Source organism: Petrotoga sp. DB-2 (assembly GCF_054051725.1).
Genome location: NZ_JBSVZD010000014.1, coordinates 1 through 47,818 on the forward strand (window position 1 = coordinate 1; position 47,818 = coordinate 47,818).

Here is a 47,818-nt window from a genome sequence, read left to right on the forward strand (position 1 = left end):
ACTCAACAAAAAATCTCTGTAATACCTTTTTCATCATCTCTTCAGTCTATTCTATCAACCATATTTGACAAGGAGCCTACAGCCGTTTAAAACTCTTTTGCGATTAGGTATCCATGACTTGTAGCATAGGTTATCGAACGGGTCCATCCGCTACAGTCTCCAATTATTTTTACGTTTCCAAAGAAATCATTGTTTATCTTATTTGCATAAAATTTAACCTCTGCTCCATATAAAAGATTATCGGGGTAAGTAACCCCTTTTACGACTGTTTCTAATCGTTCCAAAAAATCAATTATTGATTCGATAGTACGTCTGGGGAGAGCTAGATTCAAATCTCCCAAAATAAAGTGTTTGGGATCTAATGTTGGTTCGACTCGCCCTAATTTTTTCGTCCTTTTTGAGCCTTTAAAATCTTCGTAACATTGAAGTATAACCTTGTCTCCACCAGCAAGGATATTGGAAAGCTTTGCGATATAAGAACCATAACCTACAGGGTCGTTGAAAGGCTGAGTGAATGAATGAGTAACCAAAATTGCAAAATTAGTGTTGGTAGTCTTTTTGTTAGTGTTAGCATGTCCATTAACCGTTAAAAAGTCATCGTAACTCTCCAAAGTAACCTCTCCGCCAGGATTGTTGCAAAAAGTTCTCACAATATAGCCGGTTTTGGTTTTTAGCCGGATTTTGAATTCGTACATCTCTTTGTTTAGGTACTCCACTATATGATTAGGAAGTTCAAATCTGACACCAAGATCAACCTTATCATTTGATAAGACTAAATCAGGATGATCTTTGACCATATCCGATACTAATTTGTGGCCTCTTCTGCCAACTGCAACAACGACCTTGTCATAGGTTTTTTCAATGCCACTATTTGTTACGACGACAACCTCTGTACCAGGAATAATTTTGATAACTTCCTCACCAAAAATAAAATTAATGTTATTGAATTTTGAAAATTCTTCGAAAATATTTTTTACCGTTTCTATTAGTAACTCTGTACCCAGATGAAAAAAGTGAGATCTTACGGGTTCGAAATCAGCATCGTAGAACTTTTTATATAACTCTTTGTTTTCAAAAGAATCCCCTTTTTCTAATTTATTCGACAGTTCTAATTTTTTATCCTCATCCAATTTGGCCAACCCGGATTTTGTGAGATAATATTCTACTACTTTCTTTTGAATGTTTAATGGGATAGTTAAGTCTCCCCCCATTTCTTTTGAAATGAATAATTTTCCATCGTATTTCAAACCGCCAAATCCTGCACCTTCTAAATTCTCTCCTTTTTCATAAATATCTATATTGTAGTGATTTATCTTTTTCTCTTCTTGCAATCCTTTTAGGAAGCCGATAGATGCTGCGCCAAAACCTATAATAGCCATCTTTTTCATGAAAACTCCCTCCCATTAAACATTTGATATTCTACAAAGGTTCGATTTCTATTGACAAGAGTCTATAAATATAGTATAATAACTTTGAATTGCCGAGGTGGCGGAATTGGCAGACGCGACGGACTCAAAATCCGTTGGGGTGGAGAACCCCGTGCGGGTTCAACTCCCGCCCTCGGCACCAATAAAGGGCATGCCTATGCATGCCCTTTAATCTTTTTTTGTAACCTCATCGCATTTCTAGTGAGGTTCTTCATTGCACAATGAAATCAATTTTTAACTTATTTTCTTCCATTGAACTTACATTTAGTAACAAGCCATACTGGCCTTTCAAATTTGGCACATAATTCTGAAAAATAGGGGTTAAATCGACAAAGGCGTAAGTAACATCCCCGGTTCCAATTCGTTCACTTAATTTTTGAAACAACTCATTTTCTGAAAGCTTTGGTTTACCATTCAGAAGTTTTTGAAGCTCATCCGGTTTTATTTGTGAGACCATCATATATTCGTCTTTCCAAACATAAAAAGTATTAGTTAAAATTTCTGTTTCATCGTTTTGATTTGTGATTTCAGATTCTATATAAAATTCCATCATGTTTTCACTGATCTTTTTGTACTTTATATTATTTTCATTCAAAATAGGTATAATTTCGTCTATTTTAGCGTCAGTTTTCAATTTTAAATAACTTGCATTAGAAATTGTCGGCATTGCATCGTTGCTCGTAGTTAAATCAACGTTAGCCTCTACTCCTTGAGAAAGAGATATTAAATTTTCTACGATTTTGTAATCTACTATAATATTTATGAAATCGGCGTAATTTGTTAAATCTTTTGGGATAAAACCAGAGGTAAAAAATATACTACCCAGGAAGGGATATTCTTGAGCTCCTTTTACAAAGTTTTTATCGATAAATTCTGTTTCTGCAGTTCCATTTCCTCCACCTATTAAGAATCCATCTTTAACGTAAAAATAGCCTTCTCCTTGATAGTCAGAGGTGTTTATTCTGTAATACAACCCCTTTTTTGTGGGAAGAATCTCTTCAAAATCAGTAACCCCTTTTTCAGAAGAAGAATATACCTCTTTATTTTGAATCATTACAAGATAATTTTGATTTCCAATACTTTGATAGATAGGGGTAAAAGAAATTCCGTAATCTTTCAAAGGTTCTAATAATTTATCCAAATCTGAGGCAAAAGTTTGGGGATTTTCTAAAGGGCCAACGGAAAAACCGAAAATATAATTATTTTCTTTGGGTTCTTGAACGAAAATCGAAAGGTCAACATTGAGATTACTTAGAAAACTTTCGTAATCTATTTTTAAAGCGTTAAAATACATTTGAGCAAGATTAGAAATCATTAGTTCTGCGTTAAATGGTTCTAGCAATAAAGTTTTCATAGTTGGTACAGTTTTTAAATCTGTGTATGTGCCTTCTAAATCATTTATTAAGACTACTGCTTTTGAATCTGAAGGGACTAATTTTAAAACGTCTTGAGGAAAAATTGTGATACTAAAAATGAAAATTACTAATAAAAAAGAAAATAAGAATTTTTTCATAATTTACATCGTGCGATAATACGCACATTACCTCCTTTGATTTATTTTTTGATATTATCCATATTATTTTATCATAAATTTCCAAAATAATTGAAAACTTTTGTCTACATTTCTATTAGCAAAGCAAGCAATAAAAACGATATTTGATAGATAAAACTGTTTTCAAAACTGTATATATCTATTGGAGGCAAACTTACCTTTTTTCTTAACAATATGAACGATAGAATTCCTGCAGAAAAGAGTAAATATCCATTCATTATTTTTAAGATAGATAGGTCAGAAGCGATAATCTTGAAATAATAAGTTATATATACAACGTTTAAAATTGCGAAGAAGAACATATACCAGTACTTGTATTCAAATTTTTTCTTCTTCACTTTAAAGGTGCTTAATAATTTATAAAAGTACATTCCGAAGATAAAAATGTTTATCTCTAAAAAATAGGATAAAGATAAATTATCCTTGAAGATATAAAGGCTAAAGGGGAACAATCCTCCTAGGTTCATGAGCAAGAAAAAAAGCAAAAAAAATGTATCTAAGGATATTTGTGAATCTTGTAGTTCTTTTAGATTTTTTGTACCGTTTTTCTCGTATATATCTTCGGCTATCATGAATAAAAATCCTTTGGTGAACATATGAAAGACTATAAAATATGGAAAAAGAGAAGGTTGGATTAGAATAACCATCAGTCCATAACTCATCTGAGTCATTGTAGAATAAGCCATAAATTTTTTGATATCGTATTGTAGCAACGTAAATATGGATGCTAAAATAGCAGTTATACCTGCGAAATAGTACAGAAAATTTTTAAGTTCATTTGGTAAAGATGGTGTGAGTAAATAAATTATAAATAAAGGAAGTTTAACGATCATACCTGATAATATAGGAGAGATTCCTTTTACAGCCTCTGTGTGGGCATCGGGTAACCATCCAGAAAGAAAAAATAGTCCACCTTTAGTTAACAACCCTGTTAGGATAAAACTGAAAGCAAAGGTATTAATTCCATTTAGAAGGTTGTAATTTAGATTCAAGGTGCCTGAATTTGAATAAAGAATCCCTACCCCTATCAAATAGAAATTTAAGGCTACTAGGCTCATCATCATGTACTTCAAAGCTGCCCATATTCTTATTTCGTTCTTATCATATGATAATAAAAGAAAGGTTAATATAGAAGCTAGCTCCAAATGAACGTATAAGTTGAAAAAATCTCTACTCATAAAGAAACCATTTACACTTCCTGTCAATAGAAGCCAAAGTGAGAAAAACACATGATCATAATTTTTATAGATTCTAAAAAAGGTTATTAAAGAGAAAAGATTGAATAAAATAAGTAAGAACTTAATAGTAAAGTCGAAGGTGAATTCGATCCCTTTAAGTGCGGAATAGTTTCCTATTACAAATGAACCTTCTTGAAAAATAGTAAGAAATAAGAAAGTTATTATATACGAAATTGACACCAGTAAGGTGGTTTTTCTTTTAAAAATATAAGTCAGTATGCCAAAAGATATGGGTATTAAGGATACAAGTAGAATCATGCTTTGCTCCTGTTCTTCTGAGATTTTTTATTTTTTCTTGACTTTCTTTTCAATTTCGTCAACTTCAAGGGTCTTGAATTTGGAAGATAATATCATTGCAAAAACTAACATTAATGCCAAATTTGCAAATCCAATTACTATAACGGTAAGTAGAAAAGAATGTATGAGTGGGTCTGCGTAACTTTTTAAATGTGTCGTAATAATAGGTGAATTTTCATCGTAAGCCAAAAGAACAAAGAAGAGAACAATTCCTTCTTGGAAAACTCCAAGGTTAATAAATATTAAGATAAGATCTTTTTTTACAATAATTCCAAATAAGCCAATAAGTATTATTGATAAGGTCAGGATATAGAAAATATTCATAATAGCCCCTTATGTTTTAAAAATCTATACAGAATAGTCCATGAACCACCAAAAACTTCGAAATAAATTAAAAAGTTTAGTAAAATGGCAGACCCTCCGCTAGCAAGTTCCCCGGGATATCCGTTTAGATGAAAATTAGAGAAAATAGAATCTCCCCAAGTATATCCTAATAAACCATATATTATTATGAATAAAGGAACCAACATTTTTAACTTCTCGATTTTAGATTTTACAAACAAGTTTTCTATTTCATCTGTTGGTCTTACCAAGGAGACAGCAAGAAAACCTGTTCCTAAAATAGTCCCTGCAGCAAAACCACCACCAGGGGCTATATGTCCGGTTATCGCAATATAAAGAGAGATTAAAACTATTATTTGAAAAATTATTGGTGTTATAACCTTTATGATTGGTGTATCGTATATTATCTGTTGGTCATCTGAAGCAACCGTTGGAATTTTCCCTATAAATTCGGAAATGCCAATGATTACCACCGTAAAAACTAGTATTTCAAAAAAAGTGTCGTATATCCTATAATCAAGAACAATAGCAGAAACCATATTAGTTGATCCATTTTCGGTAAGGATTTCAAAAGGTTCATAGAAACTTTTCATATCTCCAATTTTTAAATTTAATGCAAGAATGAAGAAAATTATTATTGTCAAGGTTAAAACAATGCACTTTTTCAACCTATGTACCTCCTGACAAGGTTTTCATAGTATGCGTTGTCACTTTTTATTTCTTCCAAAAATTTATTGAAGTCCCTTGCTAAAGATTTATCTCTTCTATAAAAGATTATCTTGTAACTAGTATCTTTAATAATTTCTATCTTTTTTGATAGTAACGTTTCTTCTCCCATCACCATTTTTCGGAATCTTACCGCATCAATTATGAAATCATCATTCAAATTTTCAAAGTTTTTTGAGTTTAAGTTTGACATAAAAATTCCTAAACAAGTTTTGTCAGGTTGGCCAACAGCGTATAATTTTGATAATAAAATACCTTTGGAAGATATTATGTTTTCAAAATTATTATCTTCTAAAATTATTCCTCCAGCCAGAATTTCTCCGTGGTCGTTTATGTTACTCATAGGATCTTCAGCATCAACTTTTATAAAATCGGCATCCAATCCTTTTCTTTCCAAAAATTCTTTGATCAGTTCGTACTCAAATCCGTATAAATTTCCTTCTTTTTCCTCTATCATATAAGGTGTTTCGATGTAATAGACCTTTACCTCAGCGGTCTTTTTTATGGCAATTAAATATATAAAAATAATAAAAGCAGCACCAATGGTTATTTCAACAAAAGCTACATCCGGCGCATTCAGAAGAAAAAATAATACAGAAGTAGCTACAGAAAAAACTCCGTAGCCTATGACCACGTTAACATAGCTTTTCTGTGATAATATGTACAATGAAAGAACGATTAAACTTAAAAACAAAAAAATTATAGAATAACTCACTTGATTTTTCTGCCCACCTTTTCACCTGATTTTGCAGCGTGATAAGCAATTATTGAAGAGATAGCGGGATTTAAAACTAGAATGAGGATAGATAATATGAGTAATCTTGCCATGTTTTCTGGATATTTGAGCATCAGTGAGATTATAACGGAGATTATTCCTACTGTGTCTGCTATCCCGATTGCTTGAATTTTAGAATAGAAATCCTCCATAGTAAACAATCCTAAAGATCCTGCAAAAAGAAATATAATTCCTATTCCCATTAAAATATTGGCAATCATCTTTTATTACCTCCTCTTTCCAGGTAAGCGGATACTATCAAAACACCCCAGATGTTAAGAATTAAGAATATAATTATAACGTCTAAAAGAAACGATTGATCAGAGGCAAGGGAAAAAACTAACATCAGTATGACCGCTTTTGAAGAAAACGAAGAATAGGAAAGTACCTTTTCCCATTTTGATTTTGTCAATATCAGCTTAATCAAAATCATAGAAAGAGATATAAGGATGAAAATTTCTAATATATGTATCAGATTATATCATCCTTCCAAATATTATCTGCCCTATGAGCTTCTTCAGGGTTTGAAGAAACTTTGTGAACGATTAGTTTACCATCTTCTTCATATAAAACAAGTGTTTTAGGAGTTAATGAGATGGAATTTGCTATTGCAGCTTTTTCAAAATCGGATTTCCCTTTAACGTCTATATGCGATAAACCGGAGTACTTTTTTAAGAGTATCAAGGGTAAAAAAGAAAAGGCATTTTTGTACATTTTTAAAAGGCTACCCAAACTGTACGACAATATTTGTATCGTCCCATAAGTAGTGTTTTTAAAAAACAGGTTGGTGGTTCTAATTGTGATGATAACAACAAAAACTCCCAAAATTAAGGAAAGATCAGAAAAATCGTTAATTAGAACACTCCAAATTGTAAATAAAAAGATGTATGCCATATAAAACCACTTGCCTTATTGATAGGCTAAGTTACGACTGAGATTTCCAATCGTTTTAGATATATAACCGACAATTTCTTCCATTGTTTGTTTTATATCGTTTGTTTCAATTGAAAATCCAGCTGCTCGTGGATGACCGCCGCCACCATAATTAAGGGCGATCTTGGATACATCTGCCCACTTTTTGGATCTTAATGAAACATGATAAGAATCTTTTTCATATTCTTGAAATACAATAGCAATCTCAACGCCTCTTATGGATCTAAGATTTTCCACAAAAGAAGGCGAATCTTTTGGTAAAATGTTGTATTTGGAAAGCATATCCAGGGATAATAAAGAGTAAGCAATTTGGCCATTTAAGGCAAGTTTAAGATTGGAAATGACGTCTTTGTACAAATAGATCTGCTCTAATGGTATGTTATCTAATATGGTATTTGAAATATCGTTGATATTTGCTCCTTTTTCAATCAATTCAGTGACATCTTTGAAAACTAAAACGTCAGCATTTTGATATTTAAAGAAGCCGGTATCGGTTGCTATTCCCAACAAATTCATTGTGGCTAGTTCTTTGTCGTATTCAACATTTAAAGAACTTAATATTCTATAGACCATTTGAGCGGTTGAAGCCATCTTGGGGTCTACCCAGTTCAAATTTCCAAAATATGTATTTGTTACGTGGTGATCGATTAAAAGGACATGAAAAGCATTTAAAAATTTTTCAATTCTTCCTATTCTATCCGGTGAAGAACAGTCTAAAATTACCATAATATCGTAATTTTTATAAATTGTTTCTTCAATATCTTCGAACTTTTTGATCTTCGATTTAACCAAAGGGAATTGTAAAAGATATTCGGGAATTTCATCGTCGATGACGGCCGTCACATTTTTTCCCAATTTTTCTAATCCTAATGTCATCGATACTAAACTACTAACGTCATCTCCATCCGGGAGTATATGGCCTACTATCAAAATATTATCATTCTTACTTATTTCTTCTACGATATCTTTTAGGTTTTCGGACAACTTTTTTCCTCCATTCTTTTTAATGGTTTTCATTAAAATAATTTAATAGCGTTGTATACAACCTTTTCAAACTTTTCCTTTATTTTTTCAGTTATTCTAAGGACTTCTTCATGTCTTAAAGGTTGTGGGAGAATACCAGCAGCCATATTCGTAACAGCGGAAAATGAGATAACTTTTAAACCGACATGATTCGCCGCCATCACTTCTGGTAAGGTTGACATACCCACCAGGTCTGCTTCATACTTATCAAACATTCTAATTTCAGAAGGGGTTTCATAAGATGGACCCAAAGTCCATAAATAAGTCCCCTCTTTGAGTTCTATATTATCTTTCTTACATTTTTCAATAACGGTTTTCACCCATTTTTTGTCAACAGGATCAACTAAAGAAGGAAATCTTGGACCAAAATTCTCTAAATTAGGGCCTCTTAAAGGATTTTTGAATGTAAAATTGATGAAATCGACATCTACCACTATATCACCAGGAGAAAAAGTTCTGTTTATTCCTCCGGCTGCATTGGTTATTATCAAGCCTTTAACGCCTAAATTCTTCATCACATAAATAGGGAAAACAATATCTCTTAGTTCAATCCCTTCATAGGCGTGAAATCGTCCTTTTAATATGATGACAGGGATACCCTCTATGGTACCTATCACTAAAGATCCTTCATGCCCTACTACAGTTGATTGTGGGAAGAAAGGAATGTCTTTGTACTCAATCACCTTTGGATTTTCTACTTGATCCGCGATGTATCCAAGGCCAGAGCCTAATATTAATCCTAAAATTGGTTTTATTTCTGTACTTTCCTTAATGAATTGAGAAGCTTTTTCGATTTTGGTGGTCATATGTACCTCCTTAGGGCAAAAAATAAATTTAAAGATTTAAACCTTAATTTAGATTTCCTATTATTATATGCTTTGATTCATGTGACGTAAGGTTGATTACTTTTTCATTAACCAAAATTTCGATCATGTCATCGGTTTTCTTAATTACTTTTAGAGTTAAACCAGGATATATGCCTTTGTCCATTATGTTTTTTCTTAACGTAGAATCTCCTGAAATATCGTGTATTCTTGCAACTTCGGAAACATTCAAATCCCAGAGAGAAGTTTTGAAGTCATGAGGCATTTTCTTTTTATAATTTGAAATAAATTTCTTCGCTTCAGTTAACTCTATTGGGTTTCTTTTAAGGAATAACATCAATCCATCTAAAGAAATATAAAAATTATCATTCATGTGGTGCTCGATACCACAAGATAAGCTGTATGCTTCTTCTTTTGAAAGTCCTAAGACGTTGACAAAAAAATCTATAAGAATTATGTATCTTCTATAAACCTTTTCGGCGTTAAGCAAGCCTTTTTCCGTTAGTTTTACATAACCGTACCGTTCATGTTTAACATAACCATATTTTTCTAGTTTTCTAATGGCTTCAACTGAGGAAGCATCTTTTACCGACAATATTCGTGAAATATCTCTTACTCTTGGTATTTTTCCGTCGATATGTAAAATATAAATCGCTCTCAAATAATTTTCGAGGCTTTCTGAGATATTTTCAGCCAATATTTACTCTCCTTTTTTCAGTACTTCTCTGATGAACAAACCAGTTTCCATTCCCGTTTCAATTGTTTCCCCATCACATTCCACTATTGGAAAAGATGAAGTTTTCCCCTTCTTGACAACGGTAGCCTTCTTGCCGTTGTTTAAAATAACTTGGCTTCCTGTTGGGTACAACCCAACTATTGAAAAGAAAACACTTACATAATACGGATCAAAAATTAATCCCGAGTATCTTAAGAGAAAACTCATTGCATCGTATGGGGAGTTCCCTATTTCTATGTAGGAATCGTAGGCGTCTCCTATTTGTAATATTCTTACCAAGGGACTTATAGCGTTCTCTTTTAATCTCATAAAAATACCAGTTCCGTCGTAGCGTTCGTGGTGGGTAGAAATAGCATCTACAATTTCTTTTCCTATATTTTTTTGAATATTTTTTAATGTTTCATAAGCGGATACAATATGAGATCTGACCGTTACATCTTCTAGGTCTATATAATCAAATATCACTCTTTTTCCTATCAAGCTGTATCCAATGTCATGGAGCAAACACGTTTTTACAAGAGAGTCGAAGAATACATCTGGCATATTCAATTTTGAAGCAATTATAGAGGCAATAATCGATGTATTTATAGAATGAGAATTTAAAGCTTCGTTTCCTAGGGCATGGAATAAATTTAGTACGACGTCTTCAGTTTTTAAAAATTTCTTATAAATATCTTCGGCGAGGGAATCCAATTCTGAAGGATCATCCTTTAAATACGTTATATCTTTTACGAATTCAAAATGTTGATGCCATTCATTATATGTTTCCTCTTCTACAATAGGGGGAATATTTTCAAACTCTATGGAAATTTTTTCTTCAATCTTTTTTTCAATAAAATCATTTTCATCGTAAACATTTATGGTCTTTATGCCGTGACTTCTTAACCTGTTAATGTCAGTTGATTTTAAGACCGTTCCTTTTGGAATTAACAAAAGAGATTCTTTAAAAACATCTTCTGCAACTATTTGACCGGGTTTTAATTCATAAAAAGGGATTTTTTTCATAAAGAACACCCACCTTCAGGATTTTATTGATTGTTCGGTGAAAGTATCGAAACATATTTATTGTTAGAAAAAATATTGTTTGCCGTTTCAATAACGTTATGAATTTCAACCTTCTCTATATTTTTTATAAATTCTTCTATCGTCATGATTTTACCATAATTTACATACAAATCTAAAATATTTAGGGCCATAGATAAATTATTTTCTACCTCTAGAGTCAATTTACCGATTAATCTATTTTTCCCGTAATTGAACCATTTTTCGATTTCTTTATTATTCTTGAGATCATCTACAACTTCCTGTATTTTTCCGAGTAGATTTTCTAGGTTTTTATCGGTTGTTGCCGCATAAAATAATAGCAAACCAGCTTTCGGATAAGTTTCATAATCAGATGTGACTTCGTAAGCTAAACCTTCTTCTTCTCTAATTTTTGAAAATAGCAGGGAACTCATTCCACTTCCCAGGAAGGTATTGAGTACTAGTGTAGAGTAATAAGATTTATCTAATTTAGAAGGTGCTTTAAATCCTTGAACTAAATAATTGCTAGCTAAATCATTTTTGTATTTTTTGATGAAGATTTCTTTGTCAACTACCGAAGGACTGGTGATGTTATTTTTAGAAGAGTTCAAATTTGCAATGCTCTTTATTTGGTTGAGTTGTTTCAATACCGAATCCTCATCGAACTTTCCTGATATTATGACTACAGTGTTTTCTGGTTGATAGTATTTGTAGTGGAATTCTTCTATTGTTGTTTTCTTTATATTCATCACGGAATCTTTGTATCCCATTATAGGTCTTGAAAAGTTGTCATCGTATATATTTTTGTATAAGTTTTCAAATACAATGTTTATTGGTTCATCTTCATATGAAGAGATTTCTTCTAATATTATACCTTTTTCTTTTTCTATGTCTTCTTCTTTGAATAAAGGTTCATAAAGGATCTCTGACATGATTTCTAGTGTTTCATTTACTTTTAGAGAAGGTATCTTTGCAAAAAATACTGTGAAATTCTTTGAAGTGAAGGCATTTAAGACACCACCTACTTCTTCAATTGGTTGTTTAATTTCGAAGGTGTTTTTTCTTTTAGTTGCTCGAAAAGAAACATGTTCAATGAGATGAGATAATCCTGCATTTTCTTTTGTCTCTTTTGAGGAACCTACTTTCACACAAAAAAGTACGGACGCACTCATCATAGAATCCCTGTTAATAAGAATTACATCTAAACCATTGTCTAATATTTTATGAGTATACAAAGTTGGTTTTACCTCCATGTGCTAAAGAGTTTAAAATCATTTTTCTTAAATATTTTGTTTAAAAAAACACCAAATTTACGATATTTAATTATACCATAACATTATCAATTATATCTAACATATAATACAAACAATTGGATGGATGATTGTCCTAAGTAAGAATTTCGAAATTGGCTGTAAAGTTTTTCTCTGATTTTGGATTATAAAATAAGTATTAAAATTATTAGACATTTTAGGAATAAATGAGAGGAGAAACGAGGCAAAAACGCAAGAACTTTTTTATCCTTATGGGTATGGGGCGGGGAAAGGGTTGCTTTATATAAATTTTAGAATTTCTAAAGATAATATTTATGTATAATATTAATAAAAACATGCGGTTAAAAAGCCGCACGTTTGATTTTTTAATTTCCTTCTTTTAATTGCTTTAATTGGAATTTTCCTTGATCTTCAACCTTCATTACTTCAACTTTAACCTTATCACCAATTTTAAAGGTTTCAAGTTTGTCTTTCAAATTGGATACATGTAACATCCCAACCTTGCCTGGTAACACTTCTACAAATATACCGTACTTTTCGATCCTTTTCACTGTACCTTCAAAAATTCCACCTTTTTCTACTTCTGCGATTAAATTTTGAATATGCTTAATAGCTTTATCAACTTTGTTTGAATCTTGTCCGGTTATTTTGACTTTTCCATCATCTTCTATGTAAACTTCGACATTGTATAGTTCACTGATTTCTTTAATATTTTTCCCTCCGGGTCCAATTACTTCTCCTATTTTTGAAACGGGTATTTTGAACACTTTCATTATAGGAACGTATGGTGACAGCTCTTTGCGGGGTTGAGGGATAGTTTCATACATCTTATCCAAAATCTTTAACCTCGCTATTTTTGCTTTTTCTAAGGCCTTTTGAAGAACTTCTTTATTAACCTGGCTGGTTTTAACATCCATTTGAAAAGCTGTTATACCATCTCTAGTTCCTGCTACTTTAAAATCCATATCTCCGAGGTGATCCTCCATCCCTAAAATATCTGTTAAAACTACAAACTCATCGTTTTCAAAGATCAAACCCATGGCAATACCTGCCACATGTTTGTGGATAGGTACACCTGCATCCATTAAAGCCAAGGAAGCAGAACATACGCTAGCCATCGATGAAGAACCGTTAGATTCTAAAATATCTGAAACGACTCTAATAGTATAAGGAAACTCCTCATCGTTTGGGATAAGGTTTTTATGTGCCCTTTCTGCCAAATGTCCGTGGCCAATTTCTCTTCTGCTAACTCCTCTAAGCCTTTTTACTTCACCGGTTGAGAAAGGCGGAAAATTATAATGGAGCATAAATCTCTTTTCTTCGTCGCTGAATATAGTGTCAATAATTTGAACATCCAAAGGGGCACCTAATGTAACAGTTCCAAGAGATTGAGTTTCCCCTCTGGTAAAAAGTGCAGAACCGTGCACTCTCGGTATTAGTCCTACTTCACAGGTGATATCTCTAATTTCATCACAAGTTCTTCCATCGACTCTTTTGTTCTCGTTAATTATCATCTTTCTCATCGATTCTTGAAGTTTTTCTTCAAAAGCATTTTCTAAGAAACGTTTTTTATCTTCAAAAAAGGCAACACTCCATTTTTCCAAAAATTTTTCTTCAAATTTTTTCATTACGTTCTTTTTATACTCTGATATGGCTTTATCCCTATTTTTTTTACCTTTTGTGAGCAGTACATTTTTTAATGCTTCTTCGTCTATGAGTGAGAGGTAATCTTCAATAAATTCCCCTGGAACTACTTCTTTTTGAACTTCCCATTTTTCAATGTTAAATTCTGAAAGAAACTCTTCTTCAATTGATATAATTTCTTTTATCTTTTCCTGTGCAAACATCAGGGCGTCGACCATCTCTTCCTCGGAAACTTCAAGTGATTCACCTTCTACCATTGTAACTGCATCTTTGGTTCCAGCAACGACCATATCGATTTTAGAATTTTTTAGTTGTTCTTGGTTTGGGAAGGCAACAAACTGTCCATCAACGTATCCTATCCTTACTCCGGCAACAATACCATTAAATGGGATAGGTGAAAGATTCAAGGCTAATGAAGCACCTGTTATACCCCATGTTTCAATACTGTCGTCATTCAGCATGGAAAATACCGTAGTTATTACTTGAACCTCATTGAAGAAATTCTCGGGGAACAAAGGTCTAATCGGTCTATCGATAAGTCTTGCAGCTAATATAGCTTCATCACTTGGCTTTCCTTCCCTTTTTATAAAACCTCCTGGAATTTTACCAACTGCGTAGAATTTTTCCTGAAATTCCACGGTTAACGGGAAAAAGTCCTGACCTCTTACTGCTTCTTCCGAAGCGTCTGCTGTAACTAATATAGTTGACTCGTTAAAAGTCAGCATCACAGAACCAAGAGATTGTTTGGCAACTTTACCATGTTCAATACGTAATTTTCTTCCAAACAGTTCTTTTTCCAATACTTTCATTCTCACACCTCCATTATAAAAACAAAACGGAGCTTATGCCCCGCTTTTTGAAAATTTGTTATCAACCTCTTATACCTAATTTATTGATAATCTCTTGATAAACTAAGGGTTTGCTTTTTCTCAAATATTTGAGCATCTTTCTTCTTTTCCCTACCATCATCATCAATCCACGTCTACTATGGTAATCTTTTGGGTGTTGTTTCAAATGTTCCGTTAAATGTTTGATTCTAGCAGAAAGTAGAGCTATTTGCACTTCTACAGAACCAGTATCTTTGTCGTTGATTTTAAATTCCTCAATAAGCTCTTCTTTTTTTTCGGGGTCCAATCCTCTAGACATCTTTTCTATAACCTCCTGCAATCTATTCCTTTAACCAAGTAAAGGGGTTACGCCCTGAACTGAGTTAAAGGTACTGAATATATTATACAATTATATCTTCATTTTGTCAAATCTATCGATTGAGTTGATTGTGCCTGATCTTCGTTGATGTATTCCCGAATTGCGTGCGAAGCAGCTATAGCTCCATCGGATACCGCGGTTACAATTTGTCTGAGCTCCTTTTTTCTTACATCTCCTACTGCATAAATACCTTTAACTTTTGTTTCCATATTCTCGTCTGTAATTAAGAAACCATATTCGTCAAAATCGAAAAGATCTGTGTTTAAAAAGCTTGTTTCTGGAACTAATCCAATGAAAACAAAAACTCCATCGAAAGGCTCTTCGTACACTTCACCACTTTTTAGATTTTTAATGACCAAACTTTCGACCTTATCTTTGCCTTTAATTTCTTCAACGACTGAATTCCATTTGAATTTTATGTTATTACGAGAAAAGGCTCTATCTTGATAAAGTTTATCTGCTCTAAGTTTTTCTCTTCTGTGAATTATATAAACTTCTTTAGCTATGTTTGATAAATAAACCGCTTCCTCTACAGCTGTATTTCCTCCTCCCACGACGGCAACTTTTTTATTCTTAAAAAAATGGCCATCGCACGAGGCACAATAAGAAACGCCTCTGGAAGAAAATTCCTCTTCACCTTTAACTCCCAATTTTCGAGGGTTAGATCCGCTTGCTATTATTATTGCTTTTGATTTGATTGTTTTTCCGTTTTCCATAACAACTGTTTTATTGGAGCCTTCATCCTTATCTGACGTGAGGCCATCTATCAATTCTATTACCTTTCCATCATAGAATTCGGCTCCGAAGTGCTCTGCATGATCTTTCATTAAAGAGGAGAGTTCTTCACCTTTTATCGTTTTAAATCCCGGATAATTTTCTATAATATCTGTTAAATTCATTTGGCCACCTTCAATTGCTTTTTCAATTACAAGGGCAGAAGCTCCACCCTGTAAGGCATATATAGCAGCTGAAATTCCAGCCGGACCGCCACCGATTATTACAATGTCGTATTCTTGTTTTATTTCCGATTTTTTGTTGACCCCTTCAACGTTAAAAAACATCTGAGAACCTCCTTCAACTGTGTTATTCAACAGCTTTTAAAACTTCTTCCACAAAACTATTTTCAGGATAGGCTCCCACAAACTCACCTTTTTTTACCCATTCTTCGTTTTCTTTTACTTCTATCACTGTGTGTGGGACGGAACTGACACCATATTCAAAAGATATTCGATCGAATTCGTTAGCTTCTATCATTTCCCCTGTTATATTAGGGTTTAACATAGCTGCTTGGTGAGCCGCAAAAACAGCCCTAGGACAGTATGGGCAAGTTGGAGTCACAAAAACTCTGATTCTCATCTTTTTATCTATCTGCGATAGTTTTTCTTTATTTTCGTCGCTGAAAGAGTTCACACTATTATTAGAAACAGCTATGATATTTTGAAGAAGGGTAGTGAACTCATAGCCCGAAGGGATCCCGTAATATCGAATTCCGTAATCGTTCCCTTCACTATCTAATATTAGTATAGCCGGTATTAAATCTTTTTCAATATCGTACTTGTTAACTTCTTCAGAATCAGAATGGTAGATGTCAACCTTTATTCTTTCATCTAATTCCTTGAGCTCTCCAAGTAACTGTTCAACTATTTCTGAGTATTCTCCGTCATTTTTGATCAAGAGTATTTGAACGGGTTCTGTCAATTCCTCTAAAATCTCTTTTACCTTATTTTGTGTTTCTTTGTCCATCAATTTTTCCATATTTTAAAAACCTCCATCTAATTTAGTATTGTATATACCCTATATAGGTATATTAACATATTTTGATTTAATCTAATTTAAAATTCTATATGTTTTGTTAATTTTTGATGATTTAACAATCGTTGTAAAAAATAAAAGGATCGCTGGTATTATTATTATCATCGGATTTAATATTATGGGGACTGACAAAAATAGTTTATCCATGAAATAATAAAAAGATACGGCAAAAAGAAACGCCTCAACTCCTCTCGTTAAGATTTTCTTTGAGAGAAAATTACTGAAATATGTTTTTTTTGAATAACCGAAAGAGAGAATCGTTATTTTAAACCTTTCATGATATTTTTTAGTAGCTGCGTCAAACGATCTAAGATAAAATAAGAACAAGATAAAAAATACAATTATTTCCATTAATATCGTTAAATCATTTAAATACTTCAAATAAAAACATACGAGCAAAAATGATGTCAAGCCGTATATGTTAAAATAATCTACGAAATGATAGGGTTCTTTATTTTTCATGATCAGAAATTTAATAACAGCAAAGGCTATTAAAAAGCTAATTGCATTGATAAACAATGACTTTAATAATACCATAAAAATTACCTCAGAGATTTATTCTTTATTTTCTGGATTGCTATCAGAGATTGTATCGTTTTTCGAAATGTCTGCCATAGCAGCTACAGAACTCAATATTCCTGAAATTTCATAAGGCATGAAGACCTTTGTTGATTTTCCGTCTGATATTGCTTTTAATGCCTCAAAATATCTTATTGTTATTAAATCTTTTGTAGGATTACCCTTATGGATTGAGTTGAAAACTTTAAGGATTGCTTCGGCTTCTCCATCTGCTTCGATACTCAATTTATACTTTTGGGCGTCTGCTTTTTTCTTAACGGCTTCTGCTTCACCTTCTGCTTTTAGTATCGCGGCATTTCTATCACCTTCCGCTTTGGTAATTTCTGATTGTTTGTACCCTTCAGCCTCTAAGATCACAGCTCTTTTCATTCTTTCTGCTTTCATTTGTTTGCTCATTGCATCCATAATGTCTTGAGGCGGATCGATCTTTTTAATCTCTACTCTGGTGATTCTTACTCCCCATTTATCGGTGGCTTCATCTAATACTTCTCTGAGTTTTGTGTTGATTCTTTCCCTAGAGGTTAATGTTTGGTCTAATTCTAATTCGCCGATGACGTTCCTTAAATTTGTTTGAGCTAATTTAACAGCAGCAGATGTAAAATCTCCAACGTTGTAAACTACTCTATAAGCATCAGTTACCTCATAATATATAACAGCATCAACAGTAACTATAACGTTATCCCTAGTGATAACCTCTTGAGGTGGAACGTCGATTACCATTTCTCTTAAATCTACTTTGGTTATTCTTTCTATGAAAGGCATGATGAAATTTAATCCAGAATCAACCTGTCTATGAAACTTCCCTAATCTTTCTACCAAACCTTTTTCGTAAGGACGTATAATTTTCAAACTCATTGCTGCAATAAAAATCAAAAACAAAACTACTATTATCAATATTACCAACATTATTCTCCCCACCTTTCTTTTTCAAATTGTGTCCACCAAAAAACATTCTATTCCTCGATGTCTTTTTTTTGATTATTTTCAAAGGCTTTGATTTTTTTTATATATACAAAATTAGCGCTTTTTTTTGTTATTATAACATCATCGCCCACATTAAAATAGTTTTCTTCATCTTCCGGATACGCTCTCCATTCGTCGCCTTTTATTTTAACGATGATTCTTCCTTTATCATCAATCTTATCAACCTTAGCTTTCATACCAACAAATTGATCTTGATAAGGTTTTATAGTAGAAGAACCTTTGTACATATTTTGTACAATTTTTCTTGTTGAGATCCACAACAAAAAAGAAACGATTAAGAATATTAGCAAATTTAAAACAACCGATGAAATAAATAAAGATGTAATAGCTGCTATTCCAGCTCCTATGGCGAACCATAGAAAGAAAAAAGATGGAAGTATAGCTTCAGCCACCGCAAAAATTATTGCAAAAATAACCCACACACCCCATTGACCCATAATTATCACCTCATATTTAATTTAGATTTTGAAAACTCTTTCTGGGTGGACGATATTTATTTGTATATTCGGAAATTCTTCATTCAATTCTTCTTTGGCCCACTTAATTTTACTGTTGTACCTACTTGAGACATGGTATATAATAACTCTTTTAGGCTTGGAGATGTTTATTAATTTTTTTAATTCTGATAGAGAGGTATGGTTTCTAATTTTTCTGTCACTTTCATCAAAAAAGGTACATTCATGAATTAACGTTCCACAATCTTTTGCGAAATTGGGTGGAATAGGTAGGGAATCTCCGCTTATAGTTAGTATGTTGGCAATATAATTTTCTAAGATATCTTCTTTTTTATTAATTATTAGATCTTTTATTTCTGATTCTTTTAGTTCTCTATACTCTTGTTTTAGTCTTTTTCTTTGTTCCAAAATTTGGTAACCAAAAGAGACTTCTCCAGGGGTGTGTCTTGTTTTAAAGGGTTTTATAAATCTTTTGTTGTTTAGAGGGATCGTATCCGATAACGTTATTTCCGTAAAATTTATTTCGTATCTTAATCTTCTATTCATTTTACCTATAAAGTTTAAATACTCAGTAATATTTTCCGATCCCTTTGGATAGTAAATTGCTAGTTTTTTATTTCTGTTCCCCATAGCGTTATTACGAGTATTAACGATTCCCCACAATCCAGCTATATGGTCTACGTGGGAGTGTGTTAAAATAATCTTTTCGATTCCATATATTTTGTTTCCTAACTCTGCACTAACACCTTCACCTGCATCGAAAAGTATTCTATCTGGCTTATAAAAAACCCAAGTCGTATACAATGCCTTTGATCTTATTAAAAACTCCAACTATCACAACTCCCATTGTAATTTTGTTAGTTTTCTGATTTTATTTCTACCTTTATTTCTCCTCTCACACCTTGAGGAAGTTTCACTTTTAAAGTGTGAGTTCCTAATTCTTTTATGTTTACCTTTTCATCAAACCAAGTTTTTTCAAACTTTTCACCGAGTAATTCTTCTATTTTCTCGGATATGTCTTGAGCTGTTACAGCACCAAAAAGCTTGCCTTTTTCTCCAGATTTTGCTTTTATTTCTATTTTTGTATCTTTTAATTTTTCTAAAATTTCTTCGCTTCTTTTCTTTAGATTTTCCTTCTTCTTGTCTTCTATTTTTTTGCTTTCCTTGATGTGCTTTATATAACCGTCGGTTGCTTCAACAGCCAAATTCTTTGGAATCAGATAATTCCTTGCGTATCCATCAGAAACTTCTTTTATTTCACCTTTTTTCCCTAATTTTGCCACATCTTCTAATAACAATACTTTCATCTGTAAAAACACCCCTTTATACAATTTTATCATAATTAGGTAAAAAACACATCTTCAAAAAAAATAGATAGAGGAATCCCTCTATCTATTGTATTTGCGATGTAAATTGTCGCCTCACTCGTTCACATAAGGAACCAACATCATTTTTCTAGCACGATGAATCGCTCTTCGAACCATTCTTTGATGTTTGGCACAATTTCCATTGATCCTTTTTGGAAGGATTTTTCCCTTATCGTTCATAAACTCTTTCAATTTTCTCACATCTTTGTAATCAATATATTCAACGTTATCTCTGCATAATTTGCATTTTTTTACTTTCTTTCTTTCCCTTTTAACGTAAGCCATCCTATTTAAAACCTCCGTTTTCCCAATTGTTATTTTCTTTCCCGTTACTATTTTTATTAAAAACTTACTTTTAAATTTTCTTCAGATCAAATAGGTTTATCATCTGAAGAAAGATGGTTTTCAAGATCACTAAAGCTTTCTTCTAAAAGCTCATCGTTCTCGAGTATAGCGCCATCATCTATTTCTTCAATCGGATCGGTATCTGAAACTCTATCTTTATCGAAAAATCCCTCTTCTACTGTAATGTCCATGTCAGAAAATTCGTTAGCCTGTTCAGCCTTTTTTGTTTCCATAAAATTCATTCTATTCGCCCAAATTTCTGCAGTTTCTCTTTTAATATTATCTCTATCTGTCCATTGATTGATATGAAGTGATCCTTCCACCAGGATCAACTTCCCTTTTTTTAAATAGTTTGATGCAAAATCCGCTTGTTTACCAAAAGCCACAATTCTTATGAAATCTGTACCATCTTGATTATTTGAAGTACGTCTATCAACAGCTAAATGAAAGTTTGCAACGTTATTTCCATTCATAGTAGAACGTATCTCTGGATCTCTCGTTAATCTCCCAACCAAAATAACTTTGTTATAAGAAATAGACATAAAAAACACTTCCTAATTTTCGTTAAATTTCTTCAGAAGTTTCTGGCTCTTCTACTTTTATTTTTGCTTCTTTTTGAGTTTTTCTTACTTTTTTCTCAAGATCTTCTCTTCTAATCGTTTGGAACCTAAAAATCTCTTGGTTAACTTTAAAAAGATCATCCAGTTGGTTAACCTTTTCTGGATCAGCTTTGTATATGATGTAAGTGTAATCTCCTTCTGTAAATTTACCTTTTTGAGTCCTATAGGCTAATTTTCTTACACCCCATCTCGTGAACTCTTCGACTTCACCTTCCAGTTGGCCTTCTATCCAACCTCTCACCTTTTCTGCCAAAGCATTTCTTTCCTCTTCAGGAATGTCTGTTCTAACGACAAACATTGTTTCGTAGTATCTTTTTCCCATTTTATACCTCCTCCTATGGTCTTAGGCCTCTGAACTTATCAGAAGCAGGATTTTTTCATGTGCAATTATAACAGAAAATATAAGTAAGGTTATTGTTTTTATTTAAAAATTATATTAAAATTCTATACCAAATCCAAAGTTTAGTTTTAAAATATTTTCATCTTCACTTGAAGGTTCGAAAGTCTCTTCATCTTTATCGAATTCTAATTTGTTTTGTATTACTCCCATATCAGCTGATATGTTAAACTCTAGATTGTTAAAATAGAAGTTTGTTGCTATGGTATACACATATCGTTTTTCCAAAAGTGGCTCATCCAAAAGGTAGGTACCTTCCTCTGGAGCGGTTTTCTTGGTTGGAGATTTGCTTCCAGAAAACACGGTTTCAAAAGAAGAATAAAGGTTGAACCAGTTATTGTACGTATAATCATAGTCAACCATGAGAGAAACCGTGTTTTCACCGTATTTATATCCGATGTAGTTATCTGTGTACTCTATAATCTTCATAATCTTCTCATTATCATTATTATAATAATAATAATAATAATAATAAATACTTTCCGGATAGATAGTGTAACCTGGCCCGCCTCCTGGTTGAAAAGTGTATTGGGTTGCAAAAGCACCGTAAACACCAAAAGTTCCTAAGTTGCTTGTTAGGTTTAATCCTGAAGAAAAGGCTACTTTGTCAGGATTTTGTCTGTCATGCGGGTTGAAGAACCTGTTGGTGTTGAAATCATCTACTAATAGTTGAGAGTAAATATAGTAATTAGAGTCCTTGTAATCAAAGAAGAATCCCATTATCGAGTTATCGTTTATTTTTTCCGACCAAGGCATATCATTCCCTGATGCTCTGCTTTCTTGAGCAAAATATGCAGGCATAGGATTTAAAAAGTAAAAAAAGTCAAAAGCCCTGTTGTAAACGAGTGCATCTTGATAACCCACCCTGAAATTGCCAAATTTCAATCCATACGTTTTGTAATTCATGGCTTTAGAGGTATCCTCAAAATATTTGTTATTTGGACTTACCAATTGAACCCACATGGTTTCAAAAAAGAAATGTTCATCTTCATAACCTACATCTAAATTGACAAGAGGAATCTTATTGGAAGAAAAGAACAATGAATAAGGAGAATTTACCTCATCTTTTAGTTGCTTTATACCACCACTCAACTCAAGGGTTTGATCGTCGTTTCTAAGGGTGATATAACTATTTTCAATCAAAAAATAATGATCCCAATAATAATCTGACTCATAAAAATAATATTTATCATCGTTGTAGAAGGCTAACCCGCTTGTGATATCAAAGTTTGGAGTGTAATTGTATAATTTTATACCTATCCTGTCAGTGAAGGTTTCTTCATCGTAATTATCGTATGTTCCTTGAAAGTCAAGTTCTAAATTTATTGAAAATCCAAGTGAAAAAAGTAAAAGAATCGTTAAAGTGGGAAACAAAGTTTTTTTGTACATTTTATACCCCCTCAGCCTAACTGATAACTTTCTTGCTCAACTATCTCCCGTAATCTTTTGATTTTAGAATCTTCCCCCAGTACTATTATCACGTCTCCTTCTTCTATTATTGTATTTGCCTTAGGATTAAATATGCTGTTATTATCCTTTTTTCTTACGGCTATCACTATCATTTCCACCTTGTCGGGTAAGGCTATTTCTTTAAGGGATTTACCGTTTATCCAAGAGTTTTTTGGTATATCGACCTCTTCTAGCTGTAAATCCTTTTCAGGTGTATGAATGATCGTTTCAAGAAATGATACAATGTTAGGCCGGGTTGCCATATAGGCTAATCTATTACCGGAGATTTCTGATTCAAGAACGATCTTGTTGATCCCGGCATAAGATAGTTTCTTCACCGATTCTGGGTCGTTGACTTTTGAAATAATGTTGATTTTAGGTACTATACTTTTCACCGTTAAAGCAACAAACAAGTTATCCACATCGGAAGGTAGGGTTAATATGATACTATCGGCTCTTTTGACCCCAACTTCTTCCAGCACCGTTTCATTTTTTGCATCACCGATAAAATATGGAATTTCCGCATTTATTTCTTTCAGGAATTGTTGGACTCTCTCTTCTGATTTGTCCAATAGGACAAAATCTTTTTTCTCTTTCAGCATATTTAGGCAGACAAAAAATCCAGTTTTACCGGCTCCTACAACAATATAATGATTATTCATACCGTTTATTTTTTTCATCCTTTTTCTTACCTCCAAAACATTTCTCATCTCACCCTCAACAATGAAGGAGGTTAGGGTTGAAAGAGAGTATAAAACTACCGTTATTCCGGAGAAAATCAATGTTGCTGTAAATATTTGTGAAACTCTTGACAAATCGGCAGGTAAACTATATCCAACGGTACTTAATGTGATTATAGTAAAAAATAAAGAGTCTAGAAAATTCCAATCTTCCAGTACCATATACCCTACCGTTCCAGTAAAGACTATAAGAACAAAAATTATAATGGATATTACAAATCGTCTTATTTTCAAAGCGAGAGTTTCACTCATTTGATCGAGACACGTGCCCCCTTTCACGATGAAGAATTAATAGTTTTTACCTTATGATCATTAATGTTTGGTCACCTTCAACGCTGTCTCCTCTTTTTACCAAAATTTTTTCAACTACACCATCATTTTCAGCGGGTATTTCATTTTCCATCTTCATTGCTTCTATTACAATAAGCTTATCTCCAGCTTTAACGCTCTGTCCTTCTTTCACATTTATTTCGTTAATTACTCCTGGAAGAGGAGCTTTGACCTCATAACCCGAGTCTGTTTCTCTTTTAGTTGATTCCTCGGGGATCTTTTCTTCGTCAACTTTTTGTTTTTTCGTAGGTTTCTTCTTGGTCTTTTTTTCGATTTTTTTGTCAGAAACAGGTTTGAGAGTCTCACTAAATTGTTCTCTTTTAGAGGTTCTTTCTTCTGTTTCTTTTATTTTTGCTTCGTTAATATTTTCAGAGCCTATTTCCTCAACTTCAACCTCATAGGTTTTGTTGTTTATAGTAACTTTGAATTTTCTTTTCAATTTACTTTACCTCCACCTTTTTTTGTAATAAGGTCTCCAAGAAATAGAAGGTTCATGTTTCATCCACCTTGTTTTAATTTGCCTTTTTGATTCTAACTCTTTGTTTGGAACTTCTTTAATACTTTCAATTTTGAATTCTTTATGAGTAAGATAAGTAGTTATAGCTGAAACGATAGCAAAAAGTTCTTCTTCATCTCTTTTATCTCTTTTTTCATGGTTTTCAATTCTTTTAACTTGTGGTGGCTTTATGTACTCTTTTTGAGGTTTTTCTAAACTTGATTTACCCGGTAAATTATTACTATTTTTACTTTTAAAGAAAAAGCGAAAAAGCCAAATAATTGTCATTAAAATTATTAGCAATAAAAAAACTATAGATATTCCCATTAACGCAATAAACCATACCTTTTTCATAATTAACCCTCCATCATAAAGGAATATTTCCATGTTTTTTAGATGGAGTTGGTTTTACCTTTGAGTAAGCTATAGAAAGAGATGCGGATAATTTTTTTCTTGTTTCGATGGGTTCTATAACATCTTCTATATAGCCCCTTGAGGCTGCTTCAAAGGGATTTGCAAACCGCTCCTTGTATTCTTCGACACGTTTTTTTCTCGTTTCTTCAGGATTTTCTGAACTTTCAATTTCTTTAGCAAAGATAATGTTTGCTGCTCCTTCGGATCCCATAACAGCTATTTCCGCAGTTGGGTATGCAAACACAAAATCAGAGCCCAAATGTTGTGAAGCCATTGCAATATATGCTCCACCATAGGCTTTTCTTAAAATTACTGTGATCATTGGAACGGTGGATTCAGAATAAGCATACAAAAGCTTTGCTCCATGTCGGATTATTCCTCCATGTTCTTGAGATACACCCGGTAAATATCCAGGTGTGTCAACAAAGGTTATAATAGGTATATTAAAAGAATCACAGAATCTTATAAATCTGGCTGCTTTATCGGAAGCATCGATATCGAGTGAACCTGCCAAAATTTTTGGTTGGTTGGCTATAATCCCCACGGATTTTCCTTCCAATCTTGCAAAGCCTACGACAATATTTTTGGCAAAATGAGGATGAATTTCGAAGAAGGTACCTGGATCAAATACTAATTTGATTAAATCTTTTACATCGTAACTTTTTTTCGGGTTTGGTGAAACTATTTCGTTTATTTCTTCAGGTAATTCGTAGCTTTTATCGTAATCAGTGGGTTCTACAGGATCCATATTGTTTGAAGGTATATAAGAAAGTAGCTTTCTGACAAGTTCCATGGCTTCCTCATCGTCTTTTGCCAAAAGGTGGGCAACGCCACTTTTTGAGTTATGAATCTTTGCTCCTCCCAGATTTTCTTTATCAATGTTTTCTCCAGTCACAGTTTTTATAACCTGGGGACCAGTGATAAACATTTGAGAAGTTTGATCCACCATAATTACGAAATCAGTTATCGCCGGAGAATAAACCGCCCCTCCTGCACACGGGCCAGCTATAACGGTTATTTGTGGGATTACACCAGAAGCCTGGGTGTTTCTATAAAAGATTCCACCGTAACCATATAAGGCATCAACCGCTTCCTGTATTCTAGCTCCACCAGAGTCGTTTATTCCGATTAAAGGAATGCCGTATTTCATTGCCAAATCTTGTAATTTCATTATTTTCTTTGCATGCATTTCTCCAAGGGATCCACCTTGAATGGTGAAATCTTGAGAAAAAATAGCAACTTTTTTGCCTTTGATCTCTCCAAATCCTGTAACAACTCCATCGTATGGAAACTCTTTTTTATCTAAACCGAAGTATGTGCATCTATGTTTAACCAACATATCGATTTCTTCAAAAGTACCTTCATCTACAAGAGCTTCTATTCTTTCACGGGCTGTTAACTTACCCGTTTTATGTTGTTTTTCTATTCTCTCTTCTCCTCCTCCAACAAGAAGGGATTCTTTCTTTTTTCTCAACTCTTCTATTTTTTGAATTAATTCTTCATCTGGCATATATAAAGCCTCCTTATTTGCGATATTTACTGCTTTTAGAAACTCTAAAATCTTTTTTAGCACCCCTTTGCCCCGTAGCCCACCCCTTTAAGGAAGGGGCCGAAGGTCCCTTAGACCCTGCAACCCGAATTTATTATTTACGATACTCAACAAACTCGGTTAAAATACCGTTAGCAGATTTTGGATGTAAAAAGAAGACTAAACTTTCACCTGCTCCTCGATTAGGTTCATCAGATAAGGTTTTGTAACCAAGTTTTTTTGCGTTCTCCATGACCATTTTAATGTTGTCTACTTGGTATGCGATGTGGTGAAATCCCTCGCCTCGTTTTTTTAAAAAGTTTGATATTTCAGAGTCTTCTCTTGTAGGTTCCATCAATTCTATTCTAACATCTTTAATGTACAAAAAGATAACTTTTATACCCCTATCTTCAAGGATCTCTTCTGCACTCTTTTCAACGTGAAGCAAGTCCCTATATAACTTGAATGCTTCTTCTATGGAATTGACAGCAATTCCGATGTGGTCAATTTTTGTTTCCATTGTTTCCCTCCTCTTCACAGATGAATGCTATAACGTCTTTTTTAAGGGAATCGGTATCTTGATTTTCTAAAGAATAACCTTCCAAGAAATTTTCAATCAAATGGAAAAGATAGTTTTTAACGCGACTTTTTTTTCTTAAATTTTCTTTTGAATTATGGATTTGAAAGTGTTTTCTACTCGATTCTAACCATTCGTAAACTTTTTCAAATCCTTTGTTTTCAGTAGAACTAACGCCAAAAACCTTTTTATCACCTTCGTTTCTTGAATCCAAATAATTTTCTAAGTACATTAAAAACCTTTTGGAATTAGGTAGATCTATCTTATTAACAATATAGCAATCAGCTATTTCCATTATTCCTGCCTTATAAATTTGAATTTCGTCACCAGAATCAGGAGATAATATTAAAAGAGTAGTGTCACAAGCATAGAATATATCAATCTCTGATTGACCGGTTCCTACGGTTTCTATGATTATTGTATCGAAGCCAAATGCCTTCATTACATCAATAATATCATAAATTGAATTGCAAACTCCTCCCATTGCTCCTCTACTTGCTATACTTCTGATATAAACGTTAGAAGAGTTGGTTAAATCAAACATTCTTACCCTATCTCCCAAAAAAGCCCCACCACTGAAAGGGCTACTGGGATCAATCAGGATTATTCCAATATTCTGACCTTTATTGGAGTAAAATGAGACCAATCTTGAGATAAAAGAGCTTTTTCCAACGCCAGGACTCCCTGTAACACCTATTACATATGAATTTTTTGGTTGAATATCCGAATGTAATCGAGAAATTATTTCCCAGGTTTGAAAATAATTATCTTCTAATAGAGATATCATCTTCGCTAGAGCAGTTTTATTCTGGGCTTTAAATTTTGGAAGTAATTGTTCATACTTTTCTTCCCATTGCAATATCTTTCACCTTCTCGATGATTTCTTTTAAGGAAGTACCTGGGGTGAAAATTTCGATTATGCCCATTTCCTTTAGTTCCGGGATATCTTCTTCTGGAATGATTCCCCCGAGGGTCACGGGAATATCAGCTTCCTTTTCTTTTAGTAAATTTAGTATTTTTTGACATAACTTTTTGTGTGCACCTGAAAGTATAGATAAACCAATTAAATCAACATCTTCTTGTATTGCCGCTTCAACAATTTCTTCTGGGGTTCTTCTTATGCCTGTGTATATTACTTCCATTCCAGCGTCTCTTAGTGTTCTTGCTAAAACTTTGGCTCCGCGGTCATGACCATCGAGACCTGGTTTAGCTATTAATACACGGATTTTTGAACTCATTTCGAAGCTGCCTCCTTTCGATATGGCAAAGAATCAGTTAAATTAAAAATAGAAATTAGATTGTAGTACTTTCACGATACTCTCCATAAACTTCTTTTAGAATTTTTGTTATTTCACCTACTGTGGAATAGTTTTCTACACATTCTATAACATAGGGGAATAAGTTTTCCTCATTTACTGCAGCCTTTTTCAATCTATTCAAAGATTGTTCTACTTTCGTGTTATCTCTTTGCTTTTTTAAATTCTTTAACTTTTCTATTTGCTTTTCTTCTTGTTCTTCATCAACTTTTAGGATATCTATCTTTTCTTTCTTTTCAGAATTGTATTCATTAACCCCCACTATGATCTGTTCTTTGTTTTCAATTCTTTTTTGTGTTTTATAAGCACTGTTTAATATTTCTTTTTGGGGATATCCTGCTTCTATGGCTTTTACCATTCCACCTATCTCATCTATTTTTTCTAAATATTTTTGAGCTTCTTTTTCTATGTCTAAGGTTAATTTTTCTATAGCGAACGATCCCCCTAGGGGATCTACAGTTTCGCTTACCCCCATTTCGTGAGCTATGATTTGTTGTGTTCTTAAGGCGACGGTAACGGATTGTTCTGTAGGCAGTCCTAAAGCCTCATCGTAAGAGTTAGTGTGAAGTGATTGAGTGCCCCCCAAAATTGCAGCCAAAGCCTGAATTGTTACCCTTATTATGTTGTTTAAAGGTTGTTGTGCGGTTAACGTGGAACCAGCAGTCTGGGTATGAAATTTCAACTTCATCGCCTTTTCATCCGTCACACCAAACCGCTCTTTCATAATCCTTGCCCATAACTTTCTAGCGGCCCTGAATTTTGCCACTTCTTCTAAAAAGTTGTTATGGGCGTTAAAAAAGAATGAAAGGTTTGTTCCAAATTCATTTGGATCTAAACCGGCTTTAATTGCCGCCTCGACATAGGATATTCCATCTGCCAATGTAAAAGCTACTTCTTGAACCGCATTAGCACCCGCTTCTCTAATATGATAACCACTGATACTTATTAAGTTAAATTTTGGAAGGTTTTTGCTTCCATAATCAAAGATATCTACTATCAACTTCATAGATTCTTTAGGTGGAAATATGTAAGTGCCCCTTGCTATGTATTCTTTTAAAATATCATTCTGAATAGTGCCTCTGAGCTTTTCATAAGGAACACCTTGTTTTTTTGCAATAGCCATTAACATTGCTAATAAAATCATCGCAGTTGAGTTGATAGTCATTGAAACACTTACCTTATCAAGAGGGATGCCGTCGAAAAGAATCTCCATATCTCTTAATGAATCTATTGCTACTCCAACCTTTCCTACTTCCCCCTCGGACATGGGATCGTCTGAGTCAAATCCTATTTGTGTTGGTAGATCAAAAGCTATGGATAAACCTGTTTGGCCTTGTTCTAATAAGTATTTATATCTTTTGTTTGATTCTTCTGCAGACCCAAATCCTGCATATTGTCGCATAGTCCAAAATTTACCTCGATACATGGTTGGTTGTACACCTCTGGTGAAAGGGTATTCACCAGGGAAGCCTAAATCTTTAATGTAATCTAAGTTTTCTATATCTAGAGGTGTGTAAAGCCGTTCAATCTCATCTTCATATGAGGTAACAAATTCTTTTTTTCTCTCTGGGAAACGTTTTAAGGTAGGTTCTAATTTTTTCTCTTCCCATTCTTTTTTTGACTTTTCTATTTCATGGATTTTTTCTCTTTCAAACATAGGAATTTCCTCCCGTAATAAATTTTTTATGAACTATGAAAAAAATTTCATTACCCTGGGTCATTATTATTTTACCGTATTATTTTAAAATTTACAAATTTTTATTTGCAAAAAAAATTTGCTGACTAACGTAGGCAATATTGTGTTATAATTTAAAAAGCTAGTTTAAGGAGGTAAAAAACGATAAAAGCACATTTTGACAAAGACCTTAGGTCATTAATTGAGAAATCCAATTATGCCCCAAAACAAATAGCAGATAATTTAAAAATACCTTTATCCACCTTAGAAAATCTTATGAACGGAGACTTTGAGTACTTCTCCAAAGTCTCTTTGACAGATGTAGCAAAGAGATTGAGTTCTATGTTGGGTGAAGAGATAAATGTAATCTTTGAAGATGAAGAGTTAAAAGAAGAAGGCCAGCTAAAAAAGAAAGATACAACGTATAACAAACTTAGAATATTTCAATTTTTGATGGTAGCATTCTTGATCGTTAACTTAATTTTTCTTTATTTTCTAATCCAAGATTTAAGGTTTTACAATAATATACTGCAAAGAAATATATACACACTAAATATTATCAATAGGGGAACTTCTGAAATATATGTAAACAAAACTGTGGTTCCACCAAACCAGAATATTCAAATTCAACTGGCTTTTGGAGAAAATTTGGAGATACACGGTAACCAAGGTGAAACGGTTATAGAAACACCACTTGTCAAATATACTGTAAAACTGGAAGATTTTGAGGTGAGTTTGTCGTATGGGAATGACTAAAGCACCAGATCTTGTAAATTATTTGGCACATATATTTACTGCTGGAGATTCTGATTTATGGCTTTATAAAATGGGTTTGAAAGAGTTGCTCGAAAAACATTTTGGACCTATCGACTATATTTCTTCTTCATTAGATTTTCAGCGCTTTACCAATTATTATAACGAAGAAATGGGTAAAAATATACGAATTGAATCAAGGTTGGTGAGTTTTAAATATCTAAGTTCTCCCGGTTTTTTGCCGGATGCGAAATTGATAACGAATGAAATTGAGAAAAACTTTTCGGTTGATGGTAAAAGAAAAGTGAATATAGACATCGGCTATCTTCACCACACTCAATTTGTTTTAGCGAGCACAAAACACTGGGGAAATAGGATTTATATTGGCAAAGGTATATATGCGGAAATTACCTTAATGTACAATTTTGGGCAATGGGAACCTCTCAAATACACTTACGCTAATTTTAAAGATCCTGAATATTTAAATGAGTTAGATGCTATCAGAGATATTTATCTGAAGAAAAGAAAAAATTATATATCGTAATGTGATTATTAATTTTTAATAATATGGATGGTGAAAATATTGTTGTCACAAGGTGGTTGGTTGTCACTAATATATTTAGTTGTATTTCTGTTTTTGGCTCATTTTTCTCCTTTTATTATTGCAGCGTTGATTTTGGGTGTTTTTTTGTCTATGCTCATAGAAGCACCACAAAATTTGTTTTCTAAGGTTATGAATTCTAAATTATCTGCCATTTTATCTCACATACTTGTCTTAGGATTGATCTTATATGCGGCGATCACATTTTTCCCCGTTGTGATTAATGAAGGCAATAAACTATTTTCTATGCTTTCCTCTTTAACAATTCCACAAGAAGAAGCACTAGCTCAACTACCCGAATGGTTGGTTACTTTTATCAACGATTTGAACAAAAATCTTTCTGATTTTGCCTTAGGTTTGATGAACCAGCTTTTATCATCCATTCCCAATTTGATAACTTCAGCAATTGTCTTGGTGGTAACAACTGCGGCAATAGGTTCATTAAAAACAATCACGAAGAATAATTTGTGGAAACTCTACCCTGTAAACGACAGAGAGAAGGGTTTGAAATTTATGAAGGATACATACTCACAGTTTGAAAGATTTGTACATGGTCAATTTTTGACAGCTATAATGGTAGGAACTTTCATTGGGTTAACGTCTTTCATCTTTGGTATACCAAGTGCACTTTTTTTAGGTATCCTAGCTTGGATCACAGATTTTATACCCTATTTAGGAGTAGTTATTTCGGCAGTTCCTTTGTTGATGTTAGCTTTCACCGAAAACGGGTTAATCGGCCTAATAATAGGTTTAGTAATTTTAACCGCTGCCAATCAGTTAGAAATGTGGTTCTTGCATCCGAAAATACAAAGCAATGCTCTCAACTTGCATTGGTTTGTAATAATAATATCCATACTTTTATTCGGTGAGTTATTCAGCTTTTTAGGCATTCTTATCGCCCTTCCGATAGTTGTTTATATTAGAAACTTTTGGGAATATTTTGTGATAAAAATCAAGTGATACTAAATGAAAAAACTTTATTTTTTTTTAATAACCATTTTGTTGACGGTATTTAGTTTCTCATCTGCCAATCTGTTAACAGAAAATGATTCCGGATACTATTTTAAAAAGTTAGGGGAAGTCTATTTAAAATACCCTATTTATGGAGATTTAAAAAACACTCCAGAAGGGTTTGAAAATTATATACACTTTTCAATGGATTTAAAATACGAAGATAGAATCATGTATAATTTTAACCTATCTGGAGGCTGGTATAGAAGCACAGATATAAACGAAGTCTTATTCAGGGATTTTGTTTTAGAAAACGGAAATTTATTCACATTTGGAATCAAAAACTATTATAGCGATTATTTTTATGCACAGTTCATCGCTGATTTCAGATTGGGTGATACATCCTACTTTACATATGAAAATTACAACCTTTTCAACCTGCCATCTTTGATTTATATCTCTTTGGATTTTCCCACTTATTCTTATTTATCTTACAATAAAGAAGATCTTAGCTTTTTGGTGGGAAGGGTTCCTCTTTCATACGGTCCTATGAAATACAACCTCGTCTTATCAGATAACTCTCCTTATTATGACACTTTGGTTATTTCTTATTCTTTTAATGATGAATTCGATTACGATTTCTCTGTTTTATCTATGGTGCCTTTGCTTTCAAAAGAAGAGTATGCTGCGATGGATGACGAGTTTATTGCCTTTAGAAATGCTTTTTACAATGGTTTGAATTATAATCCAAACGAAAAACTTTATTTGGGAATAAGCTCATTGAATCAGGTGGCGGGAGAGTTGCCTAATCCTGTAAATGTGTTTATAAAATCAGATGTGGGTGTATATGGTGGGTATATGAAGATTATCCCTTTTTGGGATATAAATATAGATACTGAGTATGCGTTTAATTATGACACAAATAGCAGTGGTTATGGTTTAGGACTTTCGAAGATTTTTGATTGTGAAGGTGCTAAATTTAAAATTGGTGTTGAAAGATACGAAGTACAAGATAACTTTTTTTCAAGTGAGTATCCCTACGATAATTTATACTACAGAACTATAGCTCTATCTTCCGACCCTGGTGCCAGAATTTTTTTTGACTATCCTTTTGGTTTCAAGTATGGAGAGGATTCCAAAATTAATAGTGTTGATTTAACCTTAGCCTTTGAAAAAGGTTACTTCAGTTATATCTGGGATCATGGAACGAACTCAAAAGGTATGATCAACAGCAATATTTTTCGTTTCTTGTTTGATACCAGGATAGGAGATTTTGAATTGAAATGGAAATCTTTGAAGAATGGTGAGGAAGAATTTGAGACGTTTTTGATATCTTATTTATTCGAGGTGAACTTTTTATTGCCATGAAAAAAGTTGAGTTGTTATCCCCTGCAGGAAACTACGAAAAATTGGAAACTGTATATCACTATGGTGCCGATGCCGCATACATTGGTGGAAAAATTCTAAATTTAAGGGCATTTTCCAAAAATTTTGAAGATGAAGAATTGGAAAAGGCGGTAAAATTGGCTAGAAAATTACAAAAGAAACTCTTTGTAACTCTCAATGCAATACCCCACAATTCTGAATTGGAACTCTTACCTGATTATGTAAATTATTTGGAAAGTTTAAATGTTGATGGGGTAATAGTTGCGGATTTGGGTGTATTTAATATTGTTAAAAGAATATCAAACTTACCTTTGATCGTAAGCACTCAAGCAAGTAACACCAATTGGGCTAGTGTTTCCATGTGGAGAGATCTAGGGGCTAAGAGGGTCATATTGGCAAGAGAACTTTCATTAAGAGAAATATCAGAAATCAGAGAAAAAGTTCCAGATATAGAAATTGAAGTATTCATCCATGGAGCGATGTGTGTATCTATTTCAGGCAGATGTCTATTAAGTAATTACTTAACGGGACGAGATGCCAACAGAGGCCAATGTACACAGCCCTGTAGATGGAAATACTATCTAATGGAAGAAAAAAGACCTGGGGAATATTTTCCTGTGTTTGAAGATGAAAGAGGAACTTACATTATGAATTCTAAAGACCTTTGTACTGTTGATTTTCTCGACAAAATAATCGAAACCGGGGTTGATAGTTTAAAGATAGAAGGAAGGATGAAAAGTAGTTATTATGCAGGAATGACGACTAAAGTATACAGGCAAGCAATAGATAGTTATTACAACAAAGAATACACTAAAGAACTTATCGATTGCTTAAAAAAAGAACTCGAAAGTGTTAGTCACAGAGAGTACACATCAGGTTTTTATTTTCATAAACCAGATGAAAACTCCCAAAATTATAAGACTTCGTCCTACATTAGAAATTACAAATTTGTGGGGAAAATTATAGAAAAGATATCTGAAGATCAATATGTTGTTGATGTCAGGAATAAGATAGAAAAGGGTGAAGAATTAGAGATTGTAACCAAAAAAGGTGAAAATACTAAAGTATTATTGGATCAAATAGTAAATCTTGAAGATGGTTGTTTAATTGAAAGTGCTAATCCAAATCAAAAAATTATTTTGAAGGAGTATAATTCCCTGGACGTCGGTGATTTAATCCGAGTCCCTATAAGGTAGAAAATTGTGAACAATAATTGTTTTAAAAAATGACAAGAGTTTATCAAAACCCCATTATCGCTGTTACAACAAATACAATTATGAAAGAAATAAGAGTTGTCAGACTCACGAAACTGCTAGCGAGTTCGGAGTCATAGTTGTTTTTTACCGAATAAACGATCGCCATCATTGCACTTGGTAGCAATGGGGAAAGAAAAAGAGAAATTCTTTGCAGTTCTGTACTTACAGGGATTAGTAAAGTGAATAACGAAACTATAAGCCCCAATAAATACTTTGTGGTTACAGAAATCGTTAAGATCCTTCTGTGAGCTTTTAGAGATACTATATTGAAATAAAATCCTACTAAAAACATTATCAAAAAATTATTGGCATCTTTTATAACCATCATAGGTGAAAGTACGAATTCAGGTAAATTAACGCCGTTTAGGAGAAATGCTAAAATTAAAGCTATAAAAGGAGGAAATTCAAACAGATCTACAATGTGGAACTTGCCTCCTTTCCCTTCAGCAACAGACTTGCCAACTCCAAATACGATAAAACTGTTTCCTAAGTCGTAAAGTGCAAAGTAAGTTATGGATTCAATGCCCCATAACATTTCTGCCAAAGGGTACATGAAAAGGCCAATATTCAATCCACAAAAAGCTAATAGTATTACTGTACTTATTTTTACATCTTCGATTTTTAAAGTTCTTAATAAAAATTTTCCACCCCAAAAAATCAGCAAACCACCTAAAAAACCTATCAGAACAAAAAATAATTTGGATAAATCTATTTGAGATGAAGTTATACCTATGAATACAGTCATGGGAAGTGTAAAATTGATTATCAAAGTTGTTAGAATATCACCCGTATTTTCAGGTAAAAATCTTTTAGATATGTTTCCTATGGTTGCTATTATTACGAAGTTTATAAGTGCCGTCACAAACTTACTCTCCTTTTATTGCTGAAAATATCTATTTTAGGAATTCTAACGGTAGTTCCATTCTTACAGTTTTTAAAGGATCAACCACTTGGCAAATCTGAAGATTTCCAATAGCGCTAAGCAAGAACATAGCTTTTTCTTTACTCAATTTATATTCTTGGCACAAAAAATGCACCATATTTTTTGTAGCTGTAATGGAAGCTTCATCTAAAGATGGCTTGGAAGCTAATGTATAAATATTTTTTTCAGTTTTCACCATAGGCAATTTCCAATCCTTGTCTTTTATTATATTGAATGAAACGAATACTTCAGCCGGAATTTCGACACCTGTTACGCAAACTTCTCCATCGCCCATAGCGGCATGTAAATCGCCTAAAGCAAATAAAGCTCCTTCAACATGTACAGGTAGGTACACGGTAGTTCCTTCTCCAATGATATTACAATCCATGTTTCCACCATGCTCTCCAGGTGTACCACAAGGGATACTTCCTTCTTTAGGAGCGGTACCAATAACCCCTATCATAGGTTTTAAAGGGATTTCGTAGTCGTATAGAAAAGCTTTGTTTTCCTTTATTGGCACTATTTTTATAAAACTTCGTTCAAAAGCATCTCCTAAAACTCCCATATCTTTGCCCGTCAACATTACACCGTAATCTCGAGTTATTTTTATATTTTCTATATTAACTTCTAAAATGTCTCCCTCTTTTGCCCCTTCAATGAAAAGAGGACCTGTAGCTGGATTAACTTTTTCCCAGTTTATTGACTCGAAAGGCTGGTTCTCAGATCTTATTTCATCACTTAAAGCATCTTTTGTCTCTATGCAGATTTTTTCTTTGGGTTTAACTTTAGCTATAGGAGTATTTGTTTTAGAAAAATTAAATATAGAGTTTTCTTTTTTAATTTTCATCAACATTGATCACCTCTTTTGGTATTTTCTGTAAATTAAAGAAATACTTTTTAAATTTTTATTTTTATTTATATTTAAATTAAAAAGAATATAATATAATCAGAGTATATTTTATCATACAAATTTTAATTATCTATTACTATAAAAGGTTCACAAAAAATAATTTTCAAAAAAAGAGGTTAGTATGGATATTGATGAAAAGGCAGTTAAAGAATTATTAGATATGTATGAGTCCGCCTCAGAGATGTATACAGGAGCAATAATGCGAATAGATCTGTCAAATAGGAAGATCTTGTATTCAGAAAATTTGAAACAAATAACTGGTGTTGGGAAAAACGAACTTCCCAATAATCTAGATGAATTATTAGCTCTTATAAAAGAAGAAGATGTTCAAAAGTTAACCGATAAAGTTTATAACAGTGAATACGAGACTGAGTGGACGTTGAGAGTTTCTCTGAAAAGGAATAAAGAAGGTTTTAATACCTTTGATTTAATCGGAAAGAGAAAAAGAAAGTATGATAAAGATGTTTTATACATTTTGGTTCGCAATCCTGATCAAAACTTTGGATTGATGAGCCCAGATACACTTTTTCCAAAAGAGATGTTTGACACTCCATCTCAGGCTATAGTTATAACTGATAAAAATAACAAAGTAGTAAGGGTAAACAAAGCTTTTTTGGAAATGACTGGCTATACTCTTGATGAGGTTATAGGGCAAAATCCTCACTTTTGGGCTTCAAATATGCATGATAAGAATTTTTATGAGCAGATGTGGCACGAACTTAAATCAAAGGGATTTTGGAGCGGGAGATTAATAGACAGAAAAAAGAATGGTGAAACGTTAGTCTGTTATTCAAATTTCTTCGAAATTAAAGGATACAACAACAAAGTAATAGGTTATATGGTTATTAATACTGATATTACTAGTAGGGTTAAAAAAGAAGAAGAAATATTGAGAGTGATGAAGCATGATTCTTTGACAGGGTTACCAAACATGAAAGGATTAATGGAAAGAATAGAAAAAGTTCTGCAAAAAAATTCAGAAGAAAATAAATTTGCCATTTTAGTAGTGAAAATTGATGATTTACATGAGTTAATTGATCTTTATGGTTTAGAAACGATGAATTGCGTTATAAAAGAGGTAGTAAAGAAAATTACCGAAATTGCTGGCAAACGATACTTTGTTTCAGTAATTTCGAAAGATGAGTTTGCTTTTTTTGGAGCTTTTGAAGGTATAGATGAGTTAGAAAGTCTCGCAACCAACCTTTTAAATAAGTTATCAACACCTGTTCAAATATTTGGCGAAAGAATTTTTTTGAAAGTAAAGATAGGTATAAGTAACTATCCAGTAGATTCAACAAATCCTGAAGATTTAATAAATCAGGCTGAAATGGCTTTAAAAAATTCAATGAGACAATCTATCAATTTTTATTCACCCGAATTATCGAAAATTTTTGGATTTGAAAAGAAAGTCGAAGATGAGATAAATTTAGCATTAGATAATAATGGACTATTGATGTACTTTCAGCCGCAAATAGACACAAAAGAGATGAATATAATAGGTGCCGAGGCTTTAATTAGACTGCAAAAAGCGGATGGTTCCATTTTGTCTCCAAACGTATTTTTAGGTATTGCTAAAAAGAAAGCACTCATGGAGAGGATCGATCAATTTGTTTTAGAAGAAGCAGTGAAGAGTGTTGGCGCTATAAACGAATCATTGAATAAAAACATAAGGATTTTTTTCAATGTCTCAAAATCATTTTTTGAAAGAGAGGATTTTTTATATAGCATTGAAAGTATGTTGCATAGATATAATTTAAACCCTTCTTACTTAGGAGTGGAACTTATAGAAGATCTATTCATTGAAGATTTTTATTTGGCTCAGAAAAAAGTAGAAGCTTTGAAAGAAATAGGATTAAAGATAGCCCTTGATGATTTTGGAACAGGATTTTCTTCTCTTTCCTATTTAAATAAATTGGATATTGATAAGATAAAAATAGATAAAAGTTTTATTGATAATATTTTACATGACGAGACGTCTCAAAGGTTAGTATCAAGTATTATTTCAATGTCTAAAAGCTTAGGATTTGAAGTTATTGCAGAAGGTGTAGAAAATAAAGAACAGTTATTGTTTCTTCAAAAGGAAGGGTGCTACGAGGTACAAGGTTATTATTTTAGTAAGCCTTTACCCTTTGAGCAGTTCAAACTTTTTCTTAAAAGAGAAAGAATTAGGATATAAACGGGAGAGGGAAATGACAACAACGATTGAAGAAAAAATAGATTCTATAAAAAAGGAAATGAAAGAGATAATAGGTAACAAACATTTGTATATAGCTTTTTCTGGAGGTATGGACAGTACTGTTGTGGCATTGCTTGCAAAAGATATTTTGCCCCAAAGTAAGATTACTTTGGTGAACGTTTGCTTTGGAGGTTATTCTTACTCAAAAGGATTAGAGGCCGTTTTAACCTTATCCAAACAGTTGGGTTTAAAATTGTTTTTTTCACGTGGTGAAGAAGAACAGGAAGAGATAATGTACCATGGTCCAAATTGTAATCAATGTACAAGGGTTGTAAAAATCCAAAAGGTAAAGCAGTTTTCTTATAAGGGAATAGTCGCTTCAGGTGCAAACTTATCTGATTCATGGGGTAATACTGGGATTAAGTTTTTTGACGGAATATACTCTCCCCTTTTAAATTTGAACAAAGAAGAAATCCAGGAGATTTTAAAGTACTATAATATAACGATACCAAAAATTGGGGAGAATAAAATACGAGAGGGATGTAAGTACAAGCATTTATTAAAAATGTCTGTAAATAGAGATTATCATTCAAGAGCAGATATCATTGCCAACGAAGTGATTCACGATGTGCTTGATTTTTACGATGTTCAAAGAGAGATCGCAAACGTTAAAATCATCGGCCCTCTTTCAAAAAATATTGCTCTGATTAATGTTAAACCTTTACCCTCTAAAAAAATTTTAGAAGAGATAAAAAATCTCCTTCAGAATGAAGAAACAATAGATTTTGTGGATATAGTAGATACTGCTTTAAAGCTCAAGATTTTGGTAAATCCAGGTATATATAACAACGAAGAGTCGAAATACTGGATATTAAATGGGAGATTGGCTCCGGAATTTGCTATGCCCATAACTGCTGAATGGATAAAAAGCTCAAACTACAAACTCTGGACTTTCGCTGTAGTGGATTATAATAAGCTATAAAAAACGGCAATTCTACCCCTTTGGATAGAATCGTGATATAATGTTAAGGTAAAAAAATTTATACTATAATTGGTGGTTGAGGGAGATTGTATGGTATATATAATTATCATTTCTATTGTACTTTTGTTTATATTGGTCTATGTTTTCTACACGGGGATAAAAACCGCTATCTATGTTCGAAGAATTGTTAATGAAAAAGATAAACCACCTGCTTTCATCCCTCCTGATCCAAAAAAAGTTATAAGGGAACGCTTTAAAAGTTCTCTTTTTGAAACGGCTATTACCTGTTTAGAAAACGAGGTTGAAAAGGATTGTGCACTTGAATCTATCATTGAAAAGTTACCACTCTTTTTAAAAGCCGATTCTTGGAGTTTTTTATTGACTCCCGATAACGATGAATGGAGATTTTTATTCTGGTCGAAGAATTTAGACTTTCTCCCTTTAGAGGAATTAGCCTCAGAAATACAGATTAACGGGGAACATATAAAAGAAGTAATTGATACAAAAAAAATACTTTTCATAAAGGACACTAAAAAGAATAACTTGTGGAATCAAAAGCATAGCCTGTCTAAGTCTTGGTTAGGCATACCGATTATGGTAAAAAATGAAATAATAGGTGTTTTGAATGTTGATTGGTTTAAGCAAGTAAAGGTATCGCCATTTGAAAAAGAATTAATAAATTACTTTTTAGAAGATATAGATAGAGTCTTAAAAACTGTTTTTTCTGTGAACGAACAGTTTCTAAGTTCAGATTTAGATATACTAACCCAAGTGTATAATAGAAAAGCCCTTGAAAAATATATCTCTCAACATAAATCCAATACTTCAAAAAAGGCGGTTATTTTTCTGGACTTTGACAATTTTAAAAAGATTAACGATAATTTTGGTCACACCATAGGGGATCAAGCTTTAAAAATTCTTACAAAGAGAATTCAAAATTCTATTAAATCTGATGATTTAATCTTTAGGTACGGAGGAGACGAATTTGTTATAATAATAAATGAAATAACTGAGAACAATAGTATTGATATAATAATACAAAGGATCAAATCAACAGTTAAAACTCCAATAACGTTCAACGATATATTGATAATATCTTCTATAAGTACAGGTTACTGTCTTGTTCCGAAAGAAGCTCCTGATATTGAGAAAGCCATTGAAATAGCCGATAAAAGAATGTATTTGGAAAAAGAAAGATATTAATATTAAGGGGGTATTACTAATGGGTATATGGCTGATCATTTTGTTGGTTTTATCTGTTATTTTTATAATTTTTGCAACTGCAAGGTTAACTCTGCACCCTTTCTTAGTTTTGTTGTTCACTGCTGTTTTGTTCGGTATTTTTTCTGGAATGAGTTTGACGGAAATAGTTGATTCAATTACCGGTGGTTTTGGAGGAACGCTTGGAAGTATAGGCATAGTGATCGCTGCTGGTACGATAATCGGTACTTTCCTTGAAAAGTCTGGTGGTGCTTTTAAGATGGCTGAAGCTACTTTAAAATTAACTGGGGAAAAGAGAGTTCCGTTGGCTATGGCTATAATAGGTTATATAGTTTCCATACCTGTTTTTTGTGACTCTGGATTTGTAATCCTTTCTCCTTTAAATAGGGCTGTTACGAAGAGGGCAAAGTTCTCCCTTGCAGCTACTGGTCTTGCCCTGAGTCTTGGATTATATGCTACACATACGATGGTTCCACCTACCCCAGGACCCATAGCAGCCGCTGGGATCTTAGGTGCGGATTTGGGGATGGTTATATTGATTGGGTTGATAGTTTCTATTCCTGCCATGCTCATAGGCGTATTATATGCCAATATAATGGGCAAAAGAATATATATTGAACCCGAACCAGAATTAAGCGATGTCGAGATAGAGGAAAGAACTAAGAAAGCTCCTTCGACTTTTAATTCTTTCATGCCCATAGTTGTGCCTATCATATTGATTCTTTTAAAATCAATTTCTGATTTCCCAACCAGACCTTTTGGGGATAGCGCTGTTAGAAGCTTTTTTGGGTTCGTTGGTAATCCGGTAATCGCTCTTTTAATTGGAGTTTTAATAGCTTTCACTTTACCTAAAAAATTAGATAAAAAGATGCTTTCTTCAAGTGGTTGGGTAGGTGAAGGGTTGATGAATGCTGCATCTATTATTTTGATAACGGGAGCTGGTGGTGCATTTGGAAAAGTTTTACAAAATTCAGGAATTGCAGATGTATTAGGAGAAGGTTTAGCAACAGCTAATTTGGGTATTTGGCTACCATTTATCGTAGCTGCAGCGATTAAATCTGCCCAAGGTTCTTCAACTGTTGCTATAATAACTACTGCTTCTTTAATGGCTCCATTGATGAACTCTCTAGGTTTGACCACACCTGCTGCAATAGCGTTGTCTGTTGTTGCAATTGGAGCTGGATCCATGGTGGTATCTCATGCTAACGATAGTTATTTCTGGGTTGTTTCACAATTTTCAAGAATGAGTGTCAATCAAGCTTATAAACTTCAAACGCTGGGAACTTTGGTGGAAGGAGTCTCGGCGGCAATTATTATATGGATTATGAGTTTAATAATTTTGTAAGGAGTTGATTGTTTGAAAAATTTACGTGAAGATGCCTTTAGGATAATAAAAAATTCAATAGATTCTGTTTTACCAGAAAAAGCTGTTCAACAAGAACTTGAGAAAATGAGTTTAGAAGATAATATTCACATAGTTGCTATAGGAAAAGCTGCTTGGAGGATGGCTAAATCAGCAAAAGATTTTTTAAAGGATAAGGTAAAAGATGGAATAGTTATAACAAAATATGGACATTCTCAAGGTACAATAGAAAGCCTACAAATATATGAAGCGGGTCACCCTATTCCAGATGAGAATGCTATAAAATCTACAAAGAAAGCTATAGAATTGGTACAAAATTTACGCGAAAACGATGTTGTACTATTTCTTGTTTCTGGAGGAGGATCAGCCCTTTTTGAAATTCCAGTTGAGGGTGTTACTTTAGAAGACATAAAAAATGTAACAGATATGTTGTTAAAATCTGGAGCAAATATAGTGGAAATAAATACGGTGAGAAAGCATCTCTCTCGAGTTAAAGGAGGGAATTTTGCGAAGTTAGTTGAGCCTGCCAAAATATATTCTCTTGTTCTATCTGATGTGTTAGGGGATAGATTGGATAGCATAGCATCTGGTCCTGCATACCCTGATTCTACCACCCTCGAAGATGTGGAAAAAATAATAAAAAAATATGACTTACAACTTTCAGAAAAGATCTTACATGCCCTAAAAAATGAGACTCCAAAACATCTAGATAACGTTGAAACAAGGATTATTGGTAGTGTAACTAAGGTTTGTGAAAGTGCTGTCAAAATTGCTCAGAATTTAGGATACAACACTATGATTTTAACAACTACCCTGGACTGTGAAGCAAAAGAAGCTGGCTCATTTTTAGCTGCCATAGTTAGAGAGGAAAAAGAAAGAGAAAGACCTTTAAACACTCCTTGTGCAATAATTTTAGGAGGAGAAACGGTAGTTCATGTTAGAGGAAATGGTAAGGGAGGAAGGAATCAAGAGCTCGTTTTATCCGCAGCTCAAGGTATTAAGGGGTATCAAGAAGTTTTAATAGCTTCAGTAGGAACAGACGGAACTGATGGCCCAACGGATGCGGCCGGTGGAATAGTTGATGGAGAAACGGTTAACAGATTACAAGAGAAAGGAATAGATGTTGAAAAGGTATTAAATAACAACGACTCATATCATGCCCTACAAAGTGTTGACGGTCTAGTTATAACAGGTCCTACCGGCACAAATGTAAATGATTTAACTTTTATACTCTGTAATTGAATAGTCAATGTCTCAATTTCTTAATAAACTCGTACGTTAATCTGGCGGTGATGCCCCAAATAATTCTATCTTCGTAAACATAGAAATAAACAGGGTATTTACCAACTCTCCAGTTATAATCTTTTCCATTAGGGATAAGATCATAAGGGAAACCTTCATCTATTTCGTTTGTAAGATAAGTGTTATGAACTAAAGGTTCATGAGCTAAGAAATATTCTAAAGGTACAGTAAATACTTCTTCCACTTCTTCATTAGGTTTTATTGTGTTGACGTTTATATTCAAAAAACCAACATATGAATATATTAAATAATTAAAGGGAGTGAGGAGATAATCCGCAGCTCCCAATATTTCTACGTTATTTGGTTGTAAATTCAATTCTTCACAACTTTCTCTAATGGCTGCATTTTTTGGAGTTTCGTTGGCCTCAATTTCTCCTCCAGGGAAAGAAACTTCTCCAGGTTGTCTCACTAAAGTTTTTGATCTCAATTCGTATAAAAGGTGTAAAGAGTTGTCTTTTTGTATCAAAGAAATCAATACAGAAAAGCATTTTTCTACTCCTATAGGTTTTGGAGAATAATCTTTAAAAATTTCTTTAATTTTATCTAGATTCACATAATCACCTTATTTACCAAAATCTTTCAGAAAGTAGTTTTGCAATAGCCTCCAAAAATGATCGATCATCTTGATTAAAAGGGGCTTTTTCGTGACTATCAATATCTATTTCACCAACAATATTTCCCTTTTTATCAAATATGGGAACAACAATTTCCGCCTGTGTTTTTGGGCTGCATGAAAGATAGTTCTCTTCTTTGCTAACATCATCAACAACGAAAGTTGCTTTTGTACTCGCCGCTTGTCCACAGATTCCTTGTCCAAACTTTATTTTTGTGTGTTCTGTTGACTCTCCAACAAAAGGTCCTAATACAAGCGAATTACCATCTCTCTCATCGACTAGATAAAAACCTACCCAATTATAATAAGGTATCCTTTCAGCTAACAATTGAGAAATTAATTTTAAAATACTCTGCTTATCGTTATAATTTTTTTCACTGATAATAGTTTTTATCTTATCGTATAAAATCCAAAAGTCGGCTTTTTTCTTATTGGGTGTTGTAGAATTAATGAATTCCATTATTGCTTCTTCTATTAAGCTTTTTGGATCGATCTTATCCCTGTTGAAATAAAAATAAAGTATATCTACACCAATTATTGTTCCTTTGAATGATTCTAAAAATTCGTAAGGGCTCTCACCCATAAATACAGTTAAATAAACCGCATAATCTCCCCTGTCAAGTTGAAACTTTTCAGAGGATTTTGTCAGATCCTTGATGATATCAGCTTTTAAATCTTTTATAATTTCTTGCTTGTACCAAAAAGCCTTGTCAAGTTCCCTTCTTCCAATTTTTTTAAATTTTTCAACAATCTCATCTTCTTTGATACCTTTTTTTTCTTGATAAAGATTTATAAAATCTAAAGTTCTCTTGTAATCCTGCCAAAATAAATTCCACTTTTCTTTTGGATAAGTTAATATTTCAAAAAAATAATCAGTAAAATCTCTAAAAACGCTTCTCATTAATACAATGGACCTCCTTTTGATTTTCCGACAATTATTTAAATTATATCAAAATTCAATCATAAAATAAAAAAAACCACCTTTTCTTAAAAAAGGTGGATGGTGCCGAGGGCGGGACTTGAACCCGCACGGACTAAAAGCCCATAAGATCCTGAATCTTACGCGTCTACCAATTCCGCCACCTCGGCTTATTAACTGCTATTCGTTTAAATTATACCACTACAAAGGAATTTTGTGAATACCTTTCGGGATATTTAATAATGTAACTTAGCATAATTATATATTAACTAAATAAATGTTTGTGCGTTACTTTTTGTGTATTAAATATTCAATTGTAAATTTATGATTTTTGAAATTGGGATTCTCCAAAAACCAAATACTTTAGAAATAAAATTGTTTTCAAAAATTAGATTTAGATTTTTAAAGGGTAAACCCTTTTGCAGTTTTGTGCAAAAAGCTTTTTTAAAATAAACTTTGATTTTGAACTTGGGGATCTTAAGGGGTTTACCCCTTAACGATTGGGTGAAAGGGCGCTATATACGAAGTTTTAGAGTTTCTAAAGGCAGTATAATCCAAAAAAACTTAGGGAGGTTGGATAAATTGGAATTAACGCAACTCATAAGAGAAGCGGCAAAAACTCTTGAAACACCTTTTTTAGTGTTAGATACTAATTATGTAAAGGAAAATTATTACAAGCTCAAAAATTCAATCAACGATGTCGAAATTTTTTATGCGGTAAAAGCCAATTCACATCCTAGCATACTTGAAACATTAAGAGATTTAGGAGCTTCTTTTGATGTTGCATCAAGAGGGGAAATAGAAAAATTAATGAAGTTGGGAATTTCTACAGATAAAATGAGTTTTGGAAATACCATAAAGAAAGAAAAAGATATAAAATTTGCCTGGGATAATGGAGTCGAATATTTTGCAGTAGATGCAGAAATGGAAGTCGAAAAAATTGCAAGAAACGCTCCAGGTGCGAAAGTATATGGAAGATTGTCAATGAGTTCCAATGATTCGGATTGGCCACTGTCAGGTAAATTTGGAACAGATGTCGATCATTTAATAGAAATCCTCAAATATGCAAAAAGAAAAGGCCTAATACCTTATGGGGTATCTTTCCACGTTGGCTCACAATCATATAACAAATACAAGTGGAAGGAAGCAATTTTGAATGCCAGCGAGGTTTTTGAAAAACTTCACAAGCAAAAGATTGATTTAAAAATGTTGAATCTAGGTGGTGGCATTCCAGTAAAACATACAAAACCAGTTCCGGAAGTAGAAGAAATTGGAGAAGTAATAAATGAATCGATCAAAGAGTATCTTGGTTGGGTGGAAGGATTAAGAGTTTTATCTGAACCCGGAAGGTCTATGGTTGGGAATGCTGGAATAATTGCATCAAGAGTACTTTTAAGAGGCAGAAAGGGTACACAAAACTGGGTGTTTTTAGATACTGGGGTTTTTCACGGTTTAATGGAAACCATTGAAAATTTCAGGTATGAAGTGTTGGTGGAAGGTAAAGAGTATTCCGAGACAACAACTATGACCTTAGCTGGCCCTACCTGTGACAGTGTAGATACTATCTACGATGAAATTGAGTTACCAATCGATATTGATTATAATGATATAGTATATTTCATAAATACAGGTGCTTACACCAATGAATATGCGACATCCTTTAACGGTATAGAACCACTTAAAGTATACACAGTCGAAGATTTAGAAGCTTTGTTAAAAAACAATATACTATTAATGGAAGAAGTACAAAGCTAATTGCGTAAAATTTATATGAGGCCTGGTTTTAAAGGCCTCATTTTTTCAAATACAAGATCAATGTTTTCGAATAAAGGATTCGGACAAAATTATCAATTCACAATAATTTTCAAATAAGTTCATAAAAAAGAAATTGACAAAGTAGAGAGAGATGTGGTAATATATACAACGCTGATGGATGAAAAGGAAAAAGAGCAGATGAAAAAAGCGTAGAGGATTTGTTGAGAATGGAGTTTGCTTTACGGAGCGAACGAAGAGACAGTGAATATAGTAGAGAGATTCTCAACGAGAGTTGGTCTTTGAAAAGTAGATAGAGGAGACTGAAGAGTTTAGGATGAAGGGTTTGATCCTGGCTCAGGGTAAACGCTGGCGGCGTGCGTAACACATGCAAGTCGGACGGGTTATGCTTCTTCGGAAGTATAATCAGTGGCGAACGGGTGAGTAAAAGGTAGGGACCTACCCCGAGGACAGAGATAGCTACTGGAAACGGTAGGTAAACTCTGATAAGCCCGAGAGGGGAAAGTGGAAGGCAGCCTTGGGATGGACCTACTATCCATCAGGTAGTTGGTGAGGTAAAGGCTTACCAAGCCGATGACGGATAACCGGT

The 47,818-nt window shown here is 33.3% G+C and carries 50 protein-coding genes, 2 tRNA genes and 1 rRNA gene; 13 read left to right on the forward strand and 40 right to left on the reverse strand.

Annotated elements, in window-relative coordinates; genetic code table 11:
• Positions 1-86: 86 nt before the first annotated feature.
• On the reverse strand, positions 87-1,388 hold the full coding sequence (locus ACW9JY_RS05995; RefSeq protein WP_457283707.1) for an FAD-dependent protein: 1,302 nt from the start codon (positions 1,386-1,388) through the stop codon (positions 87-89).
• A 91-nt stretch (positions 1,389-1,479) separates the two neighbouring features.
• Here ACW9JY_RS05995 and ACW9JY_RS06000 point away from each other — a divergent pair.
• Positions 1,480-1,569, forward strand: a tRNA-Leu gene (locus ACW9JY_RS06000).
• A 69-nt stretch (positions 1,570-1,638) separates the two neighbouring features.
• Here ACW9JY_RS06000 and ACW9JY_RS06005 read toward each other — a convergent pair.
• From ACW9JY_RS06005 to ACW9JY_RS06170, 34 genes are all read right to left on the reverse strand, one after another.
• Positions 1,639-2,940 (reverse strand): hypothetical protein, encoded by a 1,302-nt coding sequence (locus tag ACW9JY_RS06005; RefSeq protein WP_457283708.1) that lies wholly within the window; start codon positions 2,938-2,940, stop codon positions 1,639-1,641.
• A gap of 104 nt (positions 2,941-3,044) precedes the next feature.
• The gene (locus ACW9JY_RS06010; RefSeq protein WP_457283709.1) at positions 3,045-4,475 is read right to left on the reverse strand and encodes a complex I subunit 5 family protein; all 1,431 of its coding nucleotides are present in this window, start codon (positions 4,473-4,475) and stop codon (positions 3,045-3,047) included.
• Positions 4,476-4,502: 27 nt separating this feature from the next.
• Positions 4,503-4,838, reverse strand: a complete 336-nt coding sequence (locus tag ACW9JY_RS06015; protein WP_457283710.1) for a cation:proton antiporter subunit C — start codon at positions 4,836-4,838, stop codon at positions 4,503-4,505.
• Complete coding sequence (locus ACW9JY_RS06020) at positions 4,835-5,524, reverse strand: MnhB domain-containing protein (protein WP_457283711.1); 690 nt, start codon at positions 5,522-5,524, stop codon at positions 4,835-4,837. The genes ACW9JY_RS06015 and ACW9JY_RS06020 overlap by 4 nt, the downstream gene beginning before the upstream one ends.
• A complete protein-coding gene (locus ACW9JY_RS06025; protein ID WP_457283712.1) occupies positions 5,521-6,297 on the reverse strand; it encodes a Na(+)/H(+) antiporter subunit B in 777 nt (258 codons plus the stop codon). The genes ACW9JY_RS06020 and ACW9JY_RS06025 overlap by 4 nt, the downstream gene beginning before the upstream one ends.
• Positions 6,294-6,578, reverse strand: a complete 285-nt coding sequence (locus ACW9JY_RS06030) for a monovalent cation/H(+) antiporter subunit G (RefSeq protein WP_103077762.1) — start codon at positions 6,576-6,578, stop codon at positions 6,294-6,296. The genes ACW9JY_RS06025 and ACW9JY_RS06030 overlap by 4 nt, the downstream gene beginning before the upstream one ends.
• A complete protein-coding gene (locus ACW9JY_RS06035) occupies positions 6,575-6,790 on the reverse strand; it encodes a monovalent cation/H+ antiporter complex subunit F (RefSeq protein ID WP_103077763.1) in 216 nt (71 codons plus the stop codon). The genes ACW9JY_RS06030 and ACW9JY_RS06035 overlap by 4 nt, the downstream gene beginning before the upstream one ends.
• Before the next feature lie 38 nt (positions 6,791-6,828).
• Positions 6,829-7,251 (reverse strand): Na+/H+ antiporter subunit E, encoded by a 423-nt coding sequence (locus ACW9JY_RS06040; protein ID WP_457283713.1) that lies wholly within the window; start codon positions 7,249-7,251, stop codon positions 6,829-6,831.
• Between the two features lie 15 nt (positions 7,252-7,266).
• Positions 7,267-8,274: a DHH family phosphoesterase gene (locus tag ACW9JY_RS06045; protein ID WP_103077765.1), complete on the reverse strand. Its 1,008-nt coding sequence runs from the start codon at positions 8,272-8,274 to the stop codon at positions 7,267-7,269.
• Between the two features lie 32 nt (positions 8,275-8,306).
• Positions 8,307-9,119 (reverse strand): purine-nucleoside phosphorylase, encoded by an 813-nt coding sequence (locus tag ACW9JY_RS06050; protein WP_103077766.1) that lies wholly within the window; start codon positions 9,117-9,119, stop codon positions 8,307-8,309.
• Positions 9,120-9,162: 43 nt separating this feature from the next.
• Complete coding sequence (locus ACW9JY_RS06055) at positions 9,163-9,834, reverse strand: metal-dependent transcriptional regulator (protein ID WP_103077767.1); 672 nt, start codon at positions 9,832-9,834, stop codon at positions 9,163-9,165.
• Between the two features lie 3 nt (positions 9,835-9,837).
• A complete protein-coding gene (locus ACW9JY_RS06060) occupies positions 9,838-10,878 on the reverse strand; it encodes an HD-GYP domain-containing protein (RefSeq protein ID WP_103077768.1) in 1,041 nt (346 codons plus the stop codon).
• 23 nt (positions 10,879-10,901) lie between these two features.
• The gene (locus ACW9JY_RS06065) at positions 10,902-12,131 is read right to left on the reverse strand and encodes a M16 family metallopeptidase (protein ID WP_457283714.1); all 1,230 of its coding nucleotides are present in this window, start codon (positions 12,129-12,131) and stop codon (positions 10,902-10,904) included.
• A 401-nt stretch (positions 12,132-12,532) separates the two neighbouring features.
• Entirely contained in the window at positions 12,533-14,620 is a 2,088-nt protein-coding gene (locus tag ACW9JY_RS06070) for a polyribonucleotide nucleotidyltransferase (protein ID WP_457283715.1), read from the reverse strand.
• 61 nt (positions 14,621-14,681) lie between these two features.
• Complete coding sequence (gene rpsO / locus ACW9JY_RS06075) at positions 14,682-14,957, reverse strand: 30S ribosomal protein S15 (protein WP_103077771.1); 276 nt, start codon at positions 14,955-14,957, stop codon at positions 14,682-14,684.
• A gap of 98 nt (positions 14,958-15,055) precedes the next feature.
• On the reverse strand, positions 15,056-16,078 hold the full coding sequence (gene trxB / locus ACW9JY_RS06080; RefSeq protein WP_457283716.1) for a thioredoxin-disulfide reductase: 1,023 nt from the start codon (positions 16,076-16,078) through the stop codon (positions 15,056-15,058).
• Positions 16,079-16,100: 22 nt separating this feature from the next.
• Complete coding sequence (gene pdo, locus ACW9JY_RS06085; RefSeq protein WP_457283717.1) at positions 16,101-16,772, reverse strand: protein disulfide oxidoreductase; 672 nt, start codon at positions 16,770-16,772, stop codon at positions 16,101-16,103.
• A 72-nt stretch (positions 16,773-16,844) separates the two neighbouring features.
• Positions 16,845-17,366 carry a hypothetical protein gene (locus tag ACW9JY_RS06090; protein ID WP_103077774.1) on the reverse strand — a complete coding sequence of 174 codons (522 nt, stop codon included), beginning with the start codon at positions 17,364-17,366 and terminating at the stop codon, positions 16,845-16,847.
• Positions 17,367-17,384: 18 nt separating this feature from the next.
• Positions 17,385-18,314, reverse strand: coding sequence for an SPFH domain-containing protein (locus ACW9JY_RS06095; RefSeq protein ID WP_103077775.1), 930 nt, complete (start codon positions 18,312-18,314; stop codon positions 17,385-17,387).
• 47 nt (positions 18,315-18,361) lie between these two features.
• Positions 18,362-18,829, reverse strand: a complete 468-nt coding sequence (locus ACW9JY_RS06100; RefSeq protein WP_103077776.1) for an NfeD family protein — start codon at positions 18,827-18,829, stop codon at positions 18,362-18,364.
• 21 nt (positions 18,830-18,850) lie between these two features.
• Complete coding sequence (locus tag ACW9JY_RS06105) at positions 18,851-19,678, reverse strand: MBL fold metallo-hydrolase (RefSeq protein ID WP_457283718.1); 828 nt, start codon at positions 19,676-19,678, stop codon at positions 18,851-18,853.
• A 26-nt stretch (positions 19,679-19,704) separates the two neighbouring features.
• Positions 19,705-20,154, reverse strand: a complete 450-nt coding sequence (rplI, locus tag ACW9JY_RS06110) for a 50S ribosomal protein L9 (protein ID WP_103077778.1) — start codon at positions 20,152-20,154, stop codon at positions 19,705-19,707.
• A gap of 114 nt (positions 20,155-20,268) precedes the next feature.
• Positions 20,269-20,499, reverse strand: a complete 231-nt coding sequence (rpsR, locus tag ACW9JY_RS06115) for a 30S ribosomal protein S18 (RefSeq protein WP_103077779.1) — start codon at positions 20,497-20,499, stop codon at positions 20,269-20,271.
• Between the two features lie 86 nt (positions 20,500-20,585).
• Positions 20,586-21,101, reverse strand: a complete 516-nt coding sequence (locus tag ACW9JY_RS06120; protein ID WP_103077780.1) for a single-stranded DNA-binding protein — start codon at positions 21,099-21,101, stop codon at positions 20,586-20,588.
• A 22-nt stretch (positions 21,102-21,123) separates the two neighbouring features.
• Positions 21,124-21,501: a 30S ribosomal protein S6 gene (gene rpsF / locus ACW9JY_RS06125; RefSeq protein ID WP_103077781.1), complete on the reverse strand. Its 378-nt coding sequence runs from the start codon at positions 21,499-21,501 to the stop codon at positions 21,124-21,126.
• 114 nt (positions 21,502-21,615) lie between these two features.
• Positions 21,616-22,965 (reverse strand): hypothetical protein, encoded by a 1,350-nt coding sequence (locus ACW9JY_RS06130; protein WP_457283719.1) that lies wholly within the window; start codon positions 22,963-22,965, stop codon positions 21,616-21,618.
• Between the two features lie 11 nt (positions 22,966-22,976).
• On the reverse strand, positions 22,977-23,999 hold the full coding sequence (locus ACW9JY_RS06135) for a potassium channel family protein (protein WP_457283720.1): 1,023 nt from the start codon (positions 23,997-23,999) through the stop codon (positions 22,977-22,979).
• 64 nt (positions 24,000-24,063) lie between these two features.
• Entirely contained in the window at positions 24,064-24,534 is a 471-nt protein-coding gene (locus ACW9JY_RS06140) for a biotin/lipoyl-containing protein (RefSeq protein WP_457283721.1), read from the reverse strand.
• Positions 24,535-24,540: 6 nt separating this feature from the next.
• The gene (locus ACW9JY_RS06145) at positions 24,541-24,945 is read right to left on the reverse strand and encodes an OadG family transporter subunit (protein ID WP_457283722.1); all 405 of its coding nucleotides are present in this window, start codon (positions 24,943-24,945) and stop codon (positions 24,541-24,543) included.
• 13 nt (positions 24,946-24,958) lie between these two features.
• The gene (locus ACW9JY_RS06150; protein WP_457283723.1) at positions 24,959-26,515 is read right to left on the reverse strand and encodes an acyl-CoA carboxylase subunit beta; all 1,557 of its coding nucleotides are present in this window, start codon (positions 26,513-26,515) and stop codon (positions 24,959-24,961) included.
• A 133-nt stretch (positions 26,516-26,648) separates the two neighbouring features.
• On the reverse strand, positions 26,649-27,053 hold the full coding sequence (gene mce, locus ACW9JY_RS06155) for a methylmalonyl-CoA epimerase (RefSeq protein ID WP_457283724.1): 405 nt from the start codon (positions 27,051-27,053) through the stop codon (positions 26,649-26,651).
• Positions 27,037-27,969, reverse strand: coding sequence for an ArgK/MeaB family GTPase (locus ACW9JY_RS06160; protein WP_457283725.1), 933 nt, complete (start codon positions 27,967-27,969; stop codon positions 27,037-27,039). The genes mce and ACW9JY_RS06160 overlap by 17 nt, the downstream gene beginning before the upstream one ends.
• A complete protein-coding gene (locus tag ACW9JY_RS06165) occupies positions 27,947-28,348 on the reverse strand; it encodes a cobalamin B12-binding domain-containing protein (RefSeq protein WP_457283726.1) in 402 nt (133 codons plus the stop codon). The genes ACW9JY_RS06160 and ACW9JY_RS06165 overlap by 23 nt, the downstream gene beginning before the upstream one ends.
• A gap of 55 nt (positions 28,349-28,403) precedes the next feature.
• Positions 28,404-30,083, reverse strand: a complete 1,680-nt coding sequence (locus tag ACW9JY_RS06170; protein WP_457283727.1) for an acyl-CoA mutase large subunit family protein — start codon at positions 30,081-30,083, stop codon at positions 28,404-28,406.
• A 294-nt stretch (positions 30,084-30,377) separates the two neighbouring features.
• Between ACW9JY_RS06170 and ACW9JY_RS06175 the strand changes: the two genes are divergently transcribed.
• The 5 genes from ACW9JY_RS06175 to ACW9JY_RS06195 are packed head-to-tail and all read left to right on the forward strand — an operon-like array spanning position 30,378 to position 34,988.
• On the forward strand, positions 30,378-30,857 hold the full coding sequence (locus ACW9JY_RS06175) for a hypothetical protein (RefSeq protein ID WP_457283728.1): 480 nt from the start codon (positions 30,378-30,380) through the stop codon (positions 30,855-30,857).
• Positions 30,844-31,398 (forward strand): DUF4416 family protein, encoded by a 555-nt coding sequence (locus ACW9JY_RS06180; RefSeq protein ID WP_103898262.1) that lies wholly within the window; start codon positions 30,844-30,846, stop codon positions 31,396-31,398. Before ACW9JY_RS06175 ends, ACW9JY_RS06180 begins: the two co-directional genes overlap by 14 nt.
• Positions 31,399-31,425: 27 nt before the next feature.
• The gene (locus ACW9JY_RS06185) at positions 31,426-32,415 is read left to right on the forward strand and encodes an AI-2E family transporter (protein ID WP_457283729.1); all 990 of its coding nucleotides are present in this window, start codon (positions 31,426-31,428) and stop codon (positions 32,413-32,415) included.
• A gap of 6 nt (positions 32,416-32,421) precedes the next feature.
• Positions 32,422-33,774: a hypothetical protein gene (locus tag ACW9JY_RS06190; RefSeq protein ID WP_457283730.1), complete on the forward strand. Its 1,353-nt coding sequence runs from the start codon at positions 32,422-32,424 to the stop codon at positions 33,772-33,774.
• Complete coding sequence (locus ACW9JY_RS06195) at positions 33,771-34,988, forward strand: peptidase U32 family protein (protein WP_457283731.1); 1,218 nt, start codon at positions 33,771-33,773, stop codon at positions 34,986-34,988. The genes ACW9JY_RS06190 and ACW9JY_RS06195 overlap by 4 nt, the downstream gene beginning before the upstream one ends.
• Before the next feature lie 43 nt (positions 34,989-35,031).
• Here ACW9JY_RS06195 and ACW9JY_RS06200 read toward each other — a convergent pair whose 3' ends face one another.
• On the reverse strand, positions 35,032-35,910 hold the full coding sequence (locus tag ACW9JY_RS06200; RefSeq protein WP_103077799.1) for an AEC family transporter: 879 nt from the start codon (positions 35,908-35,910) through the stop codon (positions 35,032-35,034).
• A gap of 31 nt (positions 35,911-35,941) precedes the next feature.
• Positions 35,942-36,820, reverse strand: coding sequence for an acetamidase/formamidase family protein (locus ACW9JY_RS06205; RefSeq protein ID WP_457283739.1), 879 nt, complete (start codon positions 36,818-36,820; stop codon positions 35,942-35,944).
• 181 nt (positions 36,821-37,001) lie between these two features.
• Between ACW9JY_RS06205 and ACW9JY_RS06210 the strand changes: the two genes are divergently transcribed.
• The 5 genes from ACW9JY_RS06210 to ACW9JY_RS06230 all read left to right on the forward strand — a co-directional run bounded on the left by ACW9JY_RS06210 (position 37,002) and on the right by ACW9JY_RS06230 (position 43,864).
• Positions 37,002-39,056 (forward strand): sensor domain-containing protein, encoded by a 2,055-nt coding sequence (locus ACW9JY_RS06210; protein ID WP_457283732.1) that lies wholly within the window; start codon positions 37,002-37,004, stop codon positions 39,054-39,056.
• 13 nt (positions 39,057-39,069) lie between these two features.
• The gene (locus ACW9JY_RS06215; RefSeq protein ID WP_457283733.1) at positions 39,070-40,038 is read left to right on the forward strand and encodes an ExsB family protein; all 969 of its coding nucleotides are present in this window, start codon (positions 39,070-39,072) and stop codon (positions 40,036-40,038) included.
• 90 nt (positions 40,039-40,128) lie between these two features.
• On the forward strand, positions 40,129-41,241 hold the full coding sequence (locus tag ACW9JY_RS06220) for a diguanylate cyclase domain-containing protein (protein WP_457283734.1): 1,113 nt from the start codon (positions 40,129-40,131) through the stop codon (positions 41,239-41,241).
• A 19-nt stretch (positions 41,242-41,260) separates the two neighbouring features.
• Entirely contained in the window at positions 41,261-42,604 is a 1,344-nt protein-coding gene (locus ACW9JY_RS06225) for a GntP family permease (protein WP_457283735.1), read from the forward strand.
• A 12-nt stretch (positions 42,605-42,616) separates the two neighbouring features.
• Positions 42,617-43,864: a glycerate kinase type-2 family protein gene (locus tag ACW9JY_RS06230; protein ID WP_457283736.1), complete on the forward strand. Its 1,248-nt coding sequence runs from the start codon at positions 42,617-42,619 to the stop codon at positions 43,862-43,864.
• A 4-nt stretch (positions 43,865-43,868) separates the two neighbouring features.
• Here the strand turns inward: ACW9JY_RS06230 and ACW9JY_RS06235 are convergent, their stop codons facing one another.
• The 3 genes from ACW9JY_RS06235 to ACW9JY_RS06245 form a co-directional block, all read right to left on the reverse strand.
• On the reverse strand, positions 43,869-44,477 hold the full coding sequence (locus tag ACW9JY_RS06235) for an NUDIX hydrolase (RefSeq protein WP_457283737.1): 609 nt from the start codon (positions 44,475-44,477) through the stop codon (positions 43,869-43,871).
• Positions 44,478-44,490: 13 nt separating this feature from the next.
• Positions 44,491-45,438 (reverse strand): GAF domain-containing protein, encoded by a 948-nt coding sequence (locus ACW9JY_RS06240; protein WP_457283738.1) that lies wholly within the window; start codon positions 45,436-45,438, stop codon positions 44,491-44,493.
• 100 nt (positions 45,439-45,538) lie between these two features.
• A tRNA-Leu gene (locus ACW9JY_RS06245) sits at positions 45,539-45,626 on the reverse strand.
• 412 nt (positions 45,627-46,038) lie between these two features.
• Between ACW9JY_RS06245 and ACW9JY_RS06250 the strand changes: the two genes are divergently transcribed.
• Positions 46,039-47,211, forward strand: coding sequence for a type III PLP-dependent enzyme (locus tag ACW9JY_RS06250; RefSeq protein ID WP_103077806.1), 1,173 nt, complete (start codon positions 46,039-46,041; stop codon positions 47,209-47,211).
• Between the two features lie 331 nt (positions 47,212-47,542).
• Positions 47,543-47,818: ribosomal RNA gene (locus ACW9JY_RS06255) — 16S ribosomal RNA — on the forward strand; the annotation flags it as partial.

What these genes read in the sequence shown, in the direction of transcription:
- ACW9JY_RS05995 (WP_457283707.1), bottom strand. Translation starts at nt 1,388, where the DNA reads ATGAAAAAGATGGCTATTATAGGTTTTGGCGCAGCATCTATCGGCTTC.
- ACW9JY_RS06005 (WP_457283708.1), bottom strand. Translation starts at nt 2,940, where the DNA reads ATGAAAAAATTCTTATTTTCTTTTTTATTAGTAATTTTCATTTTTAGT.
- ACW9JY_RS06010 (WP_457283709.1), bottom strand. Translation starts at nt 4,475, where the DNA reads ATGATTCTACTTGTATCCTTAATACCCATATCTTTTGGCATACTGACT.
- ACW9JY_RS06015 (WP_457283710.1), bottom strand. Translation starts at nt 4,838, where the DNA reads ATGAATATTTTCTATATCCTGACCTTATCAATAATACTTATTGGCTTA.
- ACW9JY_RS06030 (WP_103077762.1), bottom strand. Translation starts at nt 6,578, where the DNA reads ATGATTGCCAATATTTTAATGGGAATAGGAATTATATTTCTTTTTGCA.
- ACW9JY_RS06035 (WP_103077763.1), bottom strand. Translation starts at nt 6,790, where the DNA reads ATGATTTTGATTAAGCTGATATTGACAAAATCAAAATGGGAAAAGGTA.
- ACW9JY_RS06040 (WP_457283713.1), bottom strand. Translation starts at nt 7,251, where the DNA reads ATGGCATACATCTTTTTATTTACAATTTGGAGTGTTCTAATTAACGAT.
- ACW9JY_RS06050 (WP_103077766.1), bottom strand. Translation starts at nt 9,119, where the DNA reads ATGACCACCAAAATCGAAAAAGCTTCTCAATTCATTAAGGAAAGTACA.
- ACW9JY_RS06060 (WP_103077768.1), bottom strand. Translation starts at nt 10,878, where the DNA reads ATGAAAAAAATCCCTTTTTATGAATTAAAACCCGGTCAAATAGTTGCA.
- ACW9JY_RS06070 (WP_457283715.1), bottom strand. Translation starts at nt 14,620, where the DNA reads ATGAAAGTATTGGAAAAAGAACTGTTTGGAAGAAAATTACGTATTGAA.
- rpsO (WP_103077771.1), bottom strand. Translation starts at nt 14,957, where the DNA reads ATGTCTAGAGGATTGGACCCCGAAAAAAAAGAAGAGCTTATTGAGGAA.
- trxB (WP_457283716.1), bottom strand. Translation starts at nt 16,078, where the DNA reads ATGTTTTTTAACGTTGAAGGGGTCAACAAAAAATCGGAAATAAAACAA.
- pdo (WP_457283717.1), bottom strand. Translation starts at nt 16,772, where the DNA reads ATGGAAAAATTGATGGACAAAGAAACACAAAATAAGGTAAAAGAGATT.
- ACW9JY_RS06090 (WP_103077774.1), bottom strand. Translation starts at nt 17,366, where the DNA reads ATGGTATTATTAAAGTCATTGTTTATCAATGCAATTAGCTTTTTAATA.
- ACW9JY_RS06095 (WP_103077775.1), bottom strand. Translation starts at nt 18,314, where the DNA reads ATGTTGGTAATATTGATAATAGTAGTTTTGTTTTTGATTTTTATTGCA.
- ACW9JY_RS06100 (WP_103077776.1), bottom strand. Translation starts at nt 18,829, where the DNA reads ATGGGTCAATGGGGTGTGTGGGTTATTTTTGCAATAATTTTTGCGGTG.
- rplI (WP_103077778.1), bottom strand. Translation starts at nt 20,154, where the DNA reads ATGAAAGTATTGTTATTAGAAGATGTGGCAAAATTAGGGAAAAAAGGT.
- rpsR (WP_103077779.1), bottom strand. Translation starts at nt 20,499, where the DNA reads ATGGCTTACGTTAAAAGGGAAAGAAAGAAAGTAAAAAAATGCAAATTA.
- ACW9JY_RS06120 (WP_103077780.1), bottom strand. Translation starts at nt 21,101, where the DNA reads ATGTCTATTTCTTATAACAAAGTTATTTTGGTTGGGAGATTAACGAGA.
- rpsF (WP_103077781.1), bottom strand. Translation starts at nt 21,501, where the DNA reads ATGGGAAAAAGATACTACGAAACAATGTTTGTCGTTAGAACAGACATT.
- ACW9JY_RS06130 (WP_457283719.1), bottom strand. Translation starts at nt 22,965, where the DNA reads ATGTACAAAAAAACTTTGTTTCCCACTTTAACGATTCTTTTACTTTTT.
- ACW9JY_RS06145 (WP_457283722.1), bottom strand. Translation starts at nt 24,945, where the DNA reads ATGAAAAAGGTATGGTTTATTGCGTTAATGGGAATATCTATAGTTTTT.
- ACW9JY_RS06150 (WP_457283723.1), bottom strand. Translation starts at nt 26,515, where the DNA reads ATGCCAGATGAAGAATTAATTCAAAAAATAGAAGAGTTGAGAAAAAAG.
- mce (WP_457283724.1), bottom strand. Translation starts at nt 27,053, where the DNA reads ATGGAAACAAAAATTGACCACATCGGAATTGCTGTCAATTCCATAGAA.
- ACW9JY_RS06165 (WP_457283726.1), bottom strand. Translation starts at nt 28,348, where the DNA reads ATGAGTTCAAAAATCCGTGTATTAATAGCTAAACCAGGTCTCGATGGT.
- ACW9JY_RS06170 (WP_457283727.1), bottom strand. Translation starts at nt 30,083, where the DNA reads ATGTTTGAAAGAGAAAAAATCCATGAAATAGAAAAGTCAAAAAAAGAA.
- ACW9JY_RS06175 (WP_457283728.1), top strand. Translation starts at nt 30,378, where the DNA reads ATGAACGGAGACTTTGAGTACTTCTCCAAAGTCTCTTTGACAGATGTA.
- ACW9JY_RS06180 (WP_103898262.1), top strand. Translation starts at nt 30,844, where the DNA reads ATGGGAATGACTAAAGCACCAGATCTTGTAAATTATTTGGCACATATA.
- ACW9JY_RS06185 (WP_457283729.1), top strand. Translation starts at nt 31,426, where the DNA reads ATGGTGAAAATATTGTTGTCACAAGGTGGTTGGTTGTCACTAATATAT.
- ACW9JY_RS06190 (WP_457283730.1), top strand. Translation starts at nt 32,422, where the DNA reads ATGAAAAAACTTTATTTTTTTTTAATAACCATTTTGTTGACGGTATTT.
- ACW9JY_RS06195 (WP_457283731.1), top strand. Translation starts at nt 33,771, where the DNA reads ATGAAAAAAGTTGAGTTGTTATCCCCTGCAGGAAACTACGAAAAATTG.
- ACW9JY_RS06210 (WP_457283732.1), top strand. Translation starts at nt 37,002, where the DNA reads ATGGATATTGATGAAAAGGCAGTTAAAGAATTATTAGATATGTATGAG.
- ACW9JY_RS06215 (WP_457283733.1), top strand. Translation starts at nt 39,070, where the DNA reads ATGACAACAACGATTGAAGAAAAAATAGATTCTATAAAAAAGGAAATG.
- ACW9JY_RS06220 (WP_457283734.1), top strand. Translation starts at nt 40,129, where the DNA reads ATGGTATATATAATTATCATTTCTATTGTACTTTTGTTTATATTGGTC.
- ACW9JY_RS06225 (WP_457283735.1), top strand. Translation starts at nt 41,261, where the DNA reads ATGGGTATATGGCTGATCATTTTGTTGGTTTTATCTGTTATTTTTATA.
- ACW9JY_RS06240 (WP_457283738.1), bottom strand. Translation starts at nt 45,438, where the DNA reads ATGAGAAGCGTTTTTAGAGATTTTACTGATTATTTTTTTGAAATATTA.